Source organism: Salegentibacter sediminis, assembly GCF_002078605.1.
GTDB lineage: Bacteria > Bacteroidota > Bacteroidia > Flavobacteriales > Flavobacteriaceae > Salegentibacter > Salegentibacter sediminis.
This window is the reverse complement of record NZ_MSJR01000003.1, coordinates 57,672-115,342: the sequence shown is the minus strand read 5'-3', so window position 1 is coordinate 115,342 and position 57,671 is coordinate 57,672. Positions and strand designations below refer to the sequence as shown.

Below are 57,671 nucleotides of genomic sequence, written 5' to 3'. Positions count from 1 at the left end.
TACCACTCCCTGGGCCGAGATGGCGGCATCACCATGAACCAGAATGGGTAATACTTTACTGGAATCACCCTGATATCGCCTGTCTTGTTTTGCCCGGGTAATTCCCTCTACTACGGGACCTACGGTCTCAAGATGAGAGGGATTAGGAGCAATATTTATATTTATTCCTTTTCCCTTATCGGTAATACGGCAGGAAGTCCAACCGAGGTGATATTTCACATCCCCGTCAAAAATATCCTGCTCATAATCTTTTCCATCAAATTCACTAAAAATATCCTTAGCGCTTTTTCCGAAAATATTGGTGAGTGTATTTAACCTTCCACGGTGGGCCATACCCATTACAAACTCCTGAACTCCTGTTTCGGCAGCCTTTTCAATTAGCGCATCGAGTGCCGGAATCAGGCTCTCCCCACCTTCCAGGGAAAATCGCTTTTGACCTACATATTTTGTATGAAGAAAGGACTCAAAGGACACCGCTTCATTTAACTTCTTAAGGATTTGCTTTTTTTCTTCGGCAGAAAACGAAGGATGGTTCTCATTAACATTCAGTTTAGATTGAATCCATGAAATTTCCTCGGGTTTACGAATATACATATACTCGATCCCTATCGAATCACAGTAAACATTCTCAAGATGGTTAACTATTTCTTTAAGGGTTTTTGGACCAATGCCAAGCACATCTCCTGCATTGAAAACAGTATCCAGATCTTCTTTTGAAAGGTCAAAATTTTCAATATCAAGAGTGGGCGAATATTTACGGCGTTCCCTTACAGGGTTGGTCTTTGTAAATAAATGACCCCGGGTTCGGTAACCATCAATTAAACGAATTACCCTGAATTCTTTGATCACGTGATCGGGTATTTTTCCCTCTTCAAATTTTACCGGAGCTTCCTCCAGCGCTTCGGGAGCAACGCCGTTTTGCTCCATTCCAAAATCAAAGCCTTGAAAAAAAGCCCTCCAACTGGGCTCTACACTGTCGGGGTACTGAAGGTATTGATCGTATAATTCGGCGAAATATGCTGTGTGTGCAGCATTTAGAAATGAGAATCTATCCATAAGTGGAAACTAGTGTTTCTTTAAATTCTTAAAAACAGGACAAAAATACAATTTTTAAAAAAAGAGCTTGTAGAAAACGATATATTTATCTTATGCCTTATAAGAAATTTAACATAGTAAGCCGGCGTATTATCAGGGTAATTTCAATATTTAAAAATACTTTACATTATTTTCAGAATTATCTTGCAGCTTAGCTCAAACCTGTCTTTCCATTAAACTCTCTCCAAATTTTCGCAAAGGAGCTTTTTTCTCTTCCTGCAAGTCTATTTTATCCAAAACATCAAAAGCCTTTTGGGTATATTTTTCAATTTCGGCCCGGGTAAGCTCAGCTGCACCGCTGCTTTCAAATAAAGCTTTTACTGCTTCTATCTTGCCGGAGGTCTCTGCCGGACTTATAGAATAGAGATGCTGTAGCTGTCTCGCCTCTCTTTTCCCCGATGCCTCCAGCGCCTTTAAATAGAGGAATGTTTTTTTATTTTCAATAATATCACCTCCTAATTGTTTCCCAAAAGTTTCAGGATCACCAAAGGCATCCAGGTAATCATCCTGAAGCTGGAAAGCAATTCCAAGCAACCTCCCGTATTGGTATATTGCCTCTTTACATTCCCTGGGCGTCCCGGCAACTATAGCCCCCATCTGCAAGGAAGCACCCACTAAAACGGCTGTTTTGTATTCTATCATTTTCAGGTAATCCTCAATTTGCACATCTTCCCGGACCTCAAAATCCATATCGTATTGCTGCCCCTCGCAGACCTCCATGGCAGTTCTTGTAAATAATTGCGCTAATTCTTTGAAAATCTTATCCTCATAATTTTCAAATAACTGATATGCGTTTATCAACATTGCATCTCCTGAAAGTATCCCTGTGTTAATATCCCATTTCTCATGAACGGTTTTCTTACCCCGCCTTATAGGCGCATCGTCCATAATATCGTCGTGCACCAGAGAGAAATTGTGAAAGATCTCTATGGCTAGTGCAGCATCAAGGGCCTTGCGGTAATCGGCGTCAAAAATTTCAGTAGCCATTAGCACCAACACGGGTCTTAAACGCTTTCCGCCCAATTGCAAAATGTATCGCATAGGCTCGTAAAGATTTCTAGGCTCTTTTACTTCAATTTTGGTATCTAAATATTTCAAAAATTCTTCCCGGTACTCTGAAATGGACCTCATCGTATCAATTTTTGGCTAAAATACCATAATAGAATGTAATTCAAATTTCAAGACCAAGTTAAATTATTCAAAAACCAGGGAAACCTTTCTTGTATATAAAGTTTCCAAAACTTACTTTTGCAGCCAATTTTTTTTTTGAATCTGTGAGAGATAAAATTTTAAATACAGCTACCGAGATGTTTTTAAACCTCGGTTTTAAAAGTGTGACGATGGATGATATTGCCGCAGAAATGGCCATATCCAAAAAAACCATTTACGCCCATTTTGACACCAAAACAAAATTGGTGCAGGCGGTCACCAACCATTTGTTTGAGAATATAGATAAGGGGATAAAAGATATTAGGGCGAAAAAAATGAACCCTATCGAAGAAATTTACGAGGTTAAAAGTTTTTCGATGAAATACCTGAAAGACGAAAAGACTTCTCCACAATATCAGCTTCAGAAGTATTACCCAAAAATTTACCAGAGCATTAGCAACAGGCAATATGAACTGGTTCAATGCTGTGTTATTGAAAACCTTGAGTGTGGCATCACTACGGGACATTATCGCAGCGACATCCCTATTTCTTTTATTAGTAGAATTCATTTTACAGGAATGATGGGTTTAAAAGATAAAGATCTCTTTCCTACTGAAGAGTACAGCAATGCCAAGTTGATGGAATATTTTGTAGAATATCACATCCGGGCCATTTCGACCCCTAAAGGTCTTAAAGCACTTCAGGAATTTTTAAACAAACGAAAAAACACCAATCATGCGTAGACTTTTTCTGCTCATCTTTCTGATTTCCGCAGGAATTCAGGCTCAGGAAATCGAAAACGGATATAGCTTTTCTCTGGAAGAGGCTATCCGGTTTGGCCTGGAAAACAATTATAGCTCGGTAAATGCCCAAAAGGATATAGACATTGCTATTAAACAGAAATGGGAGATTATTGCCCAGGGGCTGCCGCAACTTTCAGCAACTACAGATTATCAGAATTATCTAAAACAACCGGTGACATTAATTCCGGCTGAAATCTCGGGAGGTGAGCCCGGCACTTATGTGCCTGTGGTTTTTGGCACCAAACATAACCTTAATGCGACAGCCACCTGGAACCAGCTAATTTTTGACGGTTCTTATATCGTTGGGGTCCAATCGGCTAAAACCTTGCTGCAGATTTCCAAAAATGCAAAAACCAAAACCAATCATGAGGTTAAAAAAGCTATCATTAATGCCTACGGAAATGTCCTTCTTGCCAGGGAAAGTGTAGCAATTCTTCAGAAAAATCAGGAAAACGTTCAACAGAATTACAACGAGACCAAAGAGATCTATAAAAATGGCCTCGCCGAAGAAGAAGATGTAGAACAACTGGAGATCACATTATTGCGCTTAAAAAATAACCTTAGCAGAAGCCGTAGAATGCTAAATATCTCCTATGATGTCCTTAAACTGAGTTTAGGCCTACCCATAGAAACACCTGTAGAACTAACCCAGGATCTTGATGAGCTGGCAATGGAGTATTTTGATTTGGGCCTTCTTGAAACCCAAATTCCTGTTGAAGAAAATATAGATTACCGCATTGCTGAAAACCGGGCTCAATCTGCCGAGATACAGGTAAAACTTGAAAAATCAAAAGCACTGCCAAGTCTAAGTGGTTTTCTTAATTATGGGGTTCAGGGCTTCAGCAAGGAGTTCACCTTTTTTAACAGCGACCAGGAATACTACGGACAATCAATTTTAGGAGTCTCTTTAAACATCCCTATATTCAGTAGTGGAATGCGCGGTGCGCGTACCCAACAAAAGAAAATAGCCTACGATCAGGCTATACTGGAACTGGAAGAAACCAGGAATGATGTATTGCGAAGAATAAATTCGGCTAAGATCGAATATGAATATAGCCTTGAAAATTTCCAGACGCAAAAGAAAAATCTGGAACTCTCCGAGCGCATAGAACGCAAAAACCAGATCAAATTTTTTGAAGGTGTGGGTAGTAGCTTTGAGCTAAGTGAGGCACAAAGACAACTTTATAGCGCACAACAGGATTTCCTTCAAGCCATGCTGAATGTGATTACCAATAAGGCCGAATTGGAAAACCTACTGGACACCACAAAATACCCTGATGAAAACTAAACTAATAAACAGCAATCAAAAGATACCGATGAAGAAAATATCAGTTTTATTAACCATAAGCTTATTTATTTTTTCCTGCGGAAAAAAAGATGAGCAATCCGTTGAAGAGATAATAAAAAGGGGGGATCTTACAGAGATCAAACAAAAGAAAACTGAATTAGGTCAACAACAAAGCGAATTGACCACCAAAATAGACCAGCTGGACGAGGCAATAAACGAGCTTGATAAAAACCGTAGGTTAGATCTCGTTACCACGCAGGTTATTCAGGACACCCTGTTTAAGCATTTTGCTGAAGTTCAGGGCGATGTCGCTACCGATGAAAATATCATTATCTATCCCGAATTTTCGGGAGTTCTAACCAATATTAGAATAGAAGAAGGCCAGAAGGTTAGCAAAGGACAAACCCTGGCTATTATTGATGACGGCGGACTTTCGAGTGAGCTTGCTCAACTGGAAACCCGAGTCGCTTTAGCAAAGACCACTTTTGAACGCCAGGAAAGGTTATGGGAACAGAACATAGGTTCAGAAATGCAATACCTTGAAGCCAAAACAAATTATGAAGCGATTCAAAGGTCACTGGAACAATTAAAATCCCGCCTGGCAAAAACTGTGGTTACCGCTCCATTTAGTGGTGTAATCGATGAAGTGATCACCGATGAAGGACAGGTAGTGAATCCCGGGCAAAGTCCGTTATTCAGGTTAATAAGTTTAGAAAACATGTATGTGGAAGCCGCGGTTCCTGAAAATTACCTCAACAAGATTAAAAAAGGCACCCAGGTAAATATAAGGATTGGTTCTATTAATAAGGAAATTGAAGGTGAAGTGAGGCAGGTTGGAAGCTATATTAACCCTAACAATCGCACTTTCGGGGTTCAGGTTGCACTGCCTAACGAAGAGGGCCTTATCAAGCCCAACCAGATTGCAACTATAAAACTTAACGATTATACTGCCGAAAACGCCGTGGTAATTCCAGAAAATGCGGTTCAGAAAAATGCTTTGGGAGAAAATATTGTCTATGTATTGGAAAAAGAAGCCGAAGGCGAAACAGGGATTGCCCGCAAAAAGATCGTAGAGACCGGTTATGTTTACCAGAACGAGATAGAGATTACCAAAGGTTTACAGCCTGGTGAAATCCTTATTGTAGAAGGCGCCAAAAACCTCCGCGAAGGACAGGAAGTGAAATCAAGAAACGAGGAGTAACATGAAATTAGACAAGGAATTTAAACTTTCTTCCTGGGCCATAGGCAATAAAATGACGGTCTATGTGATTATCGCCATAATTATGATAGGCGGGCTCATGTCCTATTATAATATGCCCCGCGAATCATTCCCGGAGGTTATTGAAACTAAAATTTATGTGAGCTCGGTAAACCCGGGCAACTCTGCCGAAGATGTCGAGAAATTTATTACCGAACCCCTCGAAGAAGAATTCAACAATATTGCAGGGGTAAAAGAAATCACTTCTAACACCCTTCAGGATTATTCCCTGGTAATTGTAGAATTTGAAGAAGATATCCTGGTAGATATTGCCAGGCAAAAAGTAAAAGACAAGGTTGATCTGGTAAAAGCCGAAACCACCTGGCCTACCCTGGATAACGGAGCCAAAGTAGAGCCCAATGTTTTCGATTTGAACCTTACCGAAGAAATGCCCATCCTTAATATTAACCTTACGGGAGACTATACCGTACAGCAGTTAAAGGAATATGCCGAATATCTTCAGGAGCGAATAGAGCTCCTCCCGCAAATCAAAGAGGCGGGAATTAGGGGTGCAGAAGATATGGAAGTTGAAATCGCTGTAGATATCTACAAAATGACGGCTTCCAAGGTTAGTTTTGATGATATTGTAAATTCGGTAAATGCTGAAAACCGCACCATTTCAGGAGGGAACATCATTACCAGCGGCGCTCAGAAAAACATCAGGATAATCGGAGAAATTGAAGATCCCGATGAGTTAAAGGATGTGGTGGTAAAACGCGACGGCGGACTCATATTTCTTAAGGACATCGCTGAAATAAATTTCAAGGAAAAAGATGCCACCACATTTGCCAGGGAGTATGGTCAACCTGTAGTGATGCTGGATGTTAAAAAACGCGCCGGAAAAAATATGATCGAGGCGGTAGAAAGCATCAAGGAGATCGTAAAAACCGAACAGGAGAATTACCTGCCGGAAAGTTTACACATAAGCCTAAGCAACGATCAATCAACCCAAACTATTAACCAGGTTGATGATCTTGTTAACAATATAATTTTTGGAGTAATCCTCGTGGTATTGGTTCTAATGTTCTTTCTAGGGTTCCGAAACTCTTTATTTGTAGGGATTGCGATTCCGCTTTCCATGTTTCTCTCCTATATTATTTTATCCAGCATGGGATACACCCTGAATACCATGGTGCTTTTCGCACTTGTAATGGGACTGGGAATGCTGGTAGATAATGGGATTGTGGTTGTGGAGAACGTATACTCTCTAATGGATCAGGGCATGTCGCGAACCAAAGCAGCCAAACAAGGTTTAGGCGAAATTGCCTGGCCAATTATCGCTTCAACCGCTACTACTTTGGCAGCATTTTTTCCGCTGGGATTATGGCCGGGTCTTGTAGGAAAATTTATGATGATTTTTCCCATCACGCTTTCCATAGTATTAGGATCTTCATTATTTGTGGCGCTGATTATCAATTCCATGCTTACCTCCCAGTTTATGAAAACCGAGGAAGAATCAATTTCGAAAAAACGGCTAATCCGTCTTAGTTTAATTCTGGGAACTACAGGAATAATCCTACTTATCCTTGGCTTTATTTTACCTACAGGGGTCTTAAGAGCTTTTGGAAACATCCTTATCCTGGTTGTTATCCTGCTCTGGGCTTATAAGTATTTTATCTCAAAGGCAGTAGATTTCTTTCAGGTAAGAGCACTCAAAAAGATGGAAAGTTTATACGAGAGAACCCTTATCTATGCACTGCGCGGAAAAAAAGCTTATTTATTTTTCTTCGGAACGCTTTTTCTACTATTTGTTTCTTTCGTTTTAATCGCTTTGGTACAACCCAAGGTGTTGTTCTTCCCTGAGAATGAACCTAAACAAATTATCACCTATATTGAATACCCCGAAGGCACAGATATTCACAAAACCAACGAACTCACCAAAAAGATAGAGAGTCAGGTTTTTGAGGTGATAAAAAAATACGAAGATGAAGACGGCTATAATTTTATGGTCGAATCGGCTATCTCGCAGGTAGGAGAAGGCTCTGGAAACCCTATGACCGATGGGGGCCAGCAAAACGAAATGCCACATAAAGCAAAAATCACGCTTTCTATGCGGGAATTTAATGAAAGACGCGGGGTGCGAAGTAGTAAGGTTCTAAGCGAAGTTCGGGATGCTGTTCAGGGCTTCCCGGGAGCGTCGGTTATTGTTGAAAAAGACCAGGCAGGACCTCCTTCCGGTTATCCTATCAACATGGAATTAAAGGGAGACGACTATGAGCAGATGCTTGCTGAGGCAGAAAATATGCGAGCTTATATCCAGAGCCTAAGCATCCCCGGAATAGAAAACCTCAAAATTGATGTTAACAAATCAAAATCTGAACTTGATGTAAAAGTTGATCGCCGAAAAGCCGGCCAGCTGGGAGTTTCAACAGCTGCAGTGGGCCAAACTCTAAGAAGAGCTATCTATGGGGAAGAGGTTTCAACTTACAAAGATGGGGACGACGATTATGAAGTTAACGTACGTTTTAATGAGGAATTCCGGTATGATGAAAATGCCTTGTTTAATCAACCCGTAACCTTTATGGATCAAAATACCGGGGAGATTGTACAGGTACCAATTTCTTCCCTGGTGACCACAAATAAAGCTTCTTCGTTCAGCTCAATTAAGAGAAAAGATCTAAAGCGCGTCATAACCTTATACTCCAATGTTCTGGAAGGTTACAACGGAAACGAGATAGTAGAACGTCTGAAAACTGAACTGAAAAATTACGAGCTTCCGAAGGAAATTTCTCTCGAGTTTACCGGGGAACAGGAAGAACAGAAAGAGAATATGAGCTTTCTGCTAAAAGCCCTGCTCATTGCCATTGGTGGAATCCTGCTTATCCTGGTAGCCCAGTTCAACTCAATCTCAAAACCTATTATCATTGTTATGGCGGTGATGCTAAGTTTGGTGGGAGTCTTCTTTGGACTGATAATTTTCCAGATGGACTTCATTATTATTATGACGATGATGGGAATTATCTCTTTAGCAGGAATCGTGGTTAACAACGCCATCGTACTGGTGGATTATACCCAAATTCTCATAGACCGGAAGAAAAACGAGTTGGGCTTAGAAGACAACGAGCTTTTAACCCGCGAGCAGTATTTTGATAGTATCGTAAAAGGTGGAATTTCCAGGTTAAGACCGGTAATTCTAACTGCAATTACTACTGTGTTAGGACTTATTCCATTAGCGGTTGGGTTGAACATCGATTTCTTTAGCCTCTTCATAGATTACGATCCTAAAATCTATATTGGGGGAGATAACGTGATCTTCTGGGGTCCACTGGCCTGGACAGTGATCTTCGGACTTGTTTTTGCGACCTTTTTAACCCTGGTTATTGTCCCGGTAATGTTCTACCTGGTAAATCGTGCCAAGGTAAAAACCGCCGATAAACGAAAAGAGCGAAAACAAAGAAAACTGGAGGCAAAAGCCTAAAATAAAAAAACCCCGAAGCTTCAACTTCGGGGTTTTTCTTTTCCAATAAATTTTTATTAGGGTTTGGGGATGTAACCGCTTTCGCGTTTTAACACCCCAACAATTATATTTTCGTCATAGATTACTTCGGTTAATTGGTTGTTATTCCAAAAAAACCATTTACCAGTCTTGTTACCAAAGGCATACTGGGCGAGGCTTTCCTTTTCACCTCTCTGGTTGTAAGAAACCCATTCCCCGTGGAGTTTCCCGTCCTTGTACGTTCCTTCCTGCTTAATACTTCCGTCTTCATAATAAAATGTTCCTTTAATAAGATCGCCGTCTTTTTCAAAACGTGGCTCAGGTTTATCCTGTGCCATAATAGTGCCGCCGGCAATAAAAACCGCAGCCATCAAAATATTTCTGATCTTTTTCATTAGTATTTAATAATCTTAACTTTACAAATATAACAAAAAGTTTACGTTTATTCAATAATTACGTAACATTAAGTTAACATTGGGACGCCCAAAACCTAAAAATCAGAAGTCTAATAAATTTCATTTTACACCTGAAGTTTACAGCGAAAACGGGATTTTCAATTAAAAATTAGCTGTTAAGCCACCAGAACTTCTTACTTTTGCAGGCACTAAAACTCAAGGGAAATTATGTATAGAAGTCACACCTGTGGAGAATTAAACGCTGCTAATATTGGGCAGGAGATCCAACTTTCGGGCTGGGTTCAAAAAATAAGAGATAAAGGATTTATGGTATGGGTAGATTTGCGTGATCGCTATGGCATTACCCAGCTTATTTTTGATGAGGAACGTTCTTCAGCCGAATTAATGGAAAAAGCCCAGAAACTAGGCCGGGAATTCGTGATCCAGATCACCGGAAAAGTGATCGAGCGCGAATCCAAAAATCCTAATATCGCAACAGGTGAAATTGAAGTACTCGTTTCAGAATTGAATATCCTGAACACTTCCCTAACCCCTCCTTTTACTATTGAAGAAGATACCGATGGTGGGGAAGACCTAAGAATGAAATACCGTTACCTGGATATCCGCAGAAATCCGGTTAAAAATAAGCTGAAATTTCGCCACAAAGTAGGGATGGAAGTTAGAAACTACCTTTCTCACCAGGATTTCATTGAAGTGGAAACTCCATATCTCATAAAATCTACTCCGGAAGGGGCCCGTGATTTTGTGGTACCAAGCCGAATGAACGAAGGTCAGTTTTACGCGCTCCCACAATCGCCACAAACCTTCAAACAATTGCTTATGGTAGGCGGAATGGATAAATATTTCCAGATCGTAAAATGCTTTCGGGATGAAGACCTTAGAGCCGACAGGCAGCCTGAATTCACCCAAATTGATTGTGAAATGGCGTTTGTAGAGCAAGAAGATATTTTGAATATTTTTGAAGGTTTGACCCGGCATTTATTGAAGGAGATCAATGGCGTGGATGTGGAAGAATTCCCTAGAATGACCTACGCTGATGCGATGAAAAAATACGGAAACGACAAACCCGATATCAGGTTTGGGATGGAGTTTGCCGAATTGAACGATCTTGCCAAAGACAAAGGCTTCAATGTTTTCGATCAACAGGAACTGGTTGTTGGGATTGCAGTTCCCGGAGCAGCTTCATTTACCAGAAAAGAGATCGATAAACTTATTTCCTGGGTGAAAAGACCCCAGGTTGGCGCAAACGGACTTGTTTGGGCAAAGTACAATGAAGATGGTTCTTTAAAATCCTCGGTGGATAAATTTTATTCCGAAGAAGATTTAAAAGGCTGGGCAGAAGCCACAGGAGCAAAACCGGGAGACCTAGTTCTGGTAATGGCCGGCGATGCAACCAAAACCAGAACTCAGCTAAGCGCTTTGAGAATGCATCTTGGGAACGAACTTGGTCTAAGAAAAGCTAATGAATTCGCTCCACTTTGGGTGGTAGATTTCCCGCTTTTAGAATGGGACGAAGAGACCCAACGCTACCACGCCATGCACCATCCTTTTACTTCGCCTAAGAAAGAAGATTTTGCTCTTCTAGAAACCAAGCCTGGAGAAGTTCGTGCAAATGCCTACGATTTGGTTTTAAACGGAAACGAGATTGGCGGTGGTTCTATAAGAATTCATGACAAGGAAACGCAAGCAAAAATGTTCGATTATCTTGGTTTCACTCCCGAGGAAGCAAAAGCTCAATTTGGTTTCCTTATGGATGCCTTCCAGTACGGAGCTCCTCCTCACGGTGGTATCGCCTTTGGTTTTGATAGATTGGTAGCTATTCTTGGTGGCCAGGAAAGCATCAGGGATTTTATCGCCTTTCCAAAAAACAATGCCGGAAGAGATGTGATGATTGATGCCCCGGCAAATCTTGATAAAGCACAACTTGAAGAACTCCATCTTCAGATAAAATTATAATTGATAAAAATTCCCGATTCCAGATCGGGAATTTTTTATCTTCACTTAAATATTTTTTGAGTGGGCACCAAGGCAACAAAACAACTAATCCGTATTTCCGACTGGAGTAACCGGTATTTAAGTCATCAACAATTTCTGATGATTTTAAGTGCTATTATTGGGTTTATTGCCGGGTTAGGTGCGGTAGTCATTAAAAACCTCACCCACTTTATTCAGCGCTTACTGGAAGGAAACCTTATTGTAAATTATCATCACGCTTTTTATTTTATTTTTCCCCTTATAGGTTTAAGCCTTACGTTGTTTGTAATTAAAGTAATTTTCAAAAAAAAGATAGGTCACGGGATTCCATCTACGCTTTATGCCATTTCACGCCGCAAAGGAATTATGCGTTCTTTCCAGATGTATGCTTCAATAATTACCGCGCCCTTAACCGTTGGCTTTGGAGGATCTGTAGGACTGGAAGGCCCTACAGTGGCAACAGGAGCTTCTTTAGGCTCCAATATTTCTCGCTTTTTTAAGATGAACCAAAGCTCACGCACCTTGTTAATTGGTTGTGCGGCTGCCGGAGCTATGTCTTCTATTTTTAAAGCGCCTATCGCGGCGATCATTTTTGCTATTGAAGTTTTTAGTTTGGACCTTACTTTAATTTCTATGGTCCCCTTGCTTATTGCTTCGGTTTCGGCTATTCTCACCTCTTATTTTTTCTTTGGCTCTGATATTATTCTCCCTTTCCAACTTGAGGATAGTTTTAATATTTCTGAAGTTCCTTTTTATATCATCCTGGGAATACTTGCCGCTGGCTGCTCTATGTATTTTACCAGTATTTATTTCAAAATTGGGGATGCTTTTAAGAAGATTGATTCGCTTTTTTACCGGCTCATACTCGGTGGACTAGGGCTTGGAGTCCTTATTTACTTTATTCCGCCGCTATATGGGGAAGGCTATAATGTGATAAATAACCTTCTGGCCGAAGATTATTTTGAAGCTCTGGGCACTAATTTCTTTAACGAGTATCTAGATAATATATGGATTGTAATTATACTGCTTGCGAGCCTCGTATTTTTTAAAATTATCGCTACTTCCCTTACTTTTGGAGCTGGCGGTGTTGGTGGCATTTTTGCCCCGGTAATGTTTATGGGAAGCGCCATGGGACACTGTTTCGCATTATTTGTAAATAACCTGGGGGTTTTAAGAAATCCTATTTCGGTAAGTAGTTTTACTATGGTAGGAATGGCCGGGCTAATGGCCGGGGTTTTACACGCCCCTCTCACTGCAATTTTCCTTATTGCAGAGCTTACCGGTGGTTACGAACTTTTTGTGCCTTTAATGATTACTGCTGCAATTTCTTTTATGATCACCAATCGGTTTCAGCCACATTCGGTTTATACTATGGAACTTGCCCAACGTGGCGATTTATTGACCCACAATAAAGACCAGGCCGTTCTTACCCTATTGAATATTAAGCAGATTATTGAAAAAAACTTTGTGACTTTAAATATAAATAAGAACCTTGGTGATGTTATTCACGAAGGCGTCATAAAATCCTCCCGAAATCTTTTTCCCGTTATTGACGAAAACGGCAGCTTCTTAGGGATCATTCTTTTAGATGATATTAGACCGATAATGTTCGATCAGAAAATGTACGATGAAGTAAAGGTGAGCGATATTATGCAACGAGCACCTGAAATTATTGATCTTAGAAAAGACAGGCCAAAAGATATCATGACTAAATTTCAGGAAACCAATGCCTGGAATCTGCCGGTGGTAGAAGATGGTAAATATGTTGGTTTTATTTCAAAATCCAAACTGCTTACCGCCTATCGTCAAAAATTAATTGAAGTAACTGTTTAACTATGAAAACTGTAATGAAAATATTAGGAATCGCAATCCTCATTGCGATCGGAATTGGATTTTACATTAGAACTTTTGAGGATCAGGCTCTGGGTGATGTCATTATTGGATTGGCTGTTCTCGCCAGTGCATTCATCTTAATGCCAATTTTCCTCTATGTAAGATGGAATGGCAAGAAGCTAAAAGACTATACGCTCACCAAAGAAAACATGGATCGCATGCGGGACAAAGGCCTCGATTAACAGACTGATTATAAAGCGCTTCAAAATAATTTTTAAAAATTTATGGGCTTGTCTATATTATTATATTAAGTTTGTACTTTATTAATTATTTATTTTTTTACAATGGAAGGTACAGTTAAATTTTTCAATGAATCTAAAGGTTACGGATTCATAACCAACGACGAAACAGGAAGAGACATCTTCGTACACGTTACCGGTCTTGACGGGGAAACTCTAAATGAAGGTGACAAAGTGGAGTACGTTGAAGTAGAAGGAAGAAAAGGAGTAAACGCTAGCCAGGTGCGCGTTATTGAATAGATATATTATCCTATTTTCGAACTACAAAAGCCGCTGAAACAGCGGCTTTTTTTTTGTTTTTACTTCTTTTAATTTCCCTGCTTTAACTAATTTCAAAAGCTTCTGCAACCCCGGTAAGCATTTTTTCGGTTAGTGCAGCAAGATCATATTGATGCTTCCAATCCCAATCTTTTCTCGCTTCAGAATCATCAATATCAGAAGGCCATGAATCAGCTATTTTCTGCCTGAAATCTGGATCATAATTTATACTGAATTCCGGTATATGCTTTTTGATCTCTTCAGCTAGTTCTTTCGGGGTAAAACTTATCGCACTTAAGTTGTATGAAGATCTAACCTTCACTTTTTCTGAAGGCGCTTCCATAAGATCTATAGTAGCTTTAATAGCATCGTCCATATACATCATAGGTAAACCGGTAGATTCACTTAAATAAGAGGTATAGGCTTTATTTTTAAGCGCCTCGTGAAAAATTTCTATCGCGTAGTCTGTAGTCCCTCCGCCCGGAAGGGTTTTGTAACTTATAATACCGGGATAACGCAAACTTCTAACGTCTACGCCATATTTGTCATGAAAATACTGACACCATCGCTCCCCGGTTTGTTTACTAATTCCATAAACCGTGGAAGGCTCCATTATAGTTGTTTGCGGGGTATTCTCTTTAGGGGTGGATGGTCCAAAAACGGCTATGCTGGAAGGCCAAAATACCTTCTTAATCTTACCTTCTTTTGCCAGATTTAAAATATGGAAAAGGGAATCCATATTCAGGCTCCAGGCTTTCATAGGATGTTTCTCTGCTGTAGCGCTAAGCATTGCAGCCATAAGATAAACCTCTCCTACCTGGTATTTTGCAATAACACCTTCTACATCAGAAAAATTCGTGGCATCAAGAACTTCAAAGGGCCCCGATTGCATCAACTCTTCATTTCCCTCCCTAATATCACTTGCGATAACCCGGTCATTACCATGAATTTCCCGAAGTTTTAAGGATAATTCGGTTCCTATCTGCCCACTGGCACCTATGACTAAAATTTTTTTGGCCATGTTATTCAATTTTCAGCAAATATATTTAATATTATAAAGGTATTCGCAACAAAACCTCCGAAACCTATCTTCAACTTAAAAATCTGTTAATGCCGGAAAAATTTCCAGGCTAAAGAGCTAATTTTCATTTAACTTTGTGAGTATATGAAAATCTTATTGCCACTTTTTTACTTACTTATCCTTTCCGGATGTAAGTCTGATATTAATGCCGAAGCCAACGAGCAAACCGAATTGGACAGCAGCCTGCTGGCCAAAAACATCAGTCTGCCCGATACTGAGGTAGAATTGCTTCCTGAAGCCCGGGAACACGCCGTACAATGGGTAAATTATATCACCGCCCAAAACGAGATAAACAATCTAAAATCGGCCAGTCTTAACCAGATAATAGGGAATGCAAAACCCATCTCCCAGATCATGCAGTCTTTAAAAACTACTGTTCCAGACACGCTGAAGTCAAAAGCGGTAGATGCCAGATTAAACGTTTTGGCCACCAAAGCGCAGGTACTCGAACAACTGGCAACCCGCCGAAATAAAAATTTGGAACAGATCTCCAAAACCGCCCAGGAGATCCCGGTTGAATTTAATAATTTCAAACTCCAGCTTAATGAATTATTCCTTAAAAGCCTGGAGGATTTCGAACGCGAACTGAACGAACTCGAAAAAGAACAGGATAGTATTTCCCGGGCAACAAGACGCATACAAGATTCGGTTTAAGCCCGTCCCCTTTCGCCTTTCTTCTGAATATAGTATCTTAAATAAAAAATTACTTAATGAAAAAACTTGTCTTTAGCTTATTATTCTTCTCACTTACTATCCCGGTATTTTCTCAAGAAGCTTCCGAAGAAAAAGTCACCACGCTAATAGACCAGTGGCATAAAGCCGCTGCCGAAGCCGACTTTGAACAGTATTTCAGCTTAATGACCGAAGACGGCGTTTTTATAGGCACCGATGCTACCGAAAACTGGCAGAACGATGATTTTCGTAAATTTTCCAAACCTTATTTTGATCGCGGAAAAGCCTGGAGTTTCACCCCTCTTGAACGCCACATTTATTTTAACAAAAATAAATCGGTCGCCTGGTTTGATGAACTTCTCGATACCCAAATGGGAATTTGTCGGGGCTCGGGGGTGCTCCAAAAAACCGAAACCGGATGGAAAATCGCCCACTATGTGCTCTCAATTGCCATCCCTAATGAAAATGTAGAAGAGATCACCAAAATGAAAAAATCTTTTGACGAAAAACTAATTTCGGAGTTTAGAAATAATTGAATTCCCATCCAATTCAACATTGGGGAAGTTTTTTGGAGTCAGGAAGCGATAATTTCCTTCAAATACACCTTCTTTCTAAGACATCAGAATTTTATCTGAAATGTCTTACTTTTTAGTACTTTAGCTCAATCTTAAAAACAATTATTTAACAGATGAAGAAAATAACCAATGTGCTGTTTTATTCATTTTTGGGAGCTGCTGTAATGAGCGCTTGTAAAAATGATAATGAAAGCAATGTTGAAAAAGAAGAAATCCACGGGATTAACCTGGCTTATATGGATACTACCGTGAGCCCAAAAGATGATTTCTTTAGATTCGTAAACGGAAAATGGGTAGATTCTACCGAAATTCCGGAAGATCAAACTACCTGGGGTAGTTTCATGGAATTAAGACAAACCACCGATGCTGATGCACTTGCATTACTTGAAAGTGCTTCTACCAGCGACAGCCTTGATCCTGATAGCGATCAGGCTAAAGCGGTTTATCTTTACAAAACTATTATGGATACGGTAAGCCGTAATGAACTGGGCATAAAGCCTGTAAAGCCGTACCTCGAAAAAGTAGATGCCATTCAGAACAAAGAAGACCTTCAGGCTTTTTTAACTGAAATGCAACAATATGGTGGGGCAGGATTCTTTTCCTTCGGGGTTAGAGCCGATGCCAAGAATTCTAATCAGAATGCTGCTTATCTCTATCCTTCGGGCTTAGGCCTTCCCGACAGAGATTACTACGTAGCCGATGATGCCGATTCCAAGGAAAAACGTGAAAAATACAAAGAGCATATTACCAAAATGCTTCAGTATATAGATTATTCTGAAGAAGAAGCCTCTAAAGCGGCTGCCACCATCCTTGAATTCGAGACCAGGCTGGCAGAACCTCAGTTGGATAAAGTGGAGCGTAGAGATGCGCGTAATACTTATAATCCAATGACTGTCTCTGAACTTAAAAATTCGGTTCCGGCTTTAGAATGGGAAAAGTATTTCAGCGAAATAGGAGCAAAAGAACTTGACACTATTATTGTATCTCAGCCTAAATATATGAAGGCTTTACAGGATGTATTTACCCAGAATAATGTTGAAGACTGGAAGACATATTTAAAATGGAGCATTTTCAACGATGCTGCAAATGCCCTTTCTACCGAAATTGAAACCGCTAACTGGGAATTTTATAATAAAACCCTGCAGGGAGCACAGGAACAACGCCCCCGCGATGAGCGTGCCCTGCAAACCATTAACTGGACCATAGGCGAAGCTCTTGGGAAACTTTATGTTGAGGAACACTTTCCTGCCGAAGCTAAAAAGCAAGCTGAAGAAATGATCGCAAATATCATTAAAGCTTACGAAACCAGGATTAACAATCTGAGCTGGATGAGTGAGGATACCAAGAAAAAAGCGATCGAAAAACTGGGAACTACAACTATTAAAGTTGGGTATCCAGACGAATGGAAAGATTACAGCGACCTGGAAATCGCCGGAGTTGAGAAAAATGGTTCTTACTTTCAGAACATGATGAATGTGAGTAAATGGCGAACTGCCGACGATATGTCTAAACTGGGAAAACCGGTAGATAAAAGCGAATGGTTTATGCCTCCTCAAATAGTGAATGCTTATTATAACCCAAGTTATAATGAGATCGTATTCCCGGCTGCTATTCTCCAACCGCCATTCTACGATTACAAAGCAGATGCTGCCATTAATTACGGTGGAATTGGAGCCGTTATTGGTCATGAGATCTCCCACGGTTTTGACGACAGTGGTGCTCGTTTTGACGCTGAAGGAAACCTTAACAACTGGTGGACCGATGAAGATCTTAAAGCCTTTGAAGAACTGGGAGCCGACCTGGCTAACCAATACAGCAAAATTGAAGTTGTAGACAGTGTGTTTATCAATGGGCAATTTACCCTTGGTGAAAATATTGGTGACCTTGGTGGTGTTAATGCTGCATATGATGGTTTACAAATTCACCTTGAAGAAAACGGTAACCCTGGTAAAATTGACGGTTATACTCCAGAACAACGTTTCTTCATGTCCTGGGCAACCGTATGGAGAACCAAAATGCGTGATGAGGCTTTGAAAAACAAGATCAAAACCGATCCTCATTCTCCCGGAATGTACCGCGCTTATGTGCCACTTCAAAACATAGAAGCTTTCTATGAAGCTTTTGAAATTGAAGAAGGTGATAAAATGTATGTAGCTCCCGAAGATCGCGTGATCATCTGGTAGTATTTATAAAATCAATTAATATAAAGGCCTGCTGAAAACTTAATTTCAGTAGGCCTTTTTTATTGGAAATGGTAAAAAGCATCTTTCAAATGCTCCAGTTTCACACCCTGTTTATTGATCACAATCGCAATAATATCAAAACGGACTTCAACCTCAGTGAGATTTCGATCATTTATATAGAAATCGGCTACTTTTAAAAGTTGTCGTTTTTGTTTTGGTTTCACGAATTCCTGAGGCAGGCCAAAATCGGGGGTGCTGCGGGTTTTCACCTCAACTATCACGAGGCTATCACCTGTTCTGGCAATAATGTCTACCTCTGCTTTCTGAAATGTGTAGTTCTCGGCCAGAATCTCATACCCCTCTTTCCTAAGATGCGCCACAGCAATTTGTTCCCCCTTTATTCCTAATGAATTATGTTCGGCCATTTAATTTTTAGGCAAATTAAATTTTCCTGACCGAAAAAGAATTGGGGGATTTCCTTTAAATTTTGCTTATTTAATCAGCATTATGGTTTCTACTCTTAGATCTAAGGCTTCTATTTCTTCCGGGCTCGCTTCAATTAGGCGATCCCCATAAAACTTATTTCCGGGATCATTTTGAGGTGCCAGGAAAACGCGTAAGCCTGAATCTTCGAGCTCCCCGTTATTCCAAATCACCGCGCCACTATAATCCCAGCCAAAACCATAAAAGGAAACTTCTTTTCCGTTAAGCCTGTTAAGCTCCTCATAGGTGGTTCCTATAGTAACACCTTTAGCCGATTTCCAATCTCCGGCTACATCAAATCTAATATCGTGGATCTCTGTTCGACTTTCATCTTTCCAGGTAATATGAAGTTCGTTGGGAGTATCAGGATAAAGGATGGTATAAGCCCGTTCCACAGTCCCTTCCTCGAACATCCCCACATCTTCCCTAAAATTGGCATCAGGATATTCGCGTTTAAGATCTTCGGAAGAATATGTTTGTAGGTTTTCGATTACAAATTTATCTTTTGAAGCGGTTTTTCGGGAGCTTCCGCAGGCAACCAGAGTCAACAGGCCTATTACTATAAGTACTTTTTTCATTTTTGGTTAAGTTGCTTCCGTAGAGAAAACTCCCTGCGGAAAAAGTTTGACGCTAAATTCAGGAACATTCCACAGAGAAGCCCTGTCTTTTACAAGAATTTAACGCGTATTATTTAACAGATGCTTACCTTTACGGCTTCCAAAAAAGTTAAAGATTAATGAGCGATTCTACACAGCGATATACTATAACAGCGGCTTTACCGTATACCAACGGCCCTATTCATATTGGTCATCTTGCAGGAGTTTATGTACCTGCCGATATTTATGCACGTTTCCTTAGAATGCAGGGCTACGACGTTGCTTTTGTTTGCGGAAGTGACGAGCACGGCGTACCAATTACCATTAAGGCTAAAAAGGAAGGCGTGAGCCCGAAGGATATTGTAGATAAGTATCACGGCATCATCAAAAAGTCTTTTAAGGATTTTGGGGTTTCTTTTGACAATTACTCCAGAACTTCAGCTGACGTTCATCACGATACGGCTTCTGCATTTTTCAAAAAAATGTATGAAGACGGAAAATTTATCGAGGAAACCACCAACCAACTTTATGACGAAGAAGCCAAGCAATTTTTAGCCGATCGTTTTGTAACCGGAACCTGCCCGAAATGTGGTAATGAGGAAGCTTACGGCGACCAATGTGAAAGCTGCGGGACTTCCCTTAATGCCACCGATCTTATTAATCCTAAATCAACATTTTCAGGAGCTACGCCTACTTTAAGGGAAACCCGGCACTGGTTTTTGCCTTTAGATCAATACGAAGGCTGGTTGAAAGAATGGATACTGGAAGGACATAAAGCCGACTGGAAAAGCAATGTTTATGGCCAGGTTAAATCCTGGATAGACGATGGGCTTAGAGCACGTGCAGTTACCCGTGACCTGGACTGGGGAATTCCGGTTCCTGTTGAAGGTGCTGAAGGAAAGGTGCTTTATGTATGGTTTGATGCGCCAATCGGGTATATCTCTTCCACCAAGGAATGGGCCAAGCGTGAAGGAAAAGACTGGGAAGCTTACTGGAAAGACGAAAATACCAAACTCATTCATTTTATCGGAAAAGACAATATTGTGTTTCACTGTATTATATTCCCGGTAATGCTAAAGGCTCACGGTGACTTTATTCTACCGCAAAACGTGCCGGCCAACGAGTTTCTTAATCTTGAAGGCAAGAAACTATCCACCTCCAAGAACTGGGCAGTATGGCTTCACGAATATCTCGAAGATTTCCCCGGGCAGCAGGATGTGCTGCGCTATGTACTTACCGCCAACGCTCCCGAAACCAAAGACAACGATTTTACCTGGAAAGATTTTCAGGCAAGAAATAACAATGAACTGGTAGCCATCTTCGGAAATTTCATCAACCGGGTGGTAGTGCTCACTAATAAATATTACGGCGGACTCGTACCTCAGCCTCAAAAGCTTTCTAAGATTGACGAGCAAACCATTGCCGAGCTGAAAGCCTACCCGGCAGTGATTGCAAGTTCTATTGAAAAATATCGCTTCCGTGAAGCCCAGGCCGAACTGATGAACCTCGCCCGGCTTGGAAATAAATACCTCGCCGATGAGGAACCCTGGAAGCTTATAAAAACAGATGCCGACAGGGTGCAAAGCATTATGTATGTCGCCCTGCAAATCGCCTCTGCCCTTGCCACCTTAAGTGAGCCATTTTTACCCTTCACTTCGGTAAAACTAAAAGGTATGCTGAAATTTTCAGCAGCAGAAAACCGACTTGAAAGCAATGAAAAATCCCAATGGGATAAAATCTCAACAAGGGAAGCACTTTTGCCGGCAGGTCATCAAATAGGGAAAGCAGAACTGCTTTTCAGCAAAATTGAAGATGAACAAATAGAGAAACAATTGGAAAAACTGGAAGCTACAAAATCTGCCAATGCAGCTGAAGCCGGTAAGGTAGAGCCCCAAAAAGATACTGCGAGCTTTGAGGAGTTCACGAAAATGGACCTGAGGGTAGGGACTATCATAGAAGCTCATAAAATGCCCAAGACCAAAAAACTTATGGTGATCAAGGTAGATACCGGACTGGACCAGAGAACGGTGGTTTCAGGGATTGCAGAGTATTTTAAAGCTGAAGATATCATTGGAAAAAAAGTTACGGTTTTAGCTAATTTGGCTCCCCGAAAACTGCGCGGAGTTGAAAGCCAGGGGATGATCCTGATGACCGAAAATGCCCAGGGGAAACTGGTTTTTGTGAACCCCGATGAAGATGGCGTAGAACCGGGAGCGACTATTAATTAGTTTTAATAAAAAGGCATTCGGAAAGTTGCAAATAAGCGTCATTGCATGGAACGAAGCAATCTAAAATTACCAATTCTCAACTGGCAGATTACTTCACTGCGTTCGTAATGACGTTTATAATTTACTTCTTAAAATAGCTAATTAGCTTTGCAGATGCTCAAAATCGCTTTCCATCCCATTTATAAACATCCTTTGCCCGAGGGGCATCGGTTCCCTATGGAAAAGTATGACCTGCTCCCCAAACAACTCCTGCATGAAGGGACCTGTGTGGAATCAAATTTTTTTCAGCCGGAAATTCCGGACGAAAAATATATTCTGGCTGTGCACGATGCCGAATATTTAACAAAGCTTCAAAACCTTGATCTGGATAGAAGCGCTGAAAGGAAAACCGGCTTTCCCCTTTCTGCGGAACTGGTAAAAAGAGAACTCATGATTGCAGAGGGTACGATGAAGGGCTGTCATTTTGCTTTGGAAAATGGTATTGCTTTTAACATTGCCGGAGGTACCCACCATGCCTATTCCGATCACGGGGAGGCCTTTTGTTTGCTAAATGACCAGGCGATTGCCGCCCGATATCTACAGCAAAAACACCTGGCCGAAAAAATACTTATCGTAGATCTTGACGTTCACCAGGGAAACGGCACGGCCGAGATCTTCGAAAATGATCCATCGGTTTTCACCTTTTCCATGCACGGAAAAAACAACTACCCTTTTAAAAAGGAACAATCTGACCTGGATATAGAATTACCCGATGGCACCGGCGATGAAGACTATTTAAAAATACTGAGAGATACCCTTCCGGATGTAATCAGAGAGCAAGATCCCGATTTCATCTTTTATTTAAGTGGGGTAGATATTTTAAAAACCGATAAACTGGGAAAACTTTCATGTACCGTCGCGGGCTGCAAAGAACGTGACCGGTTTGTGCTACAAACCTGCCGGGATCTAAATATCCCAGTGCAATGTAGTATGGGCGGTGGATACTCGCAGGAAATTAAAATAATCATTGAAGCTCATGCCAATACTTATCGCTTAGCTCAGGAAATTTACTTTTAACGTAAAAAATTCCCATCCGGGGTGTCCGGACGGGAATATTAGGCTTCAGAAATTTCATTTCTCATAACTATTTATTTATTTCCCATTAAAAGCAGCTCATTACAAACCACTTCAGTGATAAAATGCTTTTGGCCCTCTTTGTCATCCCAGCTGCGGCTCGTAAGCTTTCCTTCTATACCCACCTCTTTACCTTTGTTGACATATTTTTCTATCAACTCGGCTGTTTTCCCCCAGGCCACGATGTTGTGCCACTGGGTGTCGGTGATTTTTTCTCCTGCAGCATTTTTGTAGTGCTCATTAGTCGCGATCGAAAATTTCGCGATTTTCTTTCCCGATTCCAGATTTACGATCTCAGGCTCTCTTCCTACATTCCCGATCAACTGAACTTTGTTTCTTAAAGTGCTCATAACTTATAAATTTAATTTAGCTGAAAATCGTTAGTTCATTTCAACACAACAAACTTAGACTCAGCAACAAAACTTATTCGGTTAGGAATTATTTGTTTTCGTTTATAGGCGTTTGTAAACGTTTGAATTCAGTTATTAGAAGAAATCCAATTATCTTATTTGGCTAATTCAACAGAAAGCTTTACTTGCATTAAAAAATGGCAAAAGAAGAACAAAAAGTCTGGTATGCCTGTTATGGCTCCAACCTCCTGGAGGAGCGTTTTAGATGTTATATAAGTGGTGGGCAGCCAAAAGGGGCACATCGAATTTACCCGGGATGTACCAACAGAACTTTTCCTTCAAAAAATAAGAGAATCATCATAAACAGGGAAATGTATTTCGCAAAACGTTCCAAAACCTGGAGCGGAGGCGGCGCTGTCTTTATCAAATCTAAAATTGATGAAAATATTGAAACCCTGGGGCGCATGTACCTCATCACCCGACAGCAATTTATTGACCTGGTGAAGCAGGAGATAAAATTTGAAGGAAATTTTGATATAGATCTCAAAAAAGTTATCGAACAGGGCTTTTTGGATATGAAAAATAATTCCTGGTATGGCCAGATCATTTATTTGGGAGAGGAAGAATACCATCCAATTTTCACCTTTACCAACGAAGAATATCTTGAAAACGAAATTAATGCTCCCAATGAGCATTATTTAAGAATCATCATTGAAGGATTAAAGGAAACCTATCTAATGACAGATGCAGCGATTGAAAACTACTTCAAAACCAAAGAGGGGATTAAAGGTTTTCCCATTGAAGCTGAACTATCGCAACTCATTAGGGACTAAGTGAATATTATCCTGCTATTAATCAAAATAAATCAATTATGAATGAAGGTAAAATAAACCTAAAGGAGAAATTCCGGCTTTTTAATGAATACTGGACGCCTAAAATTATTGGCGAACTTAATGGCCAACAGGTGAAATTAGCCAAACTAAAAGGTGAATTTGTATGGCACGATCATAAACATGAAGATGAAATGTTCCTGGTGATCAAAGGCAGCATTAAAATTGAGTTTCGGGATAAAACAATAAGCCTCAACGAAGGCGAAATGTATATCGTTCCCAGAGGTGTAGAACATAATCCCATAGCAGAGGAAGAAGCCTGGGTGTTACTTTTTGAACCATCAACTACCAAACATACCGGCGAGGTAAAAGATAAACTTAGCGTAGAAAACCCAGATTGGATTTAAAACTCAAACTTAGCACAAAATTATACCGCTTAAGGAAGTCACGGGAATAGCCGCGGCACTTATTAAATAAGCACCTTAAATGAAAAAGAGCTTATGGAATTGTTTGACAGTTAGAATTCATATTTTTAACTCTTCAACACTACCCGAAATTTATGAAAGCAGCCAGCGTTAGTCAGTTAAAAAAAGAACTCGCCTTCCGGTCTCCGGATGAACTCCTGGAGCTTTGCCTAAGGCTTTCTAAGTTTAAAAAAGAGAATAAAGAACTGCTCACCTACCTTCTCTTCGAATCTGATAATGAAGCAGAATTTATTTCTGAAGTAAAGAAGGAAATAGACGAGCAATTTTCTGCTATTAACACCCGAACCTGGTATTTTATAAAAAAGAGTGTGCGTAAGATTTTAAAGGATGTAAAAAAACACGCTCGTTATTCAGGAAAAAAAGAAACCGAAGTAGAACTACTTATTTATTTCTGTGCGAAGTTGAAATCTTTCCCTAAGCCCATACATCGCAATAAAACACTTCAGAATCTCTATGAGCGGCAGCTTCAGCTTATCAATACGAAATTGCAGAAGCTTCATGAAGACCTGCAATATGATTACCGGCTGCAGATGGAAGAATTTAATTTATGAAGTTGAAATTGAGCTTTATGAGTATTGATATTTTGCCATAATTTATTGATACTCAGGTTAAATCAATTTTGAAGAGTTTTATAGTAGGGGCAAAATCGGGAAGCTTATCTTTGTAGGATAATGATTCTTAACAAAGAATTGAATAAAAACCTGGTATAAAACCAAACCAAATGTCCTTTAAAAAACTGAATCCCCCTTTGAAAGAAGCCCTTGAAAGATTGGGGATTGAAGAACCTTTACCTTTTCAGAAAAAAATTTTACCTAAAATAAAAAGCGGAAGGGATCTTTACATTCTCGCCCCCGAAAATGCTGGAAAAACCACTGCGCTGGTAATTAGTACGATTCAAAAACTGGAAAGTGCTGCTTTTGAAGATGCTCCAAGGGCATTAATCTATGTGAAAGACAAAGAGGCCGCGATGGAACTTGAAAAGGAATTTAAAAAATTCACCAGGTATATGGACCTACGCATTTTCAGTGCGTATGATGAACCCGATATAGAAGTTCAGAAAGTTGCCATTTACGAAGGCGTAGATATAGTCATTGCAACGCCTAAAAAATTATTCAAGCTTTTTTCCATTACTGGAATTAATTTGAGTCAACTAAAATTACTTATTGTGGAAGATGCTGAATTCATTACCAATACGGGTATTTTCAACGATTTGATTAGAATACCTCAGCATATTTCAAAATGTCAATACCTTGTATTTGCCAGTGAGACCAATTCTAAAATCGAAAGATTACGGGATACTTTTATGGCTCGGGCAGAAGTTTTAAAAATGAAGTAGTTTTAAATTCTTTATAGTTTAGAAGATGCGATTGGCAGTAAAAATATTTCTGTTGATTATTCTATCGTCTATGGCCGTAAATGCTCAGGATTTAAAAACCCATAAATGGGAGAACCGCCTGGTTTTGGTGATCTCGAAAGAACAAGACAGTCCAAATTATAAAAAGCAGCTTTCTGAGCTCAAAAAAGACCAGAAGGGCTTAAGCGAGCGCAAACTCATTATCTATAAAATCTTACCTGATAAATTTTCAAAAGGACTGGAATCCCGAAACTGGAAAAAAGCTTCCACCCTTTACGAGAAATATAAAACCAAGAATTGCGATTTTCAGGTATTGCTTATAGGTTTGGATGGCGGGATAAAATTAAACCAACCGAAAGTCCTGTCCCTTGAAAAATTGTTTAGTACCATTCACAGTATGCCGATGCGGCAATCTGAAATACGTAAAAACAAGTAAGATTCAGCAAAAGTCTATTTATTTGGTTTTCAGCAATTATCAGGGTTTTTACTATATTTATTGTGAAAACATTCAAAAATGCAAAAAGCCTGTTTGGAATGTGGAGAAAAAATAGTTGGCCGCGTAGATAAAAAATTCTGCAGCGATTACTGTCGTAATGCATACCACAATAACCTCAATAAAGACAGTAAAAATATGCTGAGGAACGTGAATAACCGGCTGCGCAAGAACTATCGCATTTTAGAAGAATGTAACCCAGGCGAAAAGACCACCACAACTAAAAACAGGTTATTGTCCAAAGGCTTTAACTTCGATTATATCACAAGCATTTACACCACCAAAAGCGGGAAAGTTTATTATTTTGTCTATGACCAGGGTTACCTCCCGCTCGATAACGGGGTCTATGCCCTAGTTAAGAGAACCTAGTTTCTAAACGTGCCAGTTGTTGCCTTTTAATTTCGTCGCTGCTCGCAAAACATCGCTCTGACTAATCTGTCCAACGAGCTTTCCATTTTCTACAATTGGGAACCTTCTGTAACGCTTCTCGATAAATTTCTTGGCGGCATCGATCACGTTCATATTTCCATCTATAGTTTCCACATCGCAGTTCATACGCTTCCCAACAGTGGTATCTTCGAGAGGCATATTGTAATACTGGCTGTCTGAAAGGTGCTTCATACAATCACCTTCTGAAATTATTCCCATCAGGGTATTTTTTTCGTCTACAACGCATCCCCCGGAAATTTTATGCTTTATGAGTTTTTCAGCAACATCCATAATATTCTCATTTTCCCTGAAGGTAATCAGGTCGGTGCTCATATAATCTTTTACCAGCATTGGCGTACTTTCCGGTTTTTCGGGAGCCGCCTGCTTTCCTTGATAACTTTTGATAGCCATAGCTTAAAAATTTGTGTATTAATCTCTTAAATATAAGAAATTTCCTATTAGGGCTAAAGCGCTTTCCTTCTTAAAATCTTGATTATCTTTATTGCTGAAAATTTCAAGTTCTGTTTATGCTGAAAAGTATACCTCCCATTTTTTCGCTTATTCTTATCGCCATCGCTGCCTGGTTTACTTTTTTTAGTAGCCAGCCGGGAAATATCACTTCAGAAAACATCCCTGAAACAGGATTTTCTACCCAACGCGCCTTCCAACACGTCGAAGCTATGGCTCAACAGCCACACTATATCGGTACTGCCGAGCACAGCCGGGTGCGCAATTATATAGTTAATGAACTTCAAAAAATGGATCTGCTGGTGCAAACCCAGGAAGATTATACGCTAAATAAAAACGGCAGCCTGGTTAGACCACAAAATATTCTAAGTCGAATTGAAGGTGATGGCGATGGCCAGGCGCTGGTCTTGATGTCTCATTACGACAGCAATCCGCATTCTTCTTTAGGGGCCAGCGATGCGGCCAGTGGCGTGGCAACAATTTTAGAAGGCATTCGTGCTTTCTTGGCTCAAAACAAATCTCACGAAAATGATATCATCCTTCTCTTTACCGATGCAGAAGAGGTGGGCTTAAACGGCGCTGAGCTGTTTGTAAAAGACCATCCCTGGACCCAGGACGCCGCACTTGTACTAAACTTCGAAGCCCGGGGTAGCGGAGGTGATTCCTTTATGTTTCTCGAAACCAATTCCGGAAATGCCAAACTGGTAAAGGCTTTCCAGGAAGCAAACCCCGAATATCCGGTCACCAACTCCCTGGTGTACAGCATTTACAAAATGCTCCCAAACGATACCGATCTTACGGTGCTTAGGGAACAGGCGAACATCCAGGGCTTTAATTTTGCGTTTATCGATGACCACTTCGATTATCACACCGCAACCGACACCCCCGAAAACCTCGATAAGGAAAGTCTGGCGCATCAAGGCAGTTATCTTATGCCTTTACTCGAGACTTTTAAGAGTGCCGATCTTTCCAACTTTCAAACCGAAAAAGAATTAATATTTTTCAGCCTGCCGGGAGGAGAAATGATAAGTTATCCTTTCTCCTGGATCACCCCTATGTTATTGATCGCCGTGGTGATCTTCATCCTGCTTTTGGTCTATGGATTTTCCCGGAAAAGTCTCGAAAGCAGATCGGTTTTTAAAGGATTTCTGGCATTTTTGCTGAGTTCAACTATTTCCGGGTTGTTAGTCTACCTTTTATGGAAATTCAACCTCTATATCTACCCGGAATATTCAGAAATGGAACAGGGTTTCACCTATAACGGATATTATTATATCGCTGCTTTTCTTTTTCTAAGTCTTACGGTGGCCTTTTTCACCTATCACCGCTATCACAAAAACACCAACAAGGCCTCCCTCTTGGTTTTTCCACTATTTTTCTGGATTTTGCTTTGTAGCCTGCTCGCTTTTTACCTGAAAGGAGCTGCCTATTTTATCATCCCGGTTTACTTTGGGTTGCTTCAGCTCTTTGTGATGATAAGACAGGAAAAACCAAACAACCTACTCATGGCTTTTTTAAGCCTCCCGGCGATTGCCATTTTTCTACCGCTTCTAGTACAATTTCCGGTAGCGCTGGGCTTAAAGATCCTTTTCGCCTCTGCCCTGCTCTGCTTTTTGCTTTTTACATTAATGCTCCCGGTTTTCGCTTATTTTAAAAGGAAGAAAGCTTTGGCAGTTCTTAGTTTCCTCATCTTCAATATTCTTTTCTTCACCGCACATTTCAAGTCGAAATTCGACGAAGAAAGCCCAAAACCCAATTCCCTGGTCTATCTTTTTGATGCCGATGAAAATACTGCCCACTGGCGTTCCTACGATGAAATGCCCGATGAATGGACTGAAAATTTCTTCGGAAAAGAACCGGTGATTATCCCTTCAAACGAGAAAACCTTCAGCAGTAAGTATGGCTCCAATTTTACCTGGAGAGCCGAAGCGCCTTCAATAAACCTGGAGGCTCCAGCGATTCTTTTCGATAGCCTGGGGACTACGGATGAGATTACCCATTATTCCCTAAAGATCGCTCCGAACCGTAAAATCCACCGCCTGGAACTTTTTGCTGACCGCAGTATGGATTTCGAAAAATTTACAGTAAATGGTTTGCAGGCTGATGACACACGGCTTGGGGACAACAAATTTAATGTCCATACCCGGCGATGGCACGACCGACTCCTTACCTGGCATGTTTCGGGGAGAGACACCTTGCGGCTGGAATTCAGTCTGGAAAGTGATAAAAAACCAGCATTCACCCTTTATGAATCCAGCTTCGATCTCCTGGAAAATCAAGAATTAAATGTTCCAAAAAGATCTGAAAGTATGATCCCAAGGCCATTTGTAGTAAACGATGCGGTAATTTTTAAGAAAACCATAAGCCCCGAGTAACCCTGGGTTTTGTAGATTTGAGAAGCATATAAATCGTCATTCTGTCCCGAAAATTATAGGGTTTGATTCAGAATCTCATCATAATGGAGTAAGGCTATTGTAATAAAATAAAAAGTCGCCTCCCCTTGGAGTAGACAGAGAAGATATCATGAACATATCAATATTAGGAACCGGTTGGCTGGGCTTGCCCCTGGCCGAAGCACTTATAGAAGCTGAACACAGTGTTAAAGGCTCGGTCACCCGGCGGGAAAGGATGGAACAATTGCAAGATGCGGGAATTACTCCCTTCCAGATCAAGATCTTTCCTGAAGGCGTACAGGGCGATCTCACCTCCTTTTTAGGCCATTCTGAAATTCTAATCATTAATATTCCGCCGGGTTTACGCAGTGATCCTGAAGCTGATTTTGTGGGGAAAATAGGTAGGATTATCAATTATATTGAAAAGTCACCGGTGGAAAAAGTAATTTTCGTGAGTTCCACCTCGGTTTATGAGGACCGGGAAGATTTCCCGGAATATACTGAAGAAGACGAGCCAAACGGTACTTCAGATGCCGCCAAACAACTTATCGCTTCAGAAAAAATGTTGATGGAGAACGAGTATTTTCAAACTACTGTGGTGCGTTTCGGAGGCTTAATTGGTCCAGCCAGGCACCCGGTGAATTATTTTGCCGGCAAAACCGGAGTAAAAAATCCGAAAGCACCGGTAAATTTGATCCAGCAAGAGGATTGTATAGAAATCATCACCCAAATCATCAAAAAAGAAGCCTGGGGGAAGATCTTTAACGCAGCCTATCCGGAGCATCCAACCAAAGAAGATTATTACACCAAAACCGCAAAAGAAAAGAATTTAAAAGCCCCGGAATTTGAGAAGAATGGGGTTTCTAAGGGAAAAAAGATAAGCTCGGTGGAATTAAAGGAGGTGTTGGGGTTTGAATATACTGGGCATATTTGATGTTTTTCGATAAAAATTTAACAATTTTAATAAATAATTTTGTTCTTACTAAACTTAAGCATAAATTCATTGCAACTAATTACCCTGCCAACTTAACCTAAACTTACTTAAATGAAAAAATTCTACTTACTTGGCATTTTAGCTCTGTTCTTTGCAGCCTGTGAAACTGAAGAAATTCTCCCCCCCCCCGGAAAATAAAATTGATTCTGCACCGGAAAAAATTCCTTTTATTGAAAATCTATCCCTAAATAGCCTTCCTAAAGACCTAATTCCCTTTATTGAACAAGATTTTTCCTCAAGAAAAACAGCGGCTAATTCAGGAAAATTTGGAAAAATAAGAAGGGATATGCCCGTAAAGAAAGTGGTAAGCGAGAGAGGGAAAATAAGTTACACTTTTGTTCTAAATAACATACCAAACCCACAGTCTAAGGAATTCGATTATTATTTTGATAACCTGGTGATTTTTCAAAATGGCAAAAACGAAAGTTCTAAATATATCATTAGATATGAACCCTCTGAGGAATGGTTTAAGTATTGGAAAGATTTCAAAAATTATTCCGGTAAAATAAGCTTTTTTACAATCACCGGGGAGAAGTATAGCAGCTTTCAAATGGCGGATGGTGATATTTTACTGAATACATCATATGATAATACAAAAGGCTCTTGTGATATGATTTATGATGGTTCTGATGTCATATGTACACAAATTATTGATGAAAAAGGGGAGGGCTGGAAACTCAGTTGTATAACTACCTATTATTACATCATTGAATGCAGCGGTGGTGGTGGAGGTGATTATAATAATGATAACAACAATGATGGTGATGGAGTTGCCCCTGGAGAATTTCCCGACACCGGTGGTGGGTTTACTCCACCAACACTTCCTGAGCCGGAAGAGGATGCTGCAGCAGCCATTGAAGAAAATATTGATGACTCTAAATTGGAATCTTGTTTAAAAAAAATATTAGATTCCTTACAAGGTCATAAACATGGAGTTGGTAAGATAATAGTTGAGTTTGCCGAAAACGATTATTCCACCTTTAATTGGGCAGTTAAAAGTGGTAATTCTACAACCGCAACAGCTACAGCAACTACCGATATAAATTATAATACATCAACCACTACCGCTACTACTACTTTTAATGCCAGCACCTTTTCAAATGGCACTGATATATCTTGGGCTCGAACCTTTCTCCATGAAGCTGTTCATGCTTATGTTATTTCTGTAAGCAATGCTAGTTCCTTAACATTTGAAGAGCGGAAAGAACTTCTTGGGCCTAATTGGATAATTGCTTATATTAATGATGGTCATGACTACATCGCAAATACTTACGTAAATTCAATAGCTGATGTCTTACAAGAATTCGGTCAATTGAAAGGCTATACAATGGATCGGCAGTTTTATGAGGATATAGCTTGGGGCGGTTTACAAGGGACAAATGCATTTGACAATTTATCAAGTACGGCCCAAAATAGAATTTTGGATTTAATCGCAATTGAACTCACAGGAAAAGATAGAAATGGAAATCACAAGACACAAAAAGGCACAGTTGCAGGCTGTTAGAAAAAAAATTCTTTTACTTTTTTTATTTTTTTGGGGCTATAATTATAATTGTCAGTCACAAAACATCATTGGTGAATTTAAAAGGATTGATCCTTCTACAGCTGCTCGGGATATAGGAGTCAAATTTGTATTTAAAGAAAATTTTAGATTCGAAAGAACTGATTTTATGCACCTTGGAACCCAAGAAAAGTCCCATGGCAATTATTCTATCTCCAAAGACACACTCTTCCTCAATTATGAGAAATATGCAGATTCACTAGGAAGTAGCCTGGAGATGATCCAAAAGAAAAAGATAAAATCTCTTTCTAACTCTGGTTTGGAAAATCCTCCGTTATATAGTAAAATTCAAGTTTTTAATAACCCAGGCACTCCACAATCTGGTGCCAATCTGGTTCTTCGGAATAAGGAACAGGAAATAATTATGGCTTTTATGTCTGATACTGAAGGTTTCTTTCCATTCCTCAATATTTACGACAGGTATATTGAAAATTTTCAAATATCAGCTCTTGGCAAAAAAGAAATAGTAATTAAAACAGACACTTTATTCGGCTTTAAAACCAAGATTAAAATCCATTTTCAGGATTCTTCTAAATCGATAAAATCAAAGGAAACTACCGAAAAATTTTTAATTCAAGAAATTACTGATAATAAACTCCGATTGCTTACCCTTGAAGAAGAATTAGTTCTTTTGAAAAAAATTAAAAAGTAAACTATTTTTTATGATTTAAAGCTTTGGCAATCGAATTGATATTCTCAAAAGTAAGCAGCAGGCGCAAGCCGTTGCGGGTTTAACTTTGGAAAAAAGATTACTTCGGTGCGGTTAGAGGAAATGTTAGGGTTTGAGTTTACGGGAAATATATAATTCAATTACAAAATCAGAACTTATTATTTTATGGGTGTCCAGATAAAAATTCTATTCATATTCCTTTTATTTTCCTCATCTACTTATGCTCAATCTTCTTGTGATGCAAAAACTTATGAAATAATAAATGCAGTTTTTGATTCAGAAGAAACAGAAATTTATGAGACAACCTTATTTGAAAAGGGATGGGCTCGGTATTTTGAGGATTATAAAGAAATTTTTGACCGTGCAGGAATCCCTACTTCTATTTCAAATGATAAACTCAAAGAAATTTTGGGGAAAGGAAAATTAAGGTTTATAAATTCTTCTATATATGGTTTAAGGCCTTGCAGGCTATCAACTAAGCACCTAAATGGCAATATTAAGCTTTCCCCCAATTTTGATCGGAAAAATTCTATTTCCAGAGGAGTATTTCGAATAAGTAAACCGATTATTGTTGAGGATAACATAGCGATTTTAAAAACGGAAAGTATAAATGAATCTCCAATCTATATCCTTCAAAAGAAGGACGGAAAGTGGGAAATTATATATACTTTTTATGACTGGTATATACTGGAAGACTAAAACTAAATAATCCAAATTAATGCTACCTGAATTTTATTAAATGATAAAAGACCTCACAGGTTTTGATTCCGTATAGCTATCGGGACCTGTGACGCCTGATGGATTAAACACTCTCTCTTTTTTGAGAAAGCAATAATTCCCCCTTCGGGGGTTAGGGGGCTTCAACCTTAGCCCTTAAATCCAAAGGCTCCAAAACCTTTAAAGCTCTTTCTATGGAGTTTACTTTCTCAAAGGTCAATAACAACCGCAACCCGCTGCGGGTTTTCTTTTCTTTCATGGTGCAGTTTTGCGGGTGGCTTTGCACATATTGCAGAACCCGGGTAAAATTGTTGGTCTGGTAAAAACGCGATTGTTGGTCGGCGATGAAGTAACCTATCATTTTTCCCTGTTTCAACACTACTTTTTCAAGGCCAATTTTGGAAGCGATCCATTTGATGCGCACGCTGTTGAGCAAGTCTACCGCCTGCACGGGCAGTTCCCCAAAGCGGTCTGTGAGTTCAGCTTCAAATTTTTGTAAATCCTCTTCCGAAGTGATCTTATTGAGCTGCGTATAAAGATTCAGCCTTTCGGTGATATTATTGATATAATCATCGGGGAAAAGGATCTCGAAATCGGTGTCGATCTGGGTTTCTTTTACAAAGTTTTTATCTTCAATATCCTCATCGCCAGAATATAAATCCTTAAATTCATTTTCCTTCAGCTCTTCAATCGCTTCATTCAGAATTTTCTGATAGGTCTCAAAGCCAATTTCATTGATGAATCCGCTCTGTTCACCACCCAAAAGGTCTCCGGCACCGCGAATTTCCAGATCTTTCATCGCGATGTTTATTCCACTACCAAGTTCAGAAAATTGTTCCAGCGCGCTAATTCGCTTACGGGCATCTTCTGTCATTGCTGAAAAAGGTGGCGTAATAAAGTAGCAAAAAGCCTTTTTATTGCTTCGTCCTACCCGCCCCCGCATCTGGTGCAGATCGGAAACTCCAAAATTATTGGCGTTATTGATAAAAATCGTGTTCGCATTGGTCACATCGAGGCCGCTTTCCACAATAGTTGTAGAAACCAGCACATCAAATTCGCCGTTGATAAAACTCAACATCAGTTTTTCCAGCTTCTTACCTTCCATCTGGCCGTGACCCACACCAATTCTGGCATCTGGCACTACGCGCTGGATCATTCCCGCGACCTCTTTAATATTTTCGATTCGGTTATGGATAAAGAAAACCTGCCCGCCTCGCTGAATTTCGTAAGAGACCGCATCCCTAATTGTTTCTTCAGAAAATCTTATCACATTGGTTTCAATGGGATAACGGTTTGGTGGCGGCGTGCTGATAGTAGAAAGGTCTCGCGCAGCCATTAAACTAAACTGAAGCGTCCGCGGAATTGGCGTGGCCGTGAGCGTGAGCGTATCTACATTCTCTTTGATGGTCTTGAGCTTATCTTTTACCGAAACCCCAAATTTCTGTTCTTCGTCTACAATTAAAAGTCCGAGATCTTTAAATTTCACGGCTTTATTGACCAGCTGGTGGGTTCCTATGATGATATCCACCTTTCCGTTTTCAAGATCGGCTAAGGTTTCCCGGCGTTCTTTGGCTGTTCTGAAGCGGTTCAAATAATCTACTGTAACTGGAAAATCTTTCAGGCGTTCAGAAAATGTTTGATGATGCTGAAATGCCAAAATAGTGGTGGGCACCAGGACGGCGACCTGTTTGCCGTTATCTACTGCTTTAAAAGCTGCACGAATCGCAACTTCAGTCTTTCCGAAACCAACATCGCCACAAACCAAACGATCCATAGGGCGTTCGTTTTCCATATCTTCTTTTACGGCCTGGGTGGCGGTGCTTTGATCTGGAGTATCTTCATAAATAAAAGAGGCCTCCAGCTCGTGCTGCAAATAAGAATCGGGACCAAAAGCGAAACCTTTCTGAAGTCGGCGCTTGGCATATAATTCGATTAAGTTATAGGCAATATGCTTAACCCGGGCTTTGGTCTTCTTCTTAAGATTTTTCCAGGCCTTGCTACCCAATTTAAAGATTTTAGGCTCTTTCCCGTCTTTTCCGTTATATTTTGAAATCTTATGCAACGAATGGATGCTGAGGTACAAAATATCGCGCTCGCCATAAAACAGTTTTATGGCCTCCTGCTTTTTGCCTTCCACATCAATTTTCTGAAGGCCGCCAAACTTCCCTATTCCGTGGTCGATATGGGTTACATAATCGCCGACTTCTAAATTATTAAGTTCTTTGAGGGTAATCGCCTGTTTTTTGGCGTACCCATTCTTGAGATGGAATTTATGATAGCGCTCGAAGATCTGGTGATCGGTATAACATACATTTTTGCCAGGCTCGTCTATAAAACCCTGAAAAAGGGACAGCGTTATGGTTTCGTATTTCACTTCCTTTTCCTGGTCGTCAAAGATGTCGTGGAAACGCTTTGCCTGTTGTTCACTAACGCAAAAAATGTAATTTTTATAGCCGTTTTCCTGGTTTTCGATCAGGTTATCGATGAGCAAATCGAACTGCTTATTGAAAGAAGGCTGTGGCCTGATTTGAAACTCAATGATCTTTTCAGGCTCCAGATAAGCCTGGTTACTGAGTTCTACCACCATGTATTCCTTCAACTGACTTCTTATTAACTGGCCATCGCAGAAAAGCGCTTCGGGTTCGCTGTGTTTTACTTCTTCTGAAAGTTTCTGAAAAGCCTCCTCTGCCTTGCTGAAAAGTTTATCGGCCTGTGCGGTGAGCAAATCCAGGTTTTTTACAAAAACAACAGTTTGATTAGAAATATACCTGAGGAAACTATCCCTGATCTCGTCCAGGTGTTTGTCTTCCACGTTCGGCATCACCGAGATCTTCTTTACTTTATCTGTTGAAAGCTGGGTTTCCACATCAAAACTCCTGATACTGTCTACTTCATCCCCAAAAAATTCAATACGGTAAGGCTCGTCGTTACTAAAAGAAAAAACATCAATTATCCCTCCACGAACCGAAAACTCGCCGGGTTCGGTCACAAAATCAACCCGCTTGAATTTGTATTCGAAAAGCACTTCATTTACAAAATCCAGGGAAAGCTCATCCCCTACCGAAATTTTCAAAGTACTTCTGTCTAACTCCTTTCTTGTAACTACTTTTTCAAACAGAGCATCGGGATAGGTAACGATTATAGCAGGTTTTTTCCGGGAATTTATTCGGTTTAAAACCTCGGCACGCAAAAGAACGTTCGCATTATCGGTTTCTTCGATCTGGTATGGGCGACGGTAACTTCCCGGGTAAAAGAGCACATTTTTATCGCCCAGCAATTGTTCGAGATCGTTCAGGTAGTAAGCAGCTTCTTCTTTGTCGTTAAAAATCAGCAAAAACGGCTTATCAACTTCCTTAAAGGCATTGGCGGTCACAAAGGAAAGCGACGAGCCCACCAGGCCTTTTAGTTGAATTTTGGAAACATTTTTTTCAGAAGAGACAAGGATTTCCCTCAATTCCTGCTGTTGCGGGGACTGTGCAAAGCTTTGGGCGATAACAGATTTACTCATTGGCGCAAAGATAATTCGCCGATATCAGCTTCGCAACAAGTCAACATTTTTTTAACGTAGGTAAGCTAAGTCTCCTTAACGTGAAACTGCACATCCATACTTTGATGTAGAATTCTGGTTATTTCGATTTTCCCTGGACTAATTTTCCTGTAAAAAATCAAATGCCTCTTAAAAATTGAGGCAAATAAGTCCGGTTGGATGTGGCTATATTTTTTTCCTAATTCTGGATTTTCTGAGATGGAAATAAACTCTTCTATTAAAAGTCTATAGTATTTATCCGCCTGTTCCTCTGACCAGCGTTTGACTGTGTGATCCCAAATTTCGGCTAAATCATTTAATGCTTTCCTGGTTAAGAAATATACTGCCATTTAATGGTTTTCAGTTTTCATTCTTTTCAGAAATTCCTCAGAATCAAAATCTTCAACAATTCCACTATCAATTCCTTCCTGAATGGCATTGCTCAAAGCTCTTAATTTTTCCTTTTCTTCCAGAAGTTTTAATCCTTCCCGAACCACTTCGCTTACTGAATCGTACTTTCCGGAATTTATTTCATTCTTAATAAACTCCTCAAAGTATGGGTCTAATCTTATTTCTGTTTTCTTCTTCATTTTCAATCAATTTCACTTAAATATACCAAATTTTAATCTTTGTAATTATGGGTTATCCAACTTTACCATTTCCCTAACAGCCAAAGCCACCGATCTTCATTAATTTCAGAATAGAATTTGAAATTATGGCTTTTAAACATTTTGATGTATTTGTAATAGGAAGCGGTACGGCGGGAAAAAGAGTGGCTTATGCCTGTGTAGATGCAGGGCAGAAAGTAGCCATCGCCGATAATCGTGAATATGGTGGTACCTGTGCAAACAGGGGCTGTGACCCTAAAAAAGTACTTACCGGTTTCACCGAGATCCTGGATCGCACAAAAAAAATGGAAGGCAAGGGAATAACGCGCGGGCCGGAGTTCTCCTGGGAAGATCTCATGGCCTTCAAAAATACTTTTGTTGATGCCGTGCCGGCAGCAACCGAGAAGAAATTAAAAAAACTGGGCATTGAGATGTATCACCAGTCGCCCAAATTTCTTGATGAAAATACTTTATCGGTAGAAGGGAAAACCGTAACGGCCGATAAAATCGTGATCGCCACCGGGCATAAACCAATGGAGTTACCCATTCAGGGCCGGAATCATGCGCTTTTGAGCGATGATTTTTTGAACCTGGAAAGCCTACCGGAATCAATGATCTTTATAGGAGCGGGTTATATCGGGATGGAATTTGCTCATGTGGCCGCCCGTCTAGGTGTAAAAGTTACCATGATCGAGATGGCAGGTAGAATCCTTAATAATTTTGATGAGGATATGGTCAAATACCTGCAGCAGGTTTCTGAAGAAGAACTGGGAATCGACTTTATTTTTAATGCGAAAGTCAACGGCATCGAGAAGCTCAGAAAAAATTTCAGGGTCACTGCAATTCAGGATGGCAAAGAAATTTCGGTAAAAGCCGAAATGGTATTTAATACCGCCGGGAGAGTCCCCTCAATTGACGAACTGGACCTGGAAAAGGGGAATATAGAATTCAACAGGAATGGCATAGTGGTAAACGAGTATCTACAGAACTCAACCAATAAAAGTGTGTATGCTTGCGGAGATGTTTCAGCCAGTGAAGGCCTAGCCTTAACTCCACTTTCATCCCAGGAAGCGAGGGTGGTGGCCGCCAATCTGCTCAACAAAAACAAGCCGGAAAAAGCGCATTATCCCCCACAACCCACGGTAGTTTTTACTTTACCGAAACTGGCATCTGTAGGACTGCTGGAAGATGAAGCCCGCAAGCAGGGATACGATTTTAAAGTAAAGCATAAGCTGGCCACAGATTGGTTTAATGCCAAACACATTAATGAAAAGGTTTATGCCTACAAAACCCTTATTGACAATAAAACCGGCCAGGTAATAGGAGCTCATCTTATAGGCCCGGAGGCTTCAGAAGTGATAAATATGTTCGTAATGGTAATGTGCGGAAACCTGAATTGCCAGGACGTGAAAAAAATGATCTTTGCGTATCCCACCTGGGGAAATGATATAAAAGGAATGCTCTAATCCCTAGTTCTCTTTATTGAATAATTTATACATCGGATTGGTTTTTCTATTCATCCAGCCGTGGTAAACAATATTTGAAAAAATGATTACCGCAGTGATTAGGGCTGTATAGGAGATAAGGGGTATTTCGTCAAAATGCCTGAAGTAGATCGCGATTAAAGCCCAAACCCCCACGGCGGCAAATTCGCGCATATTCCGAAGGTAGATTATAGCAATATTTATAATTCCGGCAATTATGATAAGCAGCAGGGTCCATATTTCTTCGGAAAAAAATGGGGCATGCCATCCAATTTTAGACAGGTAAGCTGAAACATTCGCAATGGCAGCCACCGTGATCCAGCCGGAATACAGGCAAATTGGCCACCAGCTAAAAGCGATGATGTTAATAGGCGCGTCCCAGCGCTCCATATTGGTGTGGAGAATCACTTTTATAAGAGAAAATAATATGAGGAACATCAATAAAACCGAAAGCGCAGTGAGCTCGTTTAACCAGGCAAAAACCCAGGCGGCATTGGCCAGGTTGGCCACAAAGAACCAGTAACCTGATTTCCGGAGAAAAGCGAGATCTCTTTTCGGTCCGAAAGCCTGATAGAGTTGATAGCCCGAAAAAACAAGAAGACCAAGAAAAATTAGACCCCAAATTGCAAATGCATCACCGGCCGGAGTAAAAAGATTATAATACTCGGCGCTTAGACTACCCATAGTATTGCCATTAATAATTCCGGTTTGGGAGATATAGCTCACAGCGATAACCAGGATTACAGAGATCGCATTTAAAACAGACAGGCGCTTTTCCATATTCTTCTATTTACTAATTAAAATTACTTCTTTTTGGGTAATTGCATAGGCGGCTTCTCCTTCGTTTAATTCCATCATATAATTCCCGGTAAATTCGCCAAAGGCAGGAAGAATAAACTGGTCTTTTCTACGAAAAAAACAAGGCAACTTAAGGCTTTGCCTCGCGTTTCCATTTAAGCGATAACCAGGATGAATATGCCCGCAAATATTGAAAAAACCTTCTATTTGTCTGGGATGATGAGTTAACAGAAAACCGTTGAGGTGCCACTCAGAATAAATTTTTACTCCTAATTCTTCATATTTCAGCGGCGAAATAAGATCGTGATTTCCTGCTATCAGCACTACTTTTGCATCTACAAAACTGAGCCAGTTTTCAAAAAGTTTCCATTCATTGTTGAGATTGCTATGGAAAAGGTCACCTAAAAAACAGACTGTTTTAGGCTGAAATTTTCCAACTACCTCACTCAATCTTATAAAATTGGCATTGATCGCTTTGTATGGCACCGCACTCCCAAATTTCCGGAAATGAGAGATCTTTCCTAAATGCACATCACTAATTAGAAGTATCTCCTGCTCTTTCCAGAAGGCGGCACCGCTAGGGTGAAGTTCAAAAGTTTGATTTTGAAGGTTTATGGTCATTTATTTTTAAAAAAATTGGAAAATAAATACGTCATCAAGATCCCGATACTCATCGGATGAAAGTCTTTTCTGCATTATCATAAACTACAGATTGCTGTGTCTGCCCTGGTCTCCTCGGAATGATGAAACAAAGATATTTGCTATAATCTATGTAAAATCTCCGCAGCTTTTTCCAGGGTTTCATCGGTTTTGGCAAAACAGAACCGCAATTGTTTATTGTCTTTCCCATTAATATTAAATACCGAAACCGGGATGCTGGCCAAACCATATTGTGTAATTAACCTCTTGGAAAAATCTACATCATATTCATCGGTAAGTTCTGAATAATCCAACACCTGGAAATAAGTACCTTTTGAGAGCTTAGCTTTAAATTTTGTATCCTTAATGAGCTCAAGAAATTTATCGCGTTTCTGCTGGTAGAAGGCTCCAAGTTCTAGATAGTGTCTAGGTTCTTTTAAATATTCAGCAAAAGCACGCTGCATAGGATGGTTTACACAAAAAACTGTGGCCTGATGGAATTTAATGATCTCTTTCATTAAAACTTCGGGAGCCACGCAATAGCCCATTTTCCATCCGGTATTATGAAAAGTTTTTCCAAAAGAAGCACAAACGATAGCCCTTTCGGCTAAACCGGAGAATTTTGAGGCGCTTTGATGTTGCTCGCCATCGTAGATAAGGTGTTCATAAACCTCATCGCTAAGCAAAATAATGTTGGTGTTTTCCAACAATTTTTCCAGTTTCAGCATATCGTCTTTCCTCAAAATAGTTCCCGTTGGATTATGCGGGGTATTAATGACGATCATCCGGGTTTTGGAACTAATCTTTTGTTCCAGTTCTTCCCAATCAATTTTAAAATCTTTCCCTTTCAACTGAACAAACACAGGCTTCCCCCCGGCCATTTTTATATCGGGTTCATAAGAATCGTAAGCCGGCTTAAAAACGATTACCTCATCCCCGGGATGAACAAATGCAGTGATGGCACAATACAAAGCCTGGGTAGCCCCGGCAGTAAAAATAATCTCGGAAGCTTCGTTATACTTTCTTTTGTAGAGGTTTTCTATTTTAGCCACTATCTGTTCCCTTAATTCAGGAATGCCATTCATAGGTGGATACTGGTTAAAACCATCTTTCATAGCTTTACATACCAAATCCTTAAGTTTAGCATCGGTTTCGAAATTAGGGAAGCCCTGCGACATATCTATAGCCTTGTGCTTTCTGGATAGATTGCTCATTACCGAGAAAATACTGGTCTTCCCACCGGGAAGTTTAGAAGGTAAATGCTGAAATTTGGGCATAGTATTGTTTTTAGTAAGGTCAAAAAAAAATCCCGAACTTCAAAGTCCGGGATTTTTATTATAAATAATTTAACCTGTATTATTTCATACTGGCGCTTAGATATTCTCTATTCATTCTGGCGATATTATCCAGAGAGATCCCTTTAGGACATTCTATTTCACAGGCCCCGGTATTGGTACAGTTACCAAATCCTTCTTTGTCCATTTGCTCTACCATGGCAAGAACCCGCCTGGTAGCCTCTACTTTACCTTGCGGTAGCAAAGCAAATTGGCTCACCTTCGCCGCAGTGAAAAGCATCGCACTGGCATTTTTACATGCGGCAACACAGGCACCACAACCTATACAGGTAGCAGCATCAAAAGCATCATCGGCATTGTTTTTTTGGACGGGTATAGAATTGGCATCCTGAGTATTCCCTGAGGTATTAACAGACACATAACCTCCTGCCTGCTGAATTCTTTCAAAGGAATCCCTGTTTACCATAAGATCTTTAATAACCGGGAAAGCTGCAGCTCTAAATGGTTCAATAGTGATGGTATCTCCATCCTTGAACATTCTCATATGCAACTGGCAGGTAGTAATAGCACGATCGGGACCGTGCGGCTCACCATTGATTTGAAGGCTACAGGTACCGCAGATACCTTCACGACAATCGTGATCAAAAACCACAGGTTCCTCTCCCTTTTCAATCAATTCCTCATTGAGAACATCCAACATTTCCAGGAAAGACATATCGGGAGAAACGTCACTTATGGGATAAGTCTGTAGTTTCCCTTTGGTTGTAGCGTTTTTCTGACGCCATATTTTAAGTGTAAGATTCATAATGTACAGTATTGAGTAGTGAGTAGTAAGTATTGAAAAGTTTGCCTTCCCAATACTCAGCTCTCAATTCTATTTATAGCTCCTTGTTTTAACTTCGATAAATTCGTAATTGAGATCTTCTTTATGCAGAATTGCCTCGCTCGGTTTACCGGTATACTCCCAGGCAGCAACATACATAAAGTTTTCGTCATCCCTTAGGGCTTCCCCTTCTTCGGTTTGATATTCTTCCCTAAAGTGACCTCCACAACTTTCGTTACGATGAAGGGCATCTACAGCAAACAATTCTCCCAATTCAAGGAAATCGGCCACACGGGCTGCTTTCTCCAGCTCTGTATTGAGTTCGTTTACTTCTCCGGGAACCTTAACGTCTCTCCAGAATTCTTCCCGAAGCGCTTTAATCTCTTCGACCGCCGATTTCAAATCTTCAGCATTACGGGACATCCCGGCCTTATTCCACATAATCTTCCCAAGACGTTTGTGAAAGTGGTCTACAGATTTTGTTCCGTTATTATTACAAAGTTTTTCAAGCTGGCTACGCACCGCATTTTCAGCCTCCTCAAATTCAGGACTATCTGTAGGGATAGGTCCTGTTCTAATATCATCGGCTAAATAATTCCCAATGGTATATGGAAGCACGAAGTAACCATCGGCCAGGCCTTGCATTAAGGCCGAAGCTCCAAGTCTGTTTGCACCGTGATCTGAAAAGTTAGCTTCTCCGGTTGCAAAACATCCAGGGATGGTAGTTTCGAGATTATAATCTACCCAGATGCCTCCCATAGTATAGTGTACCGCAGGATAGATCATCATTGGTGTTTCATATGGGTTTTGATCTACAATTTTCTCGTACATCTGGAAAAGGTTTCCATATTTTGCTTCGACTACCTTTTTTCCTAATTCCTTAATTTTTTCTTCTGAAGGATTCTTAAGGTGCTGGGTATTGGCTGCTTCCTGACCGTAACGCATAAAGGCCGCACTAAAATCAAGGAATACAGCTTCTCCTGTTTTGTTCACACCGTATCCGGCATCACAACGCTCTTTTGCTGCTCTGGAAGCCACATCACGAGGTACCAGGTTACCAAAAGCCGGGTATCTTCTTTCCAGGTAGTAATCGCGGTCTTCTTCTTTAAGATCGGTAGGTTTCAGGCGGCCTTCCTGTATAGCTTTGGCATCTTCCAATTTCTTTGGCACCCAGATTCGACCATCATTCCGAAGAGACTCAGACATCAAAGTTAATTTAGACTGATGATCTCCCGAAACCGGAATACAGGTTGGGTGAATTTGTGTAAAACAAGGGTTGGCAAAGTAGGCTCCTTTCTTGTGGATTTTCCAGGAAGCGGTAACATTACTCCCCATTGCATTGGTAGAAAGGTAAAATACGTTTCCGTACCCACCAGAACCTATTACTACGGCGTGAGCACTGTGCCTTTCTATTTTTCCCGTAACCAGGTCGCGGGCAATAATACCTCTTGCTTTCCCGTCAACAATAACCAGATCAAGCATTTCATGACGGGTATAAGATTTGATCTTACCCCGGTTTATCTGTCGGTTCATGGCAGAATAAGCTCCTAAAAGCAACTGCTGTCCCGTTTGACCTTTAGCATAAAAAGTACGGGATACCAACACCCCTCCAAAAGAGCGGTTATCAAGTAAGCCCCCGTATTCACGTGCAAAGGGAACTCCCTGTGCAACACATTGGTCTATTATATTTCCTGATACTTCGGCAAGGCGATAAACGTTAGCTTCCCGCGAACGATAATCACCTCCTTTTATAGTGTCATAGAATAGCCGGTAATCTGAATCACCGTCTCCCTGGTAGTTTTTTGCGGCATTAATACCTCCCTGAGCAGCAATAGAGTGTGCTCTTCTAGGAGAATCCTGATAGCAAAAAGTCTTAACATTATAACCAAGCTCGGCCAAAGTCGCAGCGGCACTGCCTCCGGCAAGTCCTGTCCCTATTACTATAACATCAATATTACGTTTGTTTGCCGGGTTAACCAGGTTGATATCATTCTTATGGTTTTTCCACTTGTCTTCAAGTGGTCCTGCCGGTATTTTTGATTCTAAAACTGACATAAATCTTACGTATTAAACGTTATTAAAATAGTGATACAGGGCTATAAATATAAAGCCTAAAGGAATAAGGATGGCGTAGGCCACTGTAAAACCTCTTAAGCCCTTGGCATATTTGTTTGCCCACCCCATAGATTGGAATGAGGATGAAAACCCATGATACAGGTGAAGGCTTAAAAGAACAAAAGATAATACATATAATCCTGTTCTTACGGGAGATTCAAATTTAGCCACCGTTTCATGATAATATCTGAAAGGGTCGTCAGGATGAGACTCTATGTATTTGTGTACAACTTCAGGAATCCAGAAATCATAAAAGTGAAGCCCTAAGAAAGCCAGAATAACCAGCCCGCTGTAAATCATATTTCTGGACATCCAGCTGGAGTTAGCACTACCATTAAAACGCACATAATTTATTGGCCTGGCGCTTCTGTTTCTGTACTCGAGAACAAATCCTAAAACAAAATGCAAGATCACCCCTAAAATAAGGATAGGCTGTAAAAGAAACTGAATTAACACATTAGTTCCCATAAAATGGGAATACTCGTTAAAAACGTCAGCACTAAATACAGAAGTGAAATTTATTATGAAATGCAGGAGTAAGAAAATTACAAGGAAAAGTCCCGATAAGGCCATAGCAACTTTTCTTGCTATTGAAGAATTAAATATTCCACCCATTAGTTAAGTTATTTTATGAAGATTTTAACAACAAAAATACATTTTGAATTAATTACTCACAAACTTTCATTGCTAATTCAGCATCAATTTAGAATTAATTCAAAGAAGCTTTCTACAAAGATTTTTCTTTCTCGGGAAAACCCTAACAATGAGGTGCTATAGCATTTTTCTTTTTACAAAAAACTTAACGCAAGTTGGACGCATTTTTAGTAATTTCAGATAATAATTCAATCTAATCTTCTTCCGAACCCATGGAATTTATAGACTACTACAAATTATTGGAACTGGACAAATCTGCCTCCCAGGCCGATATCAAAAAGTCTTATCGCAAACTGGCCAGAAAATATCATCCCGATCTTAACCCTAATAACAAAGAAGCACAAGCCAAATTTCAGCAAATAAATGAAGCGCACGAAGTCCTTAGCGACCCGGAAAAACGTAAAAAATACGATCAATACGGTAAAGACTGGGAACACGCCGAACAATACGAAGAAGCCAGAAGGCATCAACAAACCGCTGGTGGGGCTGGTGGTGGCTTTGGAGGTTTTGAAGGCTATGGAGATCCCCGGCAAAGAGCGCACTCCTACTCCGGTAATTTTGATGAGGATACTTTTTCAGATTTCTTTGAACAGATGTTTGGCAGTAGCGCCAGAGCACATGGCTCACGAAGGCAAAGGCATTTTAAAGGCCAGGATTATAATGCAGAATTAGAACTTAATCTTAGGGACGTATACACCAGCCAAAAACAAACTCTTACCATTAATGGGAAAAACATCAGATTAACAATTCCCGCCGGAGTGGAAAACGGACAAACCATTAAAATTAAAGGACACGGTGGTCCCGGCGTACAGGGAGGCCCCAGGGGTGATCTCTATATAACTTTTAAAATCATCAATAACACTACTTTTAAGCGGGAAAAAGAGAACCTATATAGCACCGTAAACATTAATCTCTACACTGCTATGCTGGGCGGAGAGATTACTGTAGATACTTTCAGCGGAAAGGTGAAGCTCAAGGTAAAGCCTGAAACGCAATCTGGCACCAGAGTAAAACTAAAAGGCAAAGGTTTTCCGAAGTATAAAAAAGAAAATCAATACGGAGACTTATATATTACCTATAATGTAGAAATGCCCACAAACCTTAGTGCCAAAGAAAAAGAACTATTCAGGGAACTGCAAAAACTACGCTCATGAATTTAGAAGATCTAATACCTACAGAAGAGATTTGCATGCGCTACAAAGTAGAGCAAACTTTTATTAGCTCGCTTTCTCAAAGTGGCCTTATTAAAATCGTTACCGTAGAGAAATCACAATATGTTCCCACGGATGAAATCGCAGCATTCGAAAAGTTACGCCGTTTACATTATGAGTTAAACATTAACCTCGAAGGTTTAGAGGCCATACAACATTTGCTTGCACAACTGGAAGAATTACAACTCCAAAACCGCAAACTCAAAAACCGCTTGGGATTATATGAATGATTCCGGAAGAGGGAATCACGCTATTCCTTTTTACTCTCTTAGATATTGATAACTTTGTAAACCTGAACACAAAATGACGTAATGAGCGTCTCAACACTCCTAAATATGAGATACAAACAAATAGACAAAAGCCTTTTTATAAAAAACCGTAAGAATTTTACGGATAAGATGAAACCATCCAGCCTGGCGGTATTCAATGCCAATGATATTTATCCCATTGGAGCCGATAGCACCATGCCCTTTCAGCAAAACCGTGATCTTTTTTACCTAAGTGGAGTAGATCAGGAAGAAGCGATCCTGGTGCTATTCCCGGACGCCCCGAAACCAGAGCACAGGGAAATGCTATTCTTAACCGAAACCAACCCGCACATCGCGGTTTGGGAAGGTGCAAAGCTCACTAAAGAGCAAGCCTTTGAGGTTAGTGGAATAAAAACAGTTTACTGGCTTCAGGATTTTGAGAAGATCTTTTTTGAAGTAATGTCGCAATGCGACACCATCTATTTCAACACCAACGAACACTACCGGGCAAATGTTCAAACCGAAACCCGGGATGAGCGTTTTATCAAAAAAACAAAAGAAAAATATCCGGCTCACCAGGTAGCCAAAAGCAATCCTATTTTGCAAAGACTACGCTCGGTAAAAGACCCTATAGAACTGGATCTTATGCAGAAAGCCTGTGATATCACAGAAAAAGCTTTCCGCAGAGCCCTAAAATTCACAAAACCCGGAGTATGGGAACACGAAATTGAGGCCGAATACTGGCACGAAATGATTCGTAACCGTTCCCGGGGATTTGCCTACACCCCAATTATCGCAAGCGGAAACAATGCTAATGTTTTACATTACACAGAAAACGATCAGCAATGTAAAGCAGGAGACCTTATCCTGATCGATACAGGTGCCGAATATGCTAATTACTCCAGTGATATGACCAGGACTATTCCTGTGTCGGGAAAATATTCAGACCGGCAAAAACAAATCTACAATGCGGTAAACCGCGTGAAAAAAGAGGCCACAAAATGGCTGGTACCTGGCACCATTTGGGCAGAGTATCATAAAGAAGTTGGAAAGCTAATGACTTCAGAATTATTAGACCTGGGACTGCTGGACAAAGCCGATGTTCAAAATGAAAATCCCGACTGGCCAGCTTATAAGAAATATTTTATGCACGGCACAGCCCATAATATTGGCCTGGACACCCACGATTACGGAATTCTCACCGAGCCGATGAAAGCCAACCAGGTCTTCACGGTTGAACCGGGAATCTACCTGCCTGATGAAGGTTTTGGGATTAGGTTGGAAGACGATGTCGTGATCCAGGAAAAAGGTGAGCCTTTTAACCTAATGCGCAACATTCCAATAGAAATCGAGGAGATTGAGGAGATCATGAACTCCTAGCCCTTTCCTTCGGAAATATTTATTTTTAAAGCCGCGGAAGCATAATTTAATTTGTGAATTCGTGGCTTTTTATTTTTATTATTCATCGAAACCCCAACCTATGGAAATCCATTATAAAAATACGCCCATACATTATTCCAGCAAAGGGACCGGCAATCCCCTGGTCTTGCTTCACGGCTTTCTGGAATCTTCAGAAATCTGGGAGGACTTTCAAAACAAGCTTTCAGAAAAAAGACAAGTGGTTTGTGTAGATCTTCCAGGTCATGGGAGATCGGGATGCATAGACAAAGTACACACGATGAAGGAGATGGCCCTGACCGTAAAAGCGGTTTTATACGAATTGGCTATAGAAAAGGCCTTTTTTGTCGGTCACTCCATGGGGGGTTATGTAAATTTGGAATTTCAAAATATTTTTCCTACAATACCCACCGGTTTAGCACTAATAAATTCCACTCCCAAAGCAGACTCGCAGGAGCGCAGGATAAACCGTGAAAGAGCCACCCAATTGGTTTCTAAAAACAAGAGGGCTTTTGTAAATATGGCAGTCTCTAATTTATTGACGCCAGAAAACAACAAAAGATTCAAGCCTCAGGTGGACGAGTTGAAACACCGGGCGCTCAATTTCCCAAAAGAAGGAATTATTGCTGCTCTGCAGGGAATGAAAATTCGTGCCGACCACAGCCGGTTGCTTGCAGGATTAAAATATCCGAAATATTGTATGGCGGGAGAAAAAGATCCGATCCTGAATTATGAAGAGATAAAAAGAATTTCAAGCTCTTCCGGAAGTGAATTTTGGAGCTACCCCGATGGGCATCTGGCATTTATAGAAAACAAAAAAAGTTTGATGGAGTTTTTGCACTTTATCGATTAATTTTAACTTTTTATCGATAGTTTAACTTTTTTTTATAATTTAGTATTTACAGAAACAAGAATATCAACCCTTTATGAAGAAAAAAAACCCTAACTTATTTTCGTTCGGAAAGGTTTATTGCAGCATTTTTGGACACAAATTAAGAGTTTCAAAGAATGTGACTGATCACATTCATGAATACCAATGCGCTAAATGTGGTATGGAAATGACCGATACCGCAAATGGCTTTTTGGCGCGTTTAACTCCAAAATTTAAAGAAACCAACGAATATCTGGCCAAAATACATAGAAGAAGAAAAGGAAAATCCCTGGCACAGGCCTCTTAATCTTCTTTTTCTTTATTTTTATCTTCCATAGAATTCCAGCCCCTGGCGATTAATGGGATTTTTGTATTCGCACGTGTAATCAGGTGCATCCCTTCTTCTTTTTCGGTCATATGACCTATTACCGTTAAATTTGGATTAGCTTTTATCTTATCATAATCATCCTGAGAGATAGTGAAAAGCAATTCATAGTCTTCACCGCCACTAAGCGCGATAGTCGTACTGTTTATGTCAAATTCCTCACACACTGAAATCACGGCAGGATCCAGAGGTATTTTATCTTCATACAGATTGGCACCCACCTGAGAATTCTTGCAAAGATGAATAACTTCCGAAGAGAGTCCATCAGAAATATCTATCATCGAAGTTGGCTTTACCCCAAGTTCTTTAAGAAGCGGTGGAATATCTTTTCTCGCTTCAGGTTTAAGCTGTCGTTCAATGAGGTAAGTATATTGGTCAAGGTCGGGCTGGGCATTAGGGTTGGCTTTAAAAACCTGCTTTTCACGCTCCAGGATTTGTAAACCCATATAGGCAGCTCCCAGATCGCCGGTTACTACGAGCAGATCATTGGGTTTGGCGCCACTTCGCAAAACCACATCTTCTTTTTCAGCAAAACCCAGAGCGGTTACACTTATTAAAAGTCCCGAGGTGGAAGAAGTAGTGTCCCCACCAACTACATCTATATTATAAAGTTTCGCAGCCAGTTCTATTCCTGAATACAACTCCTCCAGGGCTTCCACGGGAAAACGATTTGAAACAGCGACAGATACCGTTATTTGGGTAGCCTTTGCGTTCATCGCATACACATCAGAGAGGTTTACCATGACGGCCTTATACCCAAGATGTTTCAGCGGCATATAAGCCAGATCAAAGTGCACCCCTTCCACTAGAAGATCGGTTGTGACCAGGCTATGCTTATTTTCAAAATTAAGAACGGCGGCATCGTCGCCAATAGCTTTTATAGTAGAGGTTAATTTGGGAGAAAAACTCCGGGTAAGATGTTCTATCAAACCAAACTCTCCTAATTCTGAAAGGTTTGTCTTCATTCCCTGACTATCATCAAACATATTGTAAAATTTTAATCTGCAAAATAAACGAATATTATTCAACTATAAGAATAAACCTTAAGGAGAATGAAAGAAAAGATATTTATTAAAGCTATTGAATATCAGTAAAATAGATGATTTTATCTTTTAAATTCCCTAATTGACAAGGCTTATCCAATCATTCTTAAAACATATGCCTGGCCTATGGTAAAACGTCTGTTTTGTAGTATATTTGTCCCCAATTTAGAATTAATCTTGTTAAGCTATGATAAAAGTTAGCGAAGGTGCGAAAAAAAAGATTGCCGCTTTGATGGCAGAAGATGGTTTTGACAGTGCCCAGGACTTTGTTCGGGTTGGTGTTAAGAGCGGGGGCTGTTCAGGCTTATCTTACGAGTTGAACTTTGATAAGCAGAAAGCCGAAGACGATAAACTTTTTGAAGACAATGATATAAAGATCGTAGTTGACAAACGTAGCGTCTTATATCTGGCCGGAACGATTCTCGAATATTCCGGCGGACTTAATGGCAAGGGATTTGTATTTAATAATCCCAACGCTCAACGTACCTGCGGATGTGGGGAGAGTTTTTCCCTTTAAATTATTCAGAATTTAAAATCTTGAATTTTTAAATTTTGAACCTTGAATAATTTTAGAAAAAATTAAAATGGCATATACTGAAGACGATTTAAAAAAAGAGCTCGAAACAAAGGAATATGAGTACGGATTTTATACCGATATAGAATCTGACACTTTTCCTGTAGGTCTCAATGAAGACATTGTGAGAGCGATTTCTAAAAAGAAAGAAGAACCCGAATGGATGACAGAGTGGCGCCTGGAAGCTTATCGCGCCTGGGAAAAAATGGAAGAGCCGGAATGGGCAAATGTTCATTATGAAAAACCGAATTTTCAGAACATCTCATATTATTCAGCGCCCAATAAAAAACCAAAATATAATAGTCTGGATGAGGTAGATCCTGAATTACTGGACACCTTTAAAAGACTTGGAATTTCTCTGGATGAGCAAAAGAAACTGGCCGGGGTTGCGGTAGATGTGGTGATGGACTCGGTGTCTGTAACCACTACCTTCAAAAAAACCCTTGCTGAAAAAGGCATCATTTTTTGTTCTATTTCTGAAGCCATTCAGGAACATCCAGAATTGGTGAAGAAATATATAGGGACCGTTGTGCCCAAAACCGATAACTTTTATGCAGCCCTGAACTCGGCGGTATTTAGTGATGGTTCTTTCTGTTATATACCAAAGGGCGTAAAATGCCCTATGGAACTTTCAACTTATTTTAGGATTAACCAGGCTGGGACCGGCCAATTCGAGCGAACGCTTGTTATTGCTGAAGACAGCAGTTATGTTAGCTACCTTGAAGGTTGTACCGCCCCTACCCGGGACGAAAATCAGTTGCACGCTGCTGTAGTAGAACTTATTGCGCTTGATAATGCCGAAATTAAATACAGTACTGTCCAAAACTGGTATCCCGGAAATAAAGAGGGAAAAGGCGGTGTTTATAATTTTGTTACCAAACGTGGACTTTGCGAGAAAAACGCAAAAATATCCTGGACCCAGGTGGAAACCGGTTCTGCAGTAACCTGGAAATATCCTTCCTGTGTGTTAAAAGGAGATAATTCTATCGGGGAATTTTACTCGATTGCCGTTACCAACAACTTTCAGCAGGCCGATACGGGAACAAAAATGATTCATCTCGGAAAAAATACCCGAAGCACGATTATTTCAAAAGGTATTTCAGCAGGAAAATCCCAGAATTCATACCGTGGTTTAGTACAAATTAACGGCCGTGCCGAAAATGCAAGAAATTTCTCACAATGTGATTCCCTTTTAATGGGAAATAAATGTGGGGCCCATACTTTCCCTTACATCGAGGTGAAGAACAAATCGGCGCAGGTAGAACACGAAGCCACCACCAGCAAGATTGGGGAAGACCAGATCTTCTATTGTAACCAGCGTGGGATCGACACCGAAAAGGCCATCGCCCTCATCGTAAATGGTTTTAGTAAAGAGGTGCTGAATAAGCTGCCCATGGAATTTGCTGTGGAAGCGCAAAAATTGCTGGAGATATCACTGGAAGGATCTGTAGGATAATTAAAGTAATCATGTAATCTATGAAGAAATTTTTATTCATACTAAGCATAATGATTTTAGCGGTAGCCTGCCAGGATGAAAGCCGGCAGGAACTAATGGGACCTGCTGAAGCAGAGGAAGAACAAGACAGTATTCCAACCTTAACCGGCGAAATCATTTTTGTGGGAGAGACTGCGGTTTTCAGGGGGGATAGTTTTGTTTACGGAGTAAGTATAGATTCTATCTCAAAGTCACTGGCCGAACAAGTTAAACCTTATCAGAAGGAAGATTTCGATATGGTTTCAGTAAAAATAAAAGGAAAAATTGTTCCCAGTTCCAACCAGGAAGGATGGGAAGAGAACATCGAAATAAGAGAAATAATTGAAATTCTGGAAACCGAAAAGGTTTCAGAAGAAATTGAAGAATAGTTAAATCTGTTCCGTCACCGGCGGAATGCATACCTAGAATATATGCTTAAAATAAAGAATTTACACGCGAGTATAGACGATAAGGAAATCCTTAAAGGGATAAACCTGGAAATCAATCCCGGGGAGGTTCACGCAATCATGGGACCAAACGGATCTGGGAAAAGTACCCTTTCTTCGGTTATAGCCGGAAAGGAAGATTTTGATATGACCCAGGGAGAGATAATTTTTGAAGGGGAAGAACTTTCAGAGCTTGATCCCGACGAGAGAGCACACAAAGGAATTTTCCTGTCTTTCCAGTATCCAATTGAGATCCCAGGGGTTTCGGTTACTAATTTTATGAGAGCTGCAATCAATGCACACCGAAAAGCCAATGGGCAGGATGATATGCCGGCCAATGAAATGCTGAAACTCATCAAGGAAAAATCTGAATTGTTGGAAATCGACCGTAAATTCCTTTCCCGTTCCCTGAACGAAGGATTTTCAGGAGGTGAGAAAAAGCGTAATGAGATTTTCCAAATGGCAGTACTTGACCCAAAACTCTCTATCCTTGATGAAACCGACTCAGGATTGGATATTGATGCCCTTAAAGTTGTGGCGAAAGGGGTTAATAAATTAAGGACTAAAGACAATGCCGTTTTATTAATCACGCACTATCAGCGATTATTGAATTATATCCAACCGGATTTTGTACATGTGTTGGTTGACGGGAAGATTGTGAAATCCGGAGGCAAAGAACTTGCGCTGGAACTTGAAGAAAAAGGTTATGATTGGTTAAAACCGGAGCAGGTTTAATAGCCTGGGTTTTAAATACTAATAATAAAGTTAAAATTTTCGCCTTTGCGAAAATGACAAATAGAATTTTGTGATGGAATTAAAAGATAAATTAGTGTCATCTTTTCTGGCTTTCGAAGAGGAATTCGGAGGTGAGAACGATGATTTACATAACATAAGAAATCAGGCAATTAAGGATTTTGATCGCATAGGTTTCCCGGGAAAGAAAGAAGAGGCCTGGAAATACACGTCTCTTAATTCGGTTTTAAAGCACGATTACAGCTTTTTCCCTAAAAAGGACGACAGCCTGGAATATCGCGATATTAAAGATTACCTTATTGATAATATTGACACTTACGATTTAGTTTTTGTGGATGGGGTTTATTCCTCCCATCTTTCCCAAACCACACACGATAAGATTGATGTATGTTTAATGTCTTCCGCATTAAATAAATCTCCTTACAAGGCGGTTGTCGATAAATATTTCAACAAAATCGCTCCAAAAACTGGACTAAACGCTTTAAATACAGCATTCACCCGCGAAGGCGCTTATATTCATATTCAGAAGAATAAAATGGCCGATAAGCCAATCCAGATCATAAATTTCTCTACCGGGAAAGAATCGGCGATGCTGTTACAACCCCGAAACCTTATCGTGGTAGATGAAAATGCTCACGTACAGATCATTGAAAGACACCAAAGCTTAACCGACAGCCCGGTGCTTACCAATGCGGTGACAGAGATCTTTGCCGACAAACGTGCGATTGTTGATTACTACAAGATTCAGAATGACGCTACTTCGGCCTCTCTTATAGATAATACTTTTATAGAGCAGCAATCTGAGAGTTTTTGTTCAGTGCACACTTTCTCTTTAGGTGGAAAATTGACCCGGAACAACCTGAATTTCTATCAGAAGGGGGAGCATATAGATTCCACCTTGAAAGGGGTAACCCTCATTGAGGGCAAACAACACGTAGATCACAATACTTTAGTACACCATATTGAGCCCAATTGTGAAAGTCACCAGGATTACAAAGGTATTTTCGACGGAAATTCCACCGGGGTGTTTAATGGTAAAGTGGTGGTTGAAAAGGAAGCTCAGAAAACCAATGCCTATCAGTCTAACAACAATGTTTTACTAACAGATAAGGCTACCATCAATTCAAAACCACAGTTGGAAATATTTGCAGATGATGTAAAGTGTAGTCACGGTTGTACCATTGGGCAGCTGGACGAAGATGCATTATTTTACCTGAGATCCCGCGGGATCCCAAAAAGGGAAGCCCAGGGTCTTATGATGTATGCCTTTGCAAACAACGTTCTGGAAAGCGTAAAAATTCCTGAATTAAAGAAAAGGATTAACACCCTAATTGCGGAAAAACTTGACGTTGAAGTAGGTTTCAGCCTCTAATATTTCCCTTATTTTCAGGTTGAATTGACCCTAAAAAAGAAAATAAAATGAGCCTGGCTACAGAACATATAGCTTTTAACATCGAAAAAATAAGAAAGGATTTTCCTATTCTGAAAAGGGAAATTAATGGATACCCATTAGTCTATCTGGATAACGCAGCTACCTCACAAACCCCTCAACAGGTGATAGATGTGATAGTAGATTATTACTCCAACTACAACGCCAATATTCACAGGGGAGTCCATAGCCTGTCCCAGGAAGCTACAGAAAAATATGAGCAGGCTCGAATAAGCCTTCAGAAGCATTTTAATGCTAAAAAGCCTTACGAGATTATTTTTACCTCTGGCACCACCCACGGCATCAATCTTATTGCCAGCGGTTTTGCCAGTATTTTAAAGGAAGGCGATGAAATTCTGGTTTCAGCATTGGAGCATCATTCCAATATTGTGCCCTGGCAGATGCTTTGCGAAAAAACAGGAGCGGTTTTGAAAGTGATTCCTATGAACGAAGATGGATCACTTATATACAGCGCTTTTGAAGAAATGATCTCGGAGAAAACAAAAATAGTATTCCTTAATCACGTATCTAACGCTCTGGGAACCATTAACCCCATCAAGGATATTATCGAGAAAGCACATTCTCATGGTGCGGCTGTACTGATAGACGGCGCACAAGCCGCCCCTCATATCAAAGCCGATGTTCAGGCGTTGGATGTAGATTTTTATGTGGTTTCGGCGCATAAAATGTGCGGCCCAACCGGAGTTGGAATTCTTTACGGAAAGGAAGAATGGCTTAAAAAACTCCCTCCCTATCAGGGTGGTGGTGAGATGATCGCCAGCGTAAGTTTTGAAAAAACTACCTACGCCGATCTTCCTCATAAATTTGAGGCGGGTACCCCAAACATTTGTGGAGGAATAGCCTTTGGAGCAGCTGTGGATTATATGAATTCAATTGGATTTGAAAAAATTGCGGCATATGAACAGGAGTTGCTGGAATATGCCACCGCCAAACTCCTGGAAATTGAAGGAATGAAGATCTACGGAAATTCCAAAGAGAAAACCGCGGTAATCTCATTTAATATTGCAGGTCTTCATCCGTATGATATTGGCACCTTGCTCGACAAAATGGGCATAGCCGTGAGAACCGGGCATCATTGTGCACAACCAATTATGGACTTTTATAAGATTCCGGGTACGGTGCGCGCTTCCTTTTCTTTTTACAACACCAGGGAAGAGATCGACCGGTTTATTGAAGGCGTTAAAAAAGCAAAAATGATGCTTTCATGAAGAAAATAACGAGCTTTTAAAGCTTCAAAAAATCAGGAAAAGTGAGTAATATAAAGGAAATACAGCAGGAAATCGTAGATGAATTCGCAATGTTTGAGGATTGGATGCAGCGCTACGAATATATGATCGAGCTTGGGAAGAATTTGCCACTTATTGATGAGAAATATAAGATCGATGAAAACCTTATAAAAGGCTGCCAGAGCAAAGTTTGGGTTCACGCTGAATTGAAAGGCGATAAATTGGTTTTCACTGCCGATAGTGATGCTATAATCACCAAAGGCATAGTAGCCATCCTTATCAGGGCATTTTCCAATCAGCATCCCGCTGATATCATTGAAGCCGACACAAAATTTATTGATGATATTGGTCTAAAGGAGCATCTTTCGCCTACCCGTGCCAATGGATTGGTTAGTATGATTAAACAACTTAAAATGTATGCGGTAGCATATCAAACCCAATTAAATTAAGATGGAAAAGGAAATAGACACTCAGGAACTGGGGGAAAAGATCGTAAAGGTTTTAAAAACTATTTATGACCCCGAGATCCCTGTAGATATATATGAACTTGGATTAATTTACGACGTGATGGTAAACACCGAGAGCGAAGTTAAGATCCTCATGACCCTAACAACTCCAAACTGTCCGGTAGCCGAATCACTTCCTATGGAAGTTGAAGAACGGGTGAAATCACTGGATATGGTAAAAGATGCCGAGGTTGAGATCACCTTCGATCCGCCATGGACCCAGGATCTGATGAGCGAAGAAGCAAAACTCGAACTGGGATTACTATAAACCACCTTCAAAAAAGTTTCTATGTCTGAAGAAATCATTAATCGGGTAGCCGGCAGTAAACTGGTCACCTTTAATCTGGAAGATTATTATCCGGAAGGGGAACGAATTCTTTTTGATATAAAAGACTGGTTACTGGAAGGTTTTGTGCTTCGGGAAAAGGATTTTAGAGAAGTAGCCAAAAATCATGACTGGAGTAAATATGAAGGAAAATACATAGCCCTCACCTGCTCCAGCGATGCTATTGTACCTGCCTGGGCTTATATGCTTTTGGCGACTTATCTACAACCTTATGCAAAAAAAGTGATAAACGGAGACCTGGAAAGCCTGGAAAGCATTTTATATTCAGAGATAATAGAGAAGCTGGATGTTAGTAATCTCAAGGATAAACCTGT

General features: G+C 40.3%; 57 protein-coding genes (2 of these 57 cut by a window edge). 39 read left to right on the top strand and 18 right to left on the bottom strand.

Annotated elements, in window-relative coordinates; translation table 11 throughout:
- Both BUW93_RS06690 and BUW93_RS06685 read right to left on the bottom strand, forming a co-directional pair.
- Window positions 1–1,056, bottom strand: partial view of a 2-oxoglutarate dehydrogenase E1 component gene (locus BUW93_RS06690; RefSeq protein ID WP_081210428.1) — the 5' portion only. The gene continues 1,713 nt to the left of window position 1, outside the view; 1,056 of the gene's 2,769 nt are visible here — the first part of the coding sequence; the start codon lies at window positions 1,054–1,056; its stop codon lies off the left edge, out of view.
- A gap of 195 nt (window positions 1,057–1,251) precedes the next feature.
- Window positions 1,252–2,226, bottom strand: a complete 975-nt coding sequence (locus BUW93_RS06685; protein ID WP_081210427.1) for a polyprenyl synthetase family protein — start codon at window positions 2,224–2,226, stop codon at window positions 1,252–1,254.
- A 143-nt stretch (window positions 2,227–2,369) separates the two neighbouring features.
- Between BUW93_RS06685 and BUW93_RS06680 the strand changes: the two genes are divergently transcribed.
- Genes BUW93_RS06680 through BUW93_RS06665 form a run of 4 tightly spaced genes read left to right on the top strand, consistent with a single transcriptional unit; the run spans window position 2,370 to window position 9,011 of the window.
- Window positions 2,370–2,987, top strand: coding sequence for a TetR/AcrR family transcriptional regulator (locus tag BUW93_RS06680; RefSeq protein WP_081210762.1), 618 nt, complete (start codon window positions 2,370–2,372; stop codon window positions 2,985–2,987).
- On the top strand, window positions 2,980–4,335 hold the full coding sequence (locus BUW93_RS06675; RefSeq protein ID WP_081210425.1) for a TolC family protein: 1,356 nt from the start codon (window positions 2,980–2,982) through the stop codon (window positions 4,333–4,335). The genes BUW93_RS06680 and BUW93_RS06675 overlap by 8 nt, the downstream gene beginning before the upstream one ends.
- A gap of 28 nt (window positions 4,336–4,363) precedes the next feature.
- Window positions 4,364–5,536 (top strand): efflux RND transporter periplasmic adaptor subunit, encoded by a 1,173-nt coding sequence (locus BUW93_RS06670; RefSeq protein WP_081210760.1) that lies wholly within the window; start codon window positions 4,364–4,366, stop codon window positions 5,534–5,536.
- Window position 5,537: 1 nt separating this feature from the next.
- Entirely contained in the window at window positions 5,538–9,011 is a 3,474-nt protein-coding gene (locus BUW93_RS06665; protein ID WP_081210423.1) for an efflux RND transporter permease subunit, read from the top strand.
- Between the two features lie 56 nt (window positions 9,012–9,067).
- On the opposite strand, the gene BUW93_RS06660 is transcribed toward BUW93_RS06665, so the two are convergent.
- On the bottom strand, window positions 9,068–9,424 hold the full coding sequence (locus BUW93_RS06660; protein ID WP_081210421.1) for a toxin-antitoxin system YwqK family antitoxin: 357 nt from the start codon (window positions 9,422–9,424) through the stop codon (window positions 9,068–9,070).
- Between the two features lie 228 nt (window positions 9,425–9,652).
- On the opposite strand from BUW93_RS06660, the gene aspS reads away from it, so the two are divergent.
- The 4 genes from aspS to BUW93_RS06640 all read left to right on the top strand — a co-directional run bounded on the left by aspS (window position 9,653) and on the right by BUW93_RS06640 (window position 13,791).
- Entirely contained in the window at window positions 9,653–11,401 is a 1,749-nt protein-coding gene (aspS, locus tag BUW93_RS06655; protein ID WP_081210419.1) for an aspartate--tRNA ligase, read from the top strand.
- A 60-nt stretch (window positions 11,402–11,461) separates the two neighbouring features.
- A complete protein-coding gene (locus tag BUW93_RS06650) occupies window positions 11,462–13,252 on the top strand; it encodes a chloride channel protein (protein WP_232778324.1) in 1,791 nt (596 codons plus the stop codon).
- 2 nt (window positions 13,253–13,254) lie between these two features.
- Entirely contained in the window at window positions 13,255–13,494 is a 240-nt protein-coding gene (locus tag BUW93_RS06645; protein WP_081210416.1) for a hypothetical protein, read from the top strand.
- A gap of 102 nt (window positions 13,495–13,596) precedes the next feature.
- Complete coding sequence (locus BUW93_RS06640) at window positions 13,597–13,791, top strand: cold-shock protein (protein ID WP_081210415.1); 195 nt, start codon at window positions 13,597–13,599, stop codon at window positions 13,789–13,791.
- Between the two features lie 82 nt (window positions 13,792–13,873).
- Here the strand turns inward: BUW93_RS06640 and BUW93_RS06635 are convergent, their stop codons facing one another.
- Complete coding sequence (locus BUW93_RS06635) at window positions 13,874–14,830, bottom strand: NAD-dependent epimerase/dehydratase family protein (protein WP_081210414.1); 957 nt, start codon at window positions 14,828–14,830, stop codon at window positions 13,874–13,876.
- 144 nt (window positions 14,831–14,974) lie between these two features.
- Between BUW93_RS06635 and BUW93_RS06630 the strand changes: the two genes are divergently transcribed.
- The 3 genes from BUW93_RS06630 to BUW93_RS06620 all read left to right on the top strand — a co-directional run bounded on the left by BUW93_RS06630 (window position 14,975) and on the right by BUW93_RS06620 (window position 18,320).
- Entirely contained in the window at window positions 14,975–15,544 is a 570-nt protein-coding gene (locus BUW93_RS06630) for a hypothetical protein (RefSeq protein ID WP_081210413.1), read from the top strand.
- A 56-nt stretch (window positions 15,545–15,600) separates the two neighbouring features.
- Window positions 15,601–16,098 (top strand): nuclear transport factor 2 family protein, encoded by a 498-nt coding sequence (locus BUW93_RS06625; RefSeq protein ID WP_081210412.1) that lies wholly within the window; start codon window positions 15,601–15,603, stop codon window positions 16,096–16,098.
- A 152-nt stretch (window positions 16,099–16,250) separates the two neighbouring features.
- On the top strand, window positions 16,251–18,320 hold the full coding sequence (locus BUW93_RS06620; RefSeq protein ID WP_081210411.1) for a M13 family metallopeptidase: 2,070 nt from the start codon (window positions 16,251–16,253) through the stop codon (window positions 18,318–18,320).
- 59 nt (window positions 18,321–18,379) lie between these two features.
- On the opposite strand, the gene BUW93_RS06615 is transcribed toward BUW93_RS06620, so the two are convergent.
- Window positions 18,380–18,745: a YraN family protein gene (locus BUW93_RS06615; protein ID WP_081210410.1), complete on the bottom strand. Its 366-nt coding sequence runs from the start codon at window positions 18,743–18,745 to the stop codon at window positions 18,380–18,382.
- Between the two features lie 66 nt (window positions 18,746–18,811).
- Window positions 18,812–19,381, bottom strand: coding sequence for a hypothetical protein (locus BUW93_RS06610; RefSeq protein ID WP_081210409.1), 570 nt, complete (start codon window positions 19,379–19,381; stop codon window positions 18,812–18,814).
- 158 nt (window positions 19,382–19,539) lie between these two features.
- Here BUW93_RS06610 and metG point away from each other — a divergent pair, with 158 nt between their 5' ends.
- Window positions 19,540–21,627 carry a methionine--tRNA ligase gene (gene metG, locus BUW93_RS06605; protein WP_081210408.1) on the top strand — a complete coding sequence of 696 codons (2,088 nt, stop codon included), beginning with the start codon at window positions 19,540–19,542 and terminating at the stop codon, window positions 21,625–21,627.
- A gap of 153 nt (window positions 21,628–21,780) precedes the next feature.
- Complete coding sequence (locus tag BUW93_RS06600; RefSeq protein ID WP_081210407.1) at window positions 21,781–22,683, top strand: histone deacetylase family protein; 903 nt, start codon at window positions 21,781–21,783, stop codon at window positions 22,681–22,683.
- 71 nt (window positions 22,684–22,754) lie between these two features.
- Here the strand turns inward: BUW93_RS06600 and BUW93_RS06595 are convergent, their stop codons facing one another.
- The gene (locus tag BUW93_RS06595; RefSeq protein ID WP_081210406.1) at window positions 22,755–23,090 is read right to left on the bottom strand and encodes a single-stranded DNA-binding protein; all 336 of its coding nucleotides are present in this window, start codon (window positions 23,088–23,090) and stop codon (window positions 22,755–22,757) included.
- 197 nt (window positions 23,091–23,287) lie between these two features.
- Between BUW93_RS06595 and BUW93_RS06590 the strand changes: the two genes are divergently transcribed.
- The 6 genes from BUW93_RS06590 (at window position 23,288) to BUW93_RS06565 (ending at window position 26,621) form a co-directional block, all read left to right on the top strand.
- Complete coding sequence (locus tag BUW93_RS06590) at window positions 23,288–23,923, top strand: hypothetical protein (protein ID WP_081210405.1); 636 nt, start codon at window positions 23,288–23,290, stop codon at window positions 23,921–23,923.
- A 38-nt stretch (window positions 23,924–23,961) separates the two neighbouring features.
- Entirely contained in the window at window positions 23,962–24,327 is a 366-nt protein-coding gene (locus BUW93_RS06585) for a cupin domain-containing protein (RefSeq protein ID WP_081210402.1), read from the top strand.
- A 152-nt stretch (window positions 24,328–24,479) separates the two neighbouring features.
- Window positions 24,480–24,956 carry a hypothetical protein gene (locus BUW93_RS06580; RefSeq protein WP_081210400.1) on the top strand — a complete coding sequence of 159 codons (477 nt, stop codon included), beginning with the start codon at window positions 24,480–24,482 and terminating at the stop codon, window positions 24,954–24,956.
- A gap of 170 nt (window positions 24,957–25,126) precedes the next feature.
- Complete coding sequence (locus BUW93_RS06575; RefSeq protein ID WP_081210398.1) at window positions 25,127–25,741, top strand: DEAD/DEAH box helicase; 615 nt, start codon at window positions 25,127–25,129, stop codon at window positions 25,739–25,741.
- Between the two features lie 31 nt (window positions 25,742–25,772).
- A complete protein-coding gene (locus tag BUW93_RS06570; protein ID WP_198536991.1) occupies window positions 25,773–26,195 on the top strand; it encodes a DUF4174 domain-containing protein in 423 nt (140 codons plus the stop codon).
- Window positions 26,196–26,273: 78 nt separating this feature from the next.
- A complete protein-coding gene (locus tag BUW93_RS06565) occupies window positions 26,274–26,621 on the top strand; it encodes a hypothetical protein (RefSeq protein WP_081210394.1) in 348 nt (115 codons plus the stop codon).
- Between the two features lie 3 nt (window positions 26,622–26,624).
- Here BUW93_RS06565 and BUW93_RS06560 read toward each other — a convergent pair whose 3' ends face one another.
- Window positions 26,625–27,092 (bottom strand): CBS domain-containing protein, encoded by a 468-nt coding sequence (locus tag BUW93_RS06560; protein WP_081210392.1) that lies wholly within the window; start codon window positions 27,090–27,092, stop codon window positions 26,625–26,627.
- Between the two features lie 116 nt (window positions 27,093–27,208).
- On the opposite strand from BUW93_RS06560, the gene BUW93_RS06555 reads away from it, so the two are divergent.
- The 5 genes from BUW93_RS06555 to BUW93_RS06535 all read left to right on the top strand — a co-directional run bounded on the left by BUW93_RS06555 (window position 27,209) and on the right by BUW93_RS06535 (window position 33,466).
- Window positions 27,209–29,524: a M20/M25/M40 family metallo-hydrolase gene (locus tag BUW93_RS06555; RefSeq protein WP_081210390.1), complete on the top strand. Its 2,316-nt coding sequence runs from the start codon at window positions 27,209–27,211 to the stop codon at window positions 29,522–29,524.
- A 148-nt stretch (window positions 29,525–29,672) separates the two neighbouring features.
- Window positions 29,673–30,476, top strand: a complete 804-nt coding sequence (locus BUW93_RS06550) for an NAD(P)H-binding protein (RefSeq protein WP_081210388.1) — start codon at window positions 29,673–29,675, stop codon at window positions 30,474–30,476.
- Window positions 30,477–30,636: 160 nt separating this feature from the next.
- Window positions 30,637–32,040 (top strand): hypothetical protein, encoded by a 1,404-nt coding sequence (locus BUW93_RS06545; protein WP_081210386.1) that lies wholly within the window; start codon window positions 30,637–30,639, stop codon window positions 32,038–32,040.
- Window positions 31,997–32,749, top strand: a complete 753-nt coding sequence (locus tag BUW93_RS06540; RefSeq protein ID WP_081210384.1) for a hypothetical protein — start codon at window positions 31,997–31,999, stop codon at window positions 32,747–32,749. Before BUW93_RS06545 ends, BUW93_RS06540 begins: the two co-directional genes overlap by 44 nt.
- A 183-nt stretch (window positions 32,750–32,932) precedes the next feature.
- On the top strand, window positions 32,933–33,466 hold the full coding sequence (locus BUW93_RS06535) for a hypothetical protein (RefSeq protein ID WP_081210382.1): 534 nt from the start codon (window positions 32,933–32,935) through the stop codon (window positions 33,464–33,466).
- 151 nt (window positions 33,467–33,617) lie between these two features.
- Here the strand turns inward: BUW93_RS06535 and mfd are convergent, their stop codons facing one another.
- The 3 genes from mfd to BUW93_RS06520 form a co-directional block, all read right to left on the bottom strand.
- A complete protein-coding gene (gene mfd, locus BUW93_RS06530) occupies window positions 33,618–36,992 on the bottom strand; it encodes a transcription-repair coupling factor (protein ID WP_081210380.1) in 3,375 nt (1,124 codons plus the stop codon).
- Window positions 36,993–37,057: 65 nt separating this feature from the next.
- Window positions 37,058–37,360 (bottom strand): type II toxin-antitoxin system RelE/ParE family toxin, encoded by a 303-nt coding sequence (locus tag BUW93_RS06525; RefSeq protein WP_081210378.1) that lies wholly within the window; start codon window positions 37,358–37,360, stop codon window positions 37,058–37,060.
- Entirely contained in the window at window positions 37,361–37,600 is a 240-nt protein-coding gene (locus BUW93_RS06520; protein WP_081210376.1) for a type II toxin-antitoxin system ParD family antitoxin, read from the bottom strand.
- 125 nt (window positions 37,601–37,725) lie between these two features.
- Here BUW93_RS06520 and BUW93_RS06515 point away from each other — a divergent pair, with 125 nt between their 5' ends.
- Entirely contained in the window at window positions 37,726–39,084 is a 1,359-nt protein-coding gene (locus BUW93_RS06515) for a dihydrolipoyl dehydrogenase family protein (RefSeq protein WP_081210374.1), read from the top strand.
- Between the two features lie 3 nt (window positions 39,085–39,087).
- Here the strand turns inward: BUW93_RS06515 and BUW93_RS06510 are convergent, their stop codons facing one another.
- The 6 genes from BUW93_RS06510 to BUW93_RS06485 all read right to left on the bottom strand — a co-directional run bounded on the left by BUW93_RS06510 (window position 39,088) and on the right by BUW93_RS06485 (window position 45,387).
- The gene (locus tag BUW93_RS06510) at window positions 39,088–39,882 is read right to left on the bottom strand and encodes a hypothetical protein (RefSeq protein ID WP_081210372.1); all 795 of its coding nucleotides are present in this window, start codon (window positions 39,880–39,882) and stop codon (window positions 39,088–39,090) included.
- 6 nt (window positions 39,883–39,888) lie between these two features.
- On the bottom strand, window positions 39,889–40,521 hold the full coding sequence (gene pdeM / locus BUW93_RS06505; RefSeq protein ID WP_081210370.1) for a ligase-associated DNA damage response endonuclease PdeM: 633 nt from the start codon (window positions 40,519–40,521) through the stop codon (window positions 39,889–39,891).
- Between the two features lie 140 nt (window positions 40,522–40,661).
- Window positions 40,662–41,816, bottom strand: coding sequence for a methionine aminotransferase (locus BUW93_RS06500; RefSeq protein WP_081210368.1), 1,155 nt, complete (start codon window positions 41,814–41,816; stop codon window positions 40,662–40,664).
- Between the two features lie 79 nt (window positions 41,817–41,895).
- Window positions 41,896–42,639: a succinate dehydrogenase/fumarate reductase iron-sulfur subunit gene (locus BUW93_RS06495; protein WP_081210366.1), complete on the bottom strand. Its 744-nt coding sequence runs from the start codon at window positions 42,637–42,639 to the stop codon at window positions 41,896–41,898.
- 69 nt (window positions 42,640–42,708) lie between these two features.
- Entirely contained in the window at window positions 42,709–44,712 is a 2,004-nt protein-coding gene (locus tag BUW93_RS06490; RefSeq protein ID WP_081210364.1) for a fumarate reductase/succinate dehydrogenase flavoprotein subunit, read from the bottom strand.
- Window positions 44,713–44,724: 12 nt separating this feature from the next.
- Window positions 44,725–45,387, bottom strand: coding sequence for a succinate dehydrogenase cytochrome b subunit (locus tag BUW93_RS06485; protein WP_081210362.1), 663 nt, complete (start codon window positions 45,385–45,387; stop codon window positions 44,725–44,727).
- Window positions 45,388–45,638: 251 nt separating this feature from the next.
- Between BUW93_RS06485 and BUW93_RS06480 the strand changes: the two genes are divergently transcribed.
- From BUW93_RS06480 to BUW93_RS06460, 5 genes are all read left to right on the top strand, one after another.
- Window positions 45,639–46,580 carry a DnaJ C-terminal domain-containing protein gene (locus BUW93_RS06480; RefSeq protein WP_081210360.1) on the top strand — a complete coding sequence of 314 codons (942 nt, stop codon included), beginning with the start codon at window positions 45,639–45,641 and terminating at the stop codon, window positions 46,578–46,580.
- The gene (locus tag BUW93_RS06475) at window positions 46,577–46,867 is read left to right on the top strand and encodes a chaperone modulator CbpM (protein WP_081210358.1); all 291 of its coding nucleotides are present in this window, start codon (window positions 46,577–46,579) and stop codon (window positions 46,865–46,867) included. Before BUW93_RS06480 ends, BUW93_RS06475 begins: the two co-directional genes overlap by 4 nt.
- 105 nt (window positions 46,868–46,972) lie before the next feature.
- Window positions 46,973–48,265 carry an aminopeptidase P family protein gene (locus BUW93_RS06470; protein ID WP_081210758.1) on the top strand — a complete coding sequence of 431 codons (1,293 nt, stop codon included), beginning with the start codon at window positions 46,973–46,975 and terminating at the stop codon, window positions 48,263–48,265.
- Window positions 48,266–48,365: 100 nt separating this feature from the next.
- Window positions 48,366–49,136 (top strand): alpha/beta fold hydrolase, encoded by a 771-nt coding sequence (locus BUW93_RS06465; RefSeq protein WP_081210356.1) that lies wholly within the window; start codon window positions 48,366–48,368, stop codon window positions 49,134–49,136.
- Between the two features lie 73 nt (window positions 49,137–49,209).
- Window positions 49,210–49,461, top strand: coding sequence for a hypothetical protein (locus tag BUW93_RS06460; protein WP_081210354.1), 252 nt, complete (start codon window positions 49,210–49,212; stop codon window positions 49,459–49,461).
- Here BUW93_RS06460 and thiL read toward each other — a convergent pair.
- Entirely contained in the window at window positions 49,458–50,525 is a 1,068-nt protein-coding gene (gene thiL, locus BUW93_RS06455; RefSeq protein ID WP_081210352.1) for a thiamine-phosphate kinase, read from the bottom strand. The two genes, BUW93_RS06460 and thiL, sit on opposite strands and share 4 nt — an antisense overlap.
- 244 nt (window positions 50,526–50,769) lie before the next feature.
- On the opposite strand from thiL, the gene BUW93_RS06450 reads away from it, so the two are divergent.
- The 9 genes from BUW93_RS06450 to BUW93_RS06410 form a co-directional block, all read left to right on the top strand.
- On the top strand, window positions 50,770–51,099 hold the full coding sequence (locus BUW93_RS06450) for a HesB/IscA family protein (protein WP_081210350.1): 330 nt from the start codon (window positions 50,770–50,772) through the stop codon (window positions 51,097–51,099).
- A gap of 67 nt (window positions 51,100–51,166) precedes the next feature.
- Entirely contained in the window at window positions 51,167–52,612 is a 1,446-nt protein-coding gene (gene sufB / locus BUW93_RS06445) for a Fe-S cluster assembly protein SufB (RefSeq protein ID WP_081210348.1), read from the top strand.
- A 20-nt stretch (window positions 52,613–52,632) separates the two neighbouring features.
- On the top strand, window positions 52,633–53,019 hold the full coding sequence (locus tag BUW93_RS06440; protein ID WP_157893292.1) for a hypothetical protein: 387 nt from the start codon (window positions 52,633–52,635) through the stop codon (window positions 53,017–53,019).
- A gap of 42 nt (window positions 53,020–53,061) precedes the next feature.
- Window positions 53,062–53,811 carry a Fe-S cluster assembly ATPase SufC gene (sufC, locus tag BUW93_RS06435; protein ID WP_081210344.1) on the top strand — a complete coding sequence of 250 codons (750 nt, stop codon included), beginning with the start codon at window positions 53,062–53,064 and terminating at the stop codon, window positions 53,809–53,811.
- A gap of 73 nt (window positions 53,812–53,884) precedes the next feature.
- Window positions 53,885–55,201 carry a Fe-S cluster assembly protein SufD gene (sufD, locus tag BUW93_RS06430; RefSeq protein WP_081210342.1) on the top strand — a complete coding sequence of 439 codons (1,317 nt, stop codon included), beginning with the start codon at window positions 53,885–53,887 and terminating at the stop codon, window positions 55,199–55,201.
- A gap of 47 nt (window positions 55,202–55,248) precedes the next feature.
- Entirely contained in the window at window positions 55,249–56,487 is a 1,239-nt protein-coding gene (locus BUW93_RS06425) for an aminotransferase class V-fold PLP-dependent enzyme (RefSeq protein ID WP_081210340.1), read from the top strand.
- A gap of 89 nt (window positions 56,488–56,576) precedes the next feature.
- Window positions 56,577–56,954 (top strand): SufE family protein, encoded by a 378-nt coding sequence (locus BUW93_RS06420; protein WP_081210756.1) that lies wholly within the window; start codon window positions 56,577–56,579, stop codon window positions 56,952–56,954.
- A 1-nt stretch (window position 56,955) separates the two neighbouring features.
- The gene (locus BUW93_RS06415) at window positions 56,956–57,279 is read left to right on the top strand and encodes an iron-sulfur cluster assembly protein (protein ID WP_081210338.1); all 324 of its coding nucleotides are present in this window, start codon (window positions 56,956–56,958) and stop codon (window positions 57,277–57,279) included.
- A gap of 21 nt (window positions 57,280–57,300) precedes the next feature.
- Window positions 57,301–57,671: the 5' portion of a DUF2480 family protein gene (locus BUW93_RS06410; RefSeq protein ID WP_081210336.1), read on the top strand. It continues 142 nt past the right edge of the window; 371 of the gene's 513 nt are visible here — the first part of the coding sequence; the start codon lies at window positions 57,301–57,303; its stop codon lies off the right edge, out of view.

Bases quoted from the DNA above. Each gene is read 5' to 3' on its own strand.
- BUW93_RS06535 (WP_081210382.1), top strand. From the start codon at position 32,933: ATGGGTGTCCAGATAAAAATTCTATTCATATTCCTTTTATTTTCCTCA.
- BUW93_RS06470 (WP_081210758.1), top strand. From the start codon at position 46,973: ATGAGATACAAACAAATAGACAAAAGCCTTTTTATAAAAAACCGTAAG.
- BUW93_RS06440 (WP_157893292.1), top strand. From the start codon at position 52,633: ATGAAGAAATTTTTATTCATACTAAGCATAATGATTTTAGCGGTAGCC.
- BUW93_RS06580 (WP_081210400.1), top strand. From the start codon at position 24,480: ATGAAAGCAGCCAGCGTTAGTCAGTTAAAAAAAGAACTCGCCTTCCGG.
- BUW93_RS06665 (WP_081210423.1), top strand. From the start codon at position 5,538: ATGAAATTAGACAAGGAATTTAAACTTTCTTCCTGGGCCATAGGCAAT.
- BUW93_RS06495 (WP_081210366.1), bottom strand. From the start codon at position 42,639: ATGAATCTTACACTTAAAATATGGCGTCAGAAAAACGCTACAACCAAA.
- BUW93_RS06465 (WP_081210356.1), top strand. From the start codon at position 48,366: ATGGAAATCCATTATAAAAATACGCCCATACATTATTCCAGCAAAGGG.
- BUW93_RS06450 (WP_081210350.1), top strand. From the start codon at position 50,770: ATGATAAAAGTTAGCGAAGGTGCGAAAAAAAAGATTGCCGCTTTGATG.
- BUW93_RS06475 (WP_081210358.1), top strand. From the start codon at position 46,577: ATGAATTTAGAAGATCTAATACCTACAGAAGAGATTTGCATGCGCTAC.
- metG (WP_081210408.1), top strand. From the start codon at position 19,540: ATGAGCGATTCTACACAGCGATATACTATAACAGCGGCTTTACCGTAT.
- BUW93_RS06525 (WP_081210378.1), bottom strand. From the start codon at position 37,360: ATGGCAGTATATTTCTTAACCAGGAAAGCATTAAATGATTTAGCCGAA.
- BUW93_RS06685 (WP_081210427.1), bottom strand. From the start codon at position 2,226: ATGAGGTCCATTTCAGAGTACCGGGAAGAATTTTTGAAATATTTAGAT.
- BUW93_RS06460 (WP_081210354.1), top strand. From the start codon at position 49,210: ATGAAGAAAAAAAACCCTAACTTATTTTCGTTCGGAAAGGTTTATTGC.
- BUW93_RS06480 (WP_081210360.1), top strand. From the start codon at position 45,639: ATGGAATTTATAGACTACTACAAATTATTGGAACTGGACAAATCTGCC.
- BUW93_RS06600 (WP_081210407.1), top strand. From the start codon at position 21,781: ATGCTCAAAATCGCTTTCCATCCCATTTATAAACATCCTTTGCCCGAG.
- BUW93_RS06640 (WP_081210415.1), top strand. From the start codon at position 13,597: ATGGAAGGTACAGTTAAATTTTTCAATGAATCTAAAGGTTACGGATTC.
- BUW93_RS06415 (WP_081210338.1), top strand. From the start codon at position 56,956: ATGGAAAAGGAAATAGACACTCAGGAACTGGGGGAAAAGATCGTAAAG.
- BUW93_RS06490 (WP_081210364.1), bottom strand. From the start codon at position 44,712: ATGTCAGTTTTAGAATCAAAAATACCGGCAGGACCACTTGAAGACAAG.
- BUW93_RS06550 (WP_081210388.1), top strand. From the start codon at position 29,673: ATGAACATATCAATATTAGGAACCGGTTGGCTGGGCTTGCCCCTGGCC.
- BUW93_RS06515 (WP_081210374.1), top strand. From the start codon at position 37,726: ATGGCTTTTAAACATTTTGATGTATTTGTAATAGGAAGCGGTACGGCG.
- sufB (WP_081210348.1), top strand. From the start codon at position 51,167: ATGGCATATACTGAAGACGATTTAAAAAAAGAGCTCGAAACAAAGGAA.
- BUW93_RS06620 (WP_081210411.1), top strand. From the start codon at position 16,251: ATGAAGAAAATAACCAATGTGCTGTTTTATTCATTTTTGGGAGCTGCT.
- BUW93_RS06510 (WP_081210372.1), bottom strand. From the start codon at position 39,882: ATGGAAAAGCGCCTGTCTGTTTTAAATGCGATCTCTGTAATCCTGGTT.
- aspS (WP_081210419.1), top strand. From the start codon at position 9,653: ATGTATAGAAGTCACACCTGTGGAGAATTAAACGCTGCTAATATTGGG.
- sufD (WP_081210342.1), top strand. From the start codon at position 53,885: ATGGAATTAAAAGATAAATTAGTGTCATCTTTTCTGGCTTTCGAAGAG.
- BUW93_RS06590 (WP_081210405.1), top strand. From the start codon at position 23,288: ATGGCAAAAGAAGAACAAAAAGTCTGGTATGCCTGTTATGGCTCCAAC.
- BUW93_RS06425 (WP_081210340.1), top strand. From the start codon at position 55,249: ATGAGCCTGGCTACAGAACATATAGCTTTTAACATCGAAAAAATAAGA.
- BUW93_RS06610 (WP_081210409.1), bottom strand. From the start codon at position 19,381: ATGAAAAAAGTACTTATAGTAATAGGCCTGTTGACTCTGGTTGCCTGC.
- BUW93_RS06675 (WP_081210425.1), top strand. From the start codon at position 2,980: ATGCGTAGACTTTTTCTGCTCATCTTTCTGATTTCCGCAGGAATTCAG.
- BUW93_RS06540 (WP_081210384.1), top strand. From the start codon at position 31,997: ATGGAAATCACAAGACACAAAAAGGCACAGTTGCAGGCTGTTAGAAAA.
- BUW93_RS06555 (WP_081210390.1), top strand. From the start codon at position 27,209: ATGCTGAAAAGTATACCTCCCATTTTTTCGCTTATTCTTATCGCCATC.
- BUW93_RS06615 (WP_081210410.1), bottom strand. From the start codon at position 18,745: ATGGCCGAACATAATTCATTAGGAATAAAGGGGGAACAAATTGCTGTG.
- BUW93_RS06630 (WP_081210413.1), top strand. From the start codon at position 14,975: ATGAAAATCTTATTGCCACTTTTTTACTTACTTATCCTTTCCGGATGT.
- BUW93_RS06565 (WP_081210394.1), top strand. From the start codon at position 26,274: ATGCAAAAAGCCTGTTTGGAATGTGGAGAAAAAATAGTTGGCCGCGTA.
- BUW93_RS06670 (WP_081210760.1), top strand. From the start codon at position 4,364: ATGAAGAAAATATCAGTTTTATTAACCATAAGCTTATTTATTTTTTCC.
- BUW93_RS06660 (WP_081210421.1), bottom strand. From the start codon at position 9,424: ATGAAAAAGATCAGAAATATTTTGATGGCTGCGGTTTTTATTGCCGGC.
- BUW93_RS06585 (WP_081210402.1), top strand. From the start codon at position 23,962: ATGAATGAAGGTAAAATAAACCTAAAGGAGAAATTCCGGCTTTTTAAT.
- BUW93_RS06595 (WP_081210406.1), bottom strand. From the start codon at position 23,090: ATGAGCACTTTAAGAAACAAAGTTCAGTTGATCGGGAATGTAGGAAGA.
- BUW93_RS06500 (WP_081210368.1), bottom strand. From the start codon at position 41,816: ATGCCCAAATTTCAGCATTTACCTTCTAAACTTCCCGGTGGGAAGACC.
- BUW93_RS06625 (WP_081210412.1), top strand. From the start codon at position 15,601: ATGAAAAAACTTGTCTTTAGCTTATTATTCTTCTCACTTACTATCCCG.
- BUW93_RS06575 (WP_081210398.1), top strand. From the start codon at position 25,127: ATGTCCTTTAAAAAACTGAATCCCCCTTTGAAAGAAGCCCTTGAAAGA.
- BUW93_RS06635 (WP_081210414.1), bottom strand. From the start codon at position 14,830: ATGGCCAAAAAAATTTTAGTCATAGGTGCCAGTGGGCAGATAGGAACC.
- BUW93_RS06520 (WP_081210376.1), bottom strand. From the start codon at position 37,600: ATGAAGAAGAAAACAGAAATAAGATTAGACCCATACTTTGAGGAGTTT.
- BUW93_RS06645 (WP_081210416.1), top strand. From the start codon at position 13,255: ATGAAAACTGTAATGAAAATATTAGGAATCGCAATCCTCATTGCGATC.
- BUW93_RS06485 (WP_081210362.1), bottom strand. From the start codon at position 45,387: ATGGGTGGAATATTTAATTCTTCAATAGCAAGAAAAGTTGCTATGGCC.
- thiL (WP_081210352.1), bottom strand. From the start codon at position 50,525: ATGTTTGATGATAGTCAGGGAATGAAGACAAACCTTTCAGAATTAGGA.
- sufC (WP_081210344.1), top strand. From the start codon at position 53,062: ATGCTTAAAATAAAGAATTTACACGCGAGTATAGACGATAAGGAAATC.
- pdeM (WP_081210370.1), bottom strand. From the start codon at position 40,521: ATGACCATAAACCTTCAAAATCAAACTTTTGAACTTCACCCTAGCGGT.
- BUW93_RS06560 (WP_081210392.1), bottom strand. From the start codon at position 27,092: ATGGCTATCAAAAGTTATCAAGGAAAGCAGGCGGCTCCCGAAAAACCG.
- mfd (WP_081210380.1), bottom strand. From the start codon at position 36,992: ATGAGTAAATCTGTTATCGCCCAAAGCTTTGCACAGTCCCCGCAACAG.
- BUW93_RS06420 (WP_081210756.1), top strand. From the start codon at position 56,577: ATGTTTGAGGATTGGATGCAGCGCTACGAATATATGATCGAGCTTGGG.